The 57,671-nt window shown below is 70.1% G+C and carries 49 protein-coding genes and 2 pseudogenes (1 of these 51 running past the window's edge); 26 read left to right on the top strand and 25 right to left on the bottom strand.

Features of this window, described 5'->3' with window-relative positions:
* Both ABZ624_RS14345 and ABZ624_RS14340 read right to left on the bottom strand, forming a co-directional pair.
* A protein-coding gene (locus ABZ624_RS14345; protein WP_360087103.1) for an ABC transporter permease crosses the window boundary here: on the bottom strand, positions 1–201 show its beginning. It extends 720 nt beyond the left edge of the window; 201 of the gene's 921 nt are visible here — the first part of the coding sequence; it begins with the start codon at positions 199–201; its stop codon lies beyond the left edge, outside the window.
* A gap of 5 nt (positions 202–206) precedes the next feature.
* Positions 207–1,772 carry an ABC transporter substrate-binding protein gene (locus ABZ624_RS14340; protein ID WP_360087800.1) on the bottom strand — a complete coding sequence of 522 codons (1,566 nt, stop codon included), beginning with the start codon at positions 1,770–1,772 and terminating at the stop codon, positions 207–209.
* A gap of 565 nt (positions 1,773–2,337) precedes the next feature.
* Between ABZ624_RS14340 and ABZ624_RS14335 the strand changes: the two genes are divergently transcribed.
* The 5 genes from ABZ624_RS14335 (at position 2,338) to ABZ624_RS14315 (ending at position 8,430) form a co-directional block, all read left to right on the top strand.
* On the top strand, positions 2,338–3,366 hold the full coding sequence (locus ABZ624_RS14335; RefSeq protein ID WP_360087100.1) for an ABC transporter permease: 1,029 nt from the start codon (positions 2,338–2,340) through the stop codon (positions 3,364–3,366).
* A gap of 80 nt (positions 3,367–3,446) precedes the next feature.
* Complete coding sequence (locus ABZ624_RS14330; RefSeq protein ID WP_360087097.1) at positions 3,447–5,231, top strand: ABC transporter substrate-binding protein; 1,785 nt, start codon at positions 3,447–3,449, stop codon at positions 5,229–5,231.
* A gap of 94 nt (positions 5,232–5,325) precedes the next feature.
* A complete protein-coding gene (locus tag ABZ624_RS14325) occupies positions 5,326–6,309 on the top strand; it encodes an ABC transporter permease (protein ID WP_360087094.1) in 984 nt (327 codons plus the stop codon).
* Positions 6,310–6,320: 11 nt separating this feature from the next.
* Positions 6,321–7,346 carry an ABC transporter ATP-binding protein gene (locus ABZ624_RS14320; protein WP_360087091.1) on the top strand — a complete coding sequence of 342 codons (1,026 nt, stop codon included), beginning with the start codon at positions 6,321–6,323 and terminating at the stop codon, positions 7,344–7,346.
* A 25-nt stretch (positions 7,347–7,371) separates the two neighbouring features.
* Positions 7,372–8,430: a dipeptide ABC transporter ATP-binding protein gene (locus ABZ624_RS14315; protein ID WP_360087088.1), complete on the top strand. Its 1,059-nt coding sequence runs from the start codon at positions 7,372–7,374 to the stop codon at positions 8,428–8,430.
* A gap of 169 nt (positions 8,431–8,599) precedes the next feature.
* On the opposite strand, the gene ABZ624_RS14310 is transcribed toward ABZ624_RS14315, so the two are convergent.
* Complete coding sequence (locus tag ABZ624_RS14310) at positions 8,600–9,010, bottom strand: ATP-binding protein (protein WP_360087085.1); 411 nt, start codon at positions 9,008–9,010, stop codon at positions 8,600–8,602.
* Between the two features lie 139 nt (positions 9,011–9,149).
* On the opposite strand from ABZ624_RS14310, the gene ABZ624_RS14305 reads away from it, so the two are divergent.
* The 3 genes from ABZ624_RS14305 (at position 9,150) to ABZ624_RS14295 (ending at position 10,964) form a co-directional block, all read left to right on the top strand.
* Positions 9,150–9,968, top strand: a complete 819-nt coding sequence (locus ABZ624_RS14305; protein ID WP_360087082.1) for a helix-turn-helix transcriptional regulator — start codon at positions 9,150–9,152, stop codon at positions 9,966–9,968.
* 2 nt (positions 9,969–9,970) lie between these two features.
* Entirely contained in the window at positions 9,971–10,159 is a 189-nt protein-coding gene (locus ABZ624_RS14300) for a DUF397 domain-containing protein (protein WP_360087079.1), read from the top strand.
* Between the two features lie 64 nt (positions 10,160–10,223).
* On the top strand, positions 10,224–10,964 hold the full coding sequence (locus ABZ624_RS14295; RefSeq protein WP_360087076.1) for a methyltransferase domain-containing protein: 741 nt from the start codon (positions 10,224–10,226) through the stop codon (positions 10,962–10,964).
* A 7-nt stretch (positions 10,965–10,971) separates the two neighbouring features.
* On the opposite strand, the gene ABZ624_RS14290 is transcribed toward ABZ624_RS14295, so the two are convergent.
* The 7 genes from ABZ624_RS14290 to ABZ624_RS14260 all read right to left on the bottom strand — a co-directional run bounded on the left by ABZ624_RS14290 (position 10,972) and on the right by ABZ624_RS14260 (position 21,866).
* Entirely contained in the window at positions 10,972–12,102 is a 1,131-nt protein-coding gene (locus ABZ624_RS14290) for a dipeptide ABC transporter ATP-binding protein (RefSeq protein ID WP_360087073.1), read from the bottom strand.
* 82 nt (positions 12,103–12,184) lie between these two features.
* Positions 12,185–13,207: an ABC transporter ATP-binding protein gene (locus tag ABZ624_RS14285; protein WP_360087070.1), complete on the bottom strand. Its 1,023-nt coding sequence runs from the start codon at positions 13,205–13,207 to the stop codon at positions 12,185–12,187.
* Between the two features lie 10 nt (positions 13,208–13,217).
* Positions 13,218–14,198, bottom strand: a complete 981-nt coding sequence (locus tag ABZ624_RS14280; protein ID WP_360087067.1) for an ABC transporter permease — start codon at positions 14,196–14,198, stop codon at positions 13,218–13,220.
* An 87-nt stretch (positions 14,199–14,285) separates the two neighbouring features.
* Entirely contained in the window at positions 14,286–16,094 is a 1,809-nt protein-coding gene (locus ABZ624_RS14275) for an ABC transporter substrate-binding protein (RefSeq protein ID WP_360087064.1), read from the bottom strand.
* A gap of 60 nt (positions 16,095–16,154) precedes the next feature.
* Positions 16,155–17,189 carry an ABC transporter permease gene (locus ABZ624_RS14270; RefSeq protein WP_360087061.1) on the bottom strand — a complete coding sequence of 345 codons (1,035 nt, stop codon included), beginning with the start codon at positions 17,187–17,189 and terminating at the stop codon, positions 16,155–16,157.
* A 407-nt stretch (positions 17,190–17,596) separates the two neighbouring features.
* A complete protein-coding gene (gene typA / locus ABZ624_RS14265; RefSeq protein WP_360087058.1) occupies positions 17,597–19,504 on the bottom strand; it encodes a translational GTPase TypA in 1,908 nt (635 codons plus the stop codon).
* Positions 19,505–19,658: 154 nt separating this feature from the next.
* Entirely contained in the window at positions 19,659–21,866 is a 2,208-nt protein-coding gene (locus tag ABZ624_RS14260) for an ABC transporter family substrate-binding protein (protein ID WP_360087055.1), read from the bottom strand.
* Between the two features lie 315 nt (positions 21,867–22,181).
* Here ABZ624_RS14260 and ABZ624_RS14255 point away from each other — a divergent pair, with 315 nt between their 5' ends.
* Genes ABZ624_RS14255 through ABZ624_RS14240 form a run of 4 tightly spaced genes read left to right on the top strand, consistent with a single transcriptional unit; the run spans position 22,182 to position 26,063 of the window.
* Positions 22,182–22,472: a hypothetical protein gene (locus ABZ624_RS14255; RefSeq protein ID WP_360087052.1), complete on the top strand. Its 291-nt coding sequence runs from the start codon at positions 22,182–22,184 to the stop codon at positions 22,470–22,472.
* A 24-nt stretch (positions 22,473–22,496) separates the two neighbouring features.
* Positions 22,497–23,318, top strand: coding sequence for a hypothetical protein (locus ABZ624_RS14250; protein ID WP_360087049.1), 822 nt, complete (start codon positions 22,497–22,499; stop codon positions 23,316–23,318).
* Positions 23,319–23,340: 22 nt separating this feature from the next.
* On the top strand, positions 23,341–25,296 hold the full coding sequence (locus ABZ624_RS14245; protein WP_360087046.1) for a fumarate reductase/succinate dehydrogenase flavoprotein subunit: 1,956 nt from the start codon (positions 23,341–23,343) through the stop codon (positions 25,294–25,296).
* The gene (locus ABZ624_RS14240; RefSeq protein ID WP_360087043.1) at positions 25,293–26,063 is read left to right on the top strand and encodes a succinate dehydrogenase/fumarate reductase iron-sulfur subunit; all 771 of its coding nucleotides are present in this window, start codon (positions 25,293–25,295) and stop codon (positions 26,061–26,063) included. Before ABZ624_RS14245 ends, ABZ624_RS14240 begins: the two co-directional genes overlap by 4 nt.
* Before the next feature lie 16 nt (positions 26,064–26,079).
* Here the strand turns inward: ABZ624_RS14240 and ABZ624_RS14235 are convergent.
* Positions 26,080–26,338: pseudogene (locus ABZ624_RS14235) on the bottom strand (hypothetical protein); the annotation flags it as partial.
* A 257-nt stretch (positions 26,339–26,595) separates the two neighbouring features.
* On the opposite strand from ABZ624_RS14235, the gene ABZ624_RS14230 reads away from it, so the two are divergent.
* Positions 26,596–28,170 carry a hypothetical protein gene (locus tag ABZ624_RS14230; RefSeq protein ID WP_360087040.1) on the top strand — a complete coding sequence of 525 codons (1,575 nt, stop codon included), beginning with the start codon at positions 26,596–26,598 and terminating at the stop codon, positions 28,168–28,170.
* A 44-nt stretch (positions 28,171–28,214) separates the two neighbouring features.
* Here the strand turns inward: ABZ624_RS14230 and ABZ624_RS14225 are convergent, their stop codons facing one another.
* The 5 genes from ABZ624_RS14225 to ABZ624_RS14205 form a co-directional block, all read right to left on the bottom strand.
* Positions 28,215–30,803, bottom strand: a complete 2,589-nt coding sequence (locus tag ABZ624_RS14225) for a SpoIIE family protein phosphatase (protein WP_360087037.1) — start codon at positions 30,801–30,803, stop codon at positions 28,215–28,217.
* A 271-nt stretch (positions 30,804–31,074) separates the two neighbouring features.
* On the bottom strand, positions 31,075–31,503 hold the full coding sequence (locus tag ABZ624_RS14220; protein WP_360087034.1) for an ATP-binding protein: 429 nt from the start codon (positions 31,501–31,503) through the stop codon (positions 31,075–31,077).
* A gap of 101 nt (positions 31,504–31,604) precedes the next feature.
* Positions 31,605–32,015: a (deoxy)nucleoside triphosphate pyrophosphohydrolase gene (locus tag ABZ624_RS14215; protein ID WP_360087797.1), complete on the bottom strand. Its 411-nt coding sequence runs from the start codon at positions 32,013–32,015 to the stop codon at positions 31,605–31,607.
* A gap of 58 nt (positions 32,016–32,073) precedes the next feature.
* Positions 32,074–32,265, bottom strand: coding sequence for an SPOR domain-containing protein (locus ABZ624_RS14210; protein WP_360087031.1), 192 nt, complete (start codon positions 32,263–32,265; stop codon positions 32,074–32,076).
* A 402-nt stretch (positions 32,266–32,667) separates the two neighbouring features.
* A complete protein-coding gene (locus tag ABZ624_RS14205) occupies positions 32,668–33,420 on the bottom strand; it encodes a GntR family transcriptional regulator (protein WP_360087028.1) in 753 nt (250 codons plus the stop codon).
* A gap of 552 nt (positions 33,421–33,972) precedes the next feature.
* Here ABZ624_RS14205 and ABZ624_RS14200 point away from each other — a divergent pair.
* Together ABZ624_RS14200 and ABZ624_RS14195 are read left to right on the top strand one after the other, a co-directional pair.
* A pseudogene (locus tag ABZ624_RS14200) lies at positions 33,973–34,191 on the top strand (proteinase inhibitor I4 serpin); the annotation flags it as partial.
* Positions 34,192–34,246: 55 nt separating this feature from the next.
* Complete coding sequence (locus ABZ624_RS14195) at positions 34,247–35,464, top strand: serpin family protein (RefSeq protein ID WP_360087025.1); 1,218 nt, start codon at positions 34,247–34,249, stop codon at positions 35,462–35,464.
* Here the strand turns inward: ABZ624_RS14195 and ABZ624_RS14190 are convergent.
* Positions 35,430–35,867, bottom strand: a complete 438-nt coding sequence (locus ABZ624_RS14190) for a MarR family transcriptional regulator (protein WP_360087022.1) — start codon at positions 35,865–35,867, stop codon at positions 35,430–35,432. The two genes, ABZ624_RS14195 and ABZ624_RS14190, sit on opposite strands and share 35 nt — an antisense overlap.
* A 117-nt stretch (positions 35,868–35,984) precedes the next feature.
* On the opposite strand from ABZ624_RS14190, the gene ABZ624_RS14185 reads away from it, so the two are divergent.
* The gene (locus ABZ624_RS14185) at positions 35,985–36,968 is read left to right on the top strand and encodes an SMP-30/gluconolactonase/LRE family protein (protein ID WP_360087019.1); all 984 of its coding nucleotides are present in this window, start codon (positions 35,985–35,987) and stop codon (positions 36,966–36,968) included.
* Positions 36,969–37,008: 40 nt separating this feature from the next.
* A complete protein-coding gene (locus ABZ624_RS14180; RefSeq protein WP_360087016.1) occupies positions 37,009–37,590 on the top strand; it encodes a Uma2 family endonuclease in 582 nt (193 codons plus the stop codon).
* 411 nt (positions 37,591–38,001) lie between these two features.
* Here ABZ624_RS14180 and ABZ624_RS14175 read toward each other — a convergent pair whose 3' ends face one another.
* From ABZ624_RS14175 to ychF, 3 genes are all read right to left on the bottom strand, one after another.
* On the bottom strand, positions 38,002–39,459 hold the full coding sequence (locus ABZ624_RS14175; RefSeq protein ID WP_360087013.1) for a hypothetical protein: 1,458 nt from the start codon (positions 39,457–39,459) through the stop codon (positions 38,002–38,004).
* Positions 39,460–40,030: 571 nt separating this feature from the next.
* On the bottom strand, positions 40,031–41,449 hold the full coding sequence (locus tag ABZ624_RS14170) for an ATP-binding protein (protein WP_360087011.1): 1,419 nt from the start codon (positions 41,447–41,449) through the stop codon (positions 40,031–40,033).
* A 194-nt stretch (positions 41,450–41,643) separates the two neighbouring features.
* Positions 41,644–42,732, bottom strand: coding sequence for a redox-regulated ATPase YchF (gene ychF / locus ABZ624_RS14165; protein WP_360087008.1), 1,089 nt, complete (start codon positions 42,730–42,732; stop codon positions 41,644–41,646).
* A gap of 185 nt (positions 42,733–42,917) precedes the next feature.
* On the opposite strand from ychF, the gene ABZ624_RS14160 reads away from it, so the two are divergent.
* Entirely contained in the window at positions 42,918–43,478 is a 561-nt protein-coding gene (locus tag ABZ624_RS14160) for a DUF6542 domain-containing protein (RefSeq protein ID WP_360087005.1), read from the top strand.
* Between the two features lie 53 nt (positions 43,479–43,531).
* Here the strand turns inward: ABZ624_RS14160 and ppgK are convergent, their stop codons facing one another.
* Positions 43,532–44,278, bottom strand: coding sequence for a polyphosphate--glucose phosphotransferase (ppgK, locus tag ABZ624_RS14155; RefSeq protein ID WP_360087002.1), 747 nt, complete (start codon positions 44,276–44,278; stop codon positions 43,532–43,534).
* 75 nt (positions 44,279–44,353) lie between these two features.
* Complete coding sequence (locus ABZ624_RS14150; RefSeq protein WP_360086999.1) at positions 44,354–45,370, bottom strand: 4-hydroxy-3-methylbut-2-enyl diphosphate reductase; 1,017 nt, start codon at positions 45,368–45,370, stop codon at positions 44,354–44,356.
* A gap of 148 nt (positions 45,371–45,518) precedes the next feature.
* Here ABZ624_RS14150 and xseA point away from each other — a divergent pair, with 148 nt between their 5' ends.
* The 3 genes from xseA (at position 45,519) to ABZ624_RS14135 (ending at position 47,722) form a co-directional block, all read left to right on the top strand.
* Positions 45,519–46,727, top strand: a complete 1,209-nt coding sequence (gene xseA / locus ABZ624_RS14145) for an exodeoxyribonuclease VII large subunit (protein ID WP_360086996.1) — start codon at positions 45,519–45,521, stop codon at positions 46,725–46,727.
* The gene (locus tag ABZ624_RS14140; protein WP_360086993.1) at positions 46,724–46,966 is read left to right on the top strand and encodes an exodeoxyribonuclease VII small subunit; all 243 of its coding nucleotides are present in this window, start codon (positions 46,724–46,726) and stop codon (positions 46,964–46,966) included. The genes xseA and ABZ624_RS14140 overlap by 4 nt, the downstream gene beginning before the upstream one ends.
* 165 nt (positions 46,967–47,131) lie before the next feature.
* Positions 47,132–47,722 (top strand): malonic semialdehyde reductase, encoded by a 591-nt coding sequence (locus tag ABZ624_RS14135; protein WP_360086990.1) that lies wholly within the window; start codon positions 47,132–47,134, stop codon positions 47,720–47,722.
* 101 nt (positions 47,723–47,823) lie between these two features.
* On the opposite strand, the gene ABZ624_RS14130 is transcribed toward ABZ624_RS14135, so the two are convergent.
* Positions 47,824–48,351 (bottom strand): DUF4245 domain-containing protein, encoded by a 528-nt coding sequence (locus ABZ624_RS14130; protein ID WP_360086987.1) that lies wholly within the window; start codon positions 48,349–48,351, stop codon positions 47,824–47,826.
* Positions 48,352–48,478: 127 nt separating this feature from the next.
* Here ABZ624_RS14130 and glpX point away from each other — a divergent pair, with 127 nt between their 5' ends.
* Entirely contained in the window at positions 48,479–49,513 is a 1,035-nt protein-coding gene (gene glpX, locus ABZ624_RS14125; protein ID WP_360086984.1) for a class II fructose-bisphosphatase, read from the top strand.
* 58 nt (positions 49,514–49,571) lie between these two features.
* Here glpX and ABZ624_RS14120 read toward each other — a convergent pair whose 3' ends face one another.
* A complete protein-coding gene (locus ABZ624_RS14120; RefSeq protein WP_360086981.1) occupies positions 49,572–49,949 on the bottom strand; it encodes a WhiB family transcriptional regulator in 378 nt (125 codons plus the stop codon).
* A 174-nt stretch (positions 49,950–50,123) separates the two neighbouring features.
* A complete protein-coding gene (locus ABZ624_RS14115; RefSeq protein ID WP_360086978.1) occupies positions 50,124–50,843 on the bottom strand; it encodes a DUF1707 domain-containing protein in 720 nt (239 codons plus the stop codon).
* A 168-nt stretch (positions 50,844–51,011) separates the two neighbouring features.
* Between ABZ624_RS14115 and ABZ624_RS14110 the strand changes: the two genes are divergently transcribed.
* The 4 genes from ABZ624_RS14110 (at position 51,012) to ABZ624_RS14095 (ending at position 57,576) form a co-directional block, all read left to right on the top strand.
* The gene (locus ABZ624_RS14110; RefSeq protein WP_360086975.1) at positions 51,012–52,706 is read left to right on the top strand and encodes a fumarate hydratase; all 1,695 of its coding nucleotides are present in this window, start codon (positions 51,012–51,014) and stop codon (positions 52,704–52,706) included.
* A 361-nt stretch (positions 52,707–53,067) separates the two neighbouring features.
* Positions 53,068–54,465 (top strand): class II fumarate hydratase, encoded by a 1,398-nt coding sequence (locus tag ABZ624_RS14105; protein WP_360086972.1) that lies wholly within the window; start codon positions 53,068–53,070, stop codon positions 54,463–54,465.
* Between the two features lie 68 nt (positions 54,466–54,533).
* A complete protein-coding gene (locus ABZ624_RS14100; protein ID WP_360086969.1) occupies positions 54,534–55,229 on the top strand; it encodes a DUF402 domain-containing protein in 696 nt (231 codons plus the stop codon).
* Positions 55,230–55,488: 259 nt separating this feature from the next.
* On the top strand, positions 55,489–57,576 hold the full coding sequence (locus ABZ624_RS14095; protein WP_360086966.1) for a SpoIIE family protein phosphatase: 2,088 nt from the start codon (positions 55,489–55,491) through the stop codon (positions 57,574–57,576).
* The last annotated feature ends 95 nt before the right edge of the window (positions 57,577–57,671 follow it).

Genomic DNA, 57,671 nt, shown 5'->3' with positions numbered 1-57,671 from the left:
GGTCGCGTACTGCTGCCACAGCGGCTTGTCCAAGCCGAACTCCCGCTTCAGCTGGGCGGCCGTCGCCGGGTCGCAGGTCCGCTCCCCGCACAGGCCGGCGACGGGGTCGCCCATCACGTTCACCATCAGGAAGATCAGCAGCGTCGACCCGATGAACACCGGGATCATCTGGAGCAGCCGCCTCGCGACATAGCGCCCCACGGGGATCAGCCGACCTTGATCTCGTTGTAGACCGGCACGCTGAAGGGGTTGAGCGCCACGTGGGAGAGCCGGGAGGTGTAGCCGGCGCTGCCGTTCTGGTACCAGAGCGGGATGGCCGCCATGTTGTCGCGGACGACCTCCTCGGCCTGCTGGAAGAGCCTGACGGCCGTGGCCCGGTCGGTCTCGGCGTTGGCCCGGTCGACGAGCCGGTCGAACCGCTTGTCGGACCACTTGCCGTCGTTGGAGGACGCGCCCGTGTAGTACAGCGGCTGCAGGAAGTTCTGGATCAACGGGTAGTCCATCTGCCAGCCGGCCCGGAACGGACCGGTCATCTTCTGATGGGTGGTCTGGTTGCGGAAGTCGGCGAAGGTGCCGATCGGGTTGCCGACGCAGGCCCTGTCGTTGCCGAGGGCGTTGTTGACGGAGTTGCACACGGCGTCCACCCACTGCCGGTGCGAGCCCGTGTCCGCGTTGTAGGTGATCGTCAGCCGGCCGCCGGGGATCCCGCCGCCCTCCTGGATGAGCTTCCTGGCCTGCGCGGGGTCGTAGTCGCAGGCGTGGCCGCACAGTCCGGGCTGATAACCGCCGGCCGCGCCGAGGACCGGGGAGGTCCAGTCGGTGGCCGGGGTGCGGGTTCTCCGGAAGATGGTCTCGGTGATCTGCCTGCGGTTGATCGCCATGGACAGGCCCGTGCGGACCTTCCGTGCGCCGCCGGTGTTCCACTTCGGGTCGTAGTAGGGGAAGGCCAGTGTCTGCAGGATGCCGGCCGGGGTGTTGATGTAGCGGCCGTTCAGGTCGGTCCGGACGTTCTTGAGCTGGCTGGCCGGCACGTCGTCGACGAGGTCGAGGTTGCCGGCCAGCACGTCGGTGTACGCGGTGCCGCTGTCGGTGTACACCAGCAGGGTCACACCGACGTTCCGGGCCGGGTCGGGGCCGGGGTAGGCGTCCCACTTCTTCAGGTTCATCGCGGAGCCCTTGGTGTACGACTCGATCCGGTAGGGCCCGTTGCCGACCGGCTTGCTCACCCAGGCCGCGTGGTCGGTGAAGAAGGTGCGCGGGAGCGGGGCGTAGGCCGCGTAGCCGAGGGTGTCGGGGAAGCTGGAGAACTTCTGGCCGAGGGTGACGGTGAACGTCCTGGGGCCGGTGACCCTGAGCCCGGACAGGGTGTCGGCGGTCTGCGCACCGCTGTCGGGGTGGACCTTGTCGTAGCCCTCGATGTAGCCGAAGAAGTACGCGTTCTTCTGGTTGTTCCTGAGGCTCGCCCCGTAGTTCCAGGCGTCCACGAAGGACCGGGCGGTGACCGGTTCGCCGTTGCTGAACTTCCAGCCGTTCCTGACGGTGACGGTGAAGTGCCGCGAGTCCCGGGTGTCGATGCGCTCGGCGAGCATGTTCTGGGCCTTGCCGGTCCTCGGGTCGTACTTCTTCAGGCCCCGGAAGATCATGTCGAGGACCTTGCCGCCCTGCACCTCGTTGGTGTTGGCGGGCTCCAGCGGGTTCTGCGGGTCGCTCCAGGAGGAGGTCAGCACGCCGGGCCCGCCGAACCCGCCGCCGCCCCCGCAGGCGGTGGCCATCAGTCCCGCGGCGATCGCACAGCAGGCCCATGCCACGCGCGTGACTCGACGCAATGCGGTGCCTCCTCCGCGCTCACCGGTCCGACCCCGGCCACTATCGGATCCGACCCCGGTCTCTATCGGATCCAGTACCGGTCAATATCGGCGCATACAGTGCTTATCGCATGCCCGTCGCCGGATTGAGGGGCCTTTAGGGGGACACGTCATCCGAATGCAGACAGCCACCTGGACGAGCGCGGACGATCTTGCGCGGACCGCGCAACAGATCTCCGCGCAACGTTGCTGAAACGTTGGATTGCGACGTGTCGATGTACGCATTTCGGCACACCACCGTCCGCATATCGAACTCATTGCCCGATTCGCCCAGTTAGTCCGATGTGAAGCACGGATTGATTACAGCGTGCTACCCGCGTAGCTACGGAATGGTCAAGCCCGAGTAAAGAACGTAAAGACGCAACCAAGGCGACCGAGAATTTATTGACCTTGAATGAATTGCGTTGAAAAAGTCCGGCGTAGCCCGTAGGGGAGCGCCCTGCGGAGCCTTGACCACAGGGCACGGAGCATCATGACCCCCGCATCTCCTTCCCCGGCCGCCCCACTCGAGGTGACCGACGAAGACAGCGCCGCATCGGCGAAGCCCGCCAACCCCAAGGGCGCCGAGAGCCGCTCACCGGGACGGCTGGCCTGGACCCGCTTCAAGCGGGACCGGACGGGCGTGATATCCGCCTTCGTGGTGATCTTCTTCTTCGTCGCCGGTATCTGCGCACCGCTGATCGCCAAGGTGTACGGCAAGGACCCGTACACCACGTACGGCCAGAACGACCCGAGCCTGCTGAACGACTTCGGCTTCCCGGTGGCGCCCAACGGCGGCATGAGCGGCGACTTCTGGTTCGGCATCGACCCACAACTGGGCCGGGACGTCTTCACCTTCCTGCTCTACGGCATCCGCAACTCGCTGCTGATCGCGACGGCGACGACCTTGCTCGTGGCCCTCTTCGGCGTGGTCATCGGCATCACCGCCGGCTATCTGGGCGGCAGGACGGACTACTTCGTCGGCCGGATCATCGACATTCTGCTGGCTTTCCCGCAGATGCTGTTCTTCATCGGCTTCTTTCCGGTGCTGCTCACGATCCTGGTCGCACCCGACGAGGGGACCCCGATCTGGCTCACCGTGACCTCCCTGATCACCATCATGACGCTGTTCGGCTGGGCACCCATCGCCCGGCTGCTGCGCGGTGAGGTACTCGCCCTGCGCGAGCGGGAGTTCGTGGAGGCCGCCAAGGTCACCGGCGCCTCCCCGGCCCGGATCATCTTCAAGGAACTGCTGCCCAACCTGTGGACGCCGATCCTCATCCAGGCGACCCTGGCCCTGCCCGCCTACGTGACGACCGAGGCCGGTCTGGCCTTCGTGGGCGTCGGTCTCTCCGACCCCACGCCGGACTGGGGCGTCATGGTCCAGAACGCGGCCAAGACCTACCAGGACGACATCACGTTCATGCTCTTCCCGGGTCTGACCATGGTGATCTTCGTCGTCGCCTTCAACCTCCTCGGTGACTCGGTGCGTGACGCACTGGACCCCAAGGCCAGGCGCTGAACCTCCCTCTCCACCTTCCGGACCGGGCGACGGGGCCCGCCGGAGCAGTTCGTATCTCTCCTCGAGCAGAGCAGGAAGCCATGTCCCTTTCCCGCAGAAACTTCGTCATCGCCACGTCGGTCGCGGCCGGCGGCTCCATGGTCCTCTCCGCGTGCAGCAGCGGCGGCGGGGGCGGGAACAGCGGCACCGAGCACGCGGGCACCGACAAGTACACGGGCCACGTGACGGTCGGTACGAAGGAGGACTCGACGGGTCCCGCCCCCGAGGTTCCGGGTGCGCGCAAGGGCGGCAACATCATCGGCATCGGCCCGAGCGACTTCTCCCACCTGGACCCCCAGCGGATCTACTTCGCCTGGAACTCCTCCGTCGCCAACCTCTACGTCCGTTCGCTGACCGGCTTCAAGATCGCCATGGACGGCTCGATGAAGCTGGTCGGTGACCTCGCCACCGACACCGGCACCATGAGCGACGGCGGCAAGACCTGGACCTTCACCCTGAAGGACGGTCTGAAGTGGGAGGACGGCAGCGAACTGACCGTCGAGGACGTCCGCCACGGCATCGAGCGCGGCTTCGCCAGCTTCACCACTGAGGGCGCCCAGTACGTCCAGACCGCGCTCGTCGGTTCCACCGACTTCCGCTCGAAGTACAAGGGCCCGTTCAGCGGCAAGCACCTGGACTCCATCGTCACCGACAAGGCGAAGAAGACCATCACGCTGAAGCTGAAGGAGGCCCGCCCGGACCTCAACTTCACGCTGACGATGCAGTCGTACGGTGCCGTGCCGGTCGCCCACGACACCAAGGAGAAGTACGACAAGGACCCGGTTTCCGCCGGTCCGTACAAGATCGCTCAGCACTCCATCGACAAGTCGATGAAGCTGGTCCGCAACCCGCACTGGGACCCGAAGACGGACGCGATCCGCAACGCCTACCCGGACAGCTTCACCTTCGAGTTCGGCACCGAGTCCCTTCCGGCCACCGACCGCCTGATCGCCGAGAGCGGCAACGACCAGTACGCGGTCATGGCGTACAGCGGTGTGCCCGCCGAGCGTCTGCAGAAGGTGCTGGGCGACCCGCAGCTGAAGAAGCGGACCATGAACGGTCTGCTCAGCGGTCTGTACTACTACGCGATCAACTGCAAGCGCGTCACCGACCCGAAGGTGCGACAGGCGCTCAACTACGCCTGGCCGCTGGAACAGATCCGCCGCATCTACGGTGGCGAGGCCGCCGGTGACTACGCGACCTCCATCATCAGCCCGGACATCCTCGGCTACGAGCACCAGGACGTCTACGGCAAGCTGAAGAAGCCGCAGGGCGACCCGGAGAAGGCCAAGGCGCTGCTGAAGGAGGCCGGCAAGCTCGGCCAGAAGATCGTCTACACCTACCCCAAGGGTGGCAACGACGCCTACGAGAAGACCAAGGTCGTCATCGTCAACGCCCTGAAGGCGGCGGGCTTCGACCCGGTCGTCAAGCCGGTGGACCAGGGCAGCTACTACGACCAGGTCCAGCAGATCGACAACAGCTTCGACGTGATGTGGTTCGGCTGGTCCCCGGACTGGCCGACCGGTTACACCGTCATGCAGCCGCTGTTCGACGGTGGCACGATCGCCAACGGCTCGAACAACGTCTCGCAGCTGAACGTGGGCTGGGTCAACGAGGCGATCAAGAAGAACGCGGTCATCGTCGACCCGAAGGAGGCCGGCGCGGCCTGGGAGGCGCTGGACAAGAAGATCATGACGGAGCTGGCTCCGATCATCCCCGAAACCTTCCAGCGGCGGTTCTACCTGTACGGCTCGAAGGTCGGCGGCGCCCTGTTCGACCCGCTGTTCTCGGCGTTCCTCATGTACAAGCTGTACGTGAAGGCGTAAGCACCAGCCAGTCCAGGGGCGGGGCGCCGCACTCCGGCGCCCCGCCCACCCCCCTCCGCCCCCACCACGGCGTCGCCCAGGGAATCCCATCGCCATGTTCCGCTTCCTCGTCCGCCGGATACTCGGCGCAGCGGTGATCCTGCTGATCATCAGTGCCATCACCTTCCTCCTCTTCTATGTCGCTCCGCGTGACCCCGCCCGGGTCGCCTGCGGCAAGGTCTGCACGCCTCAGACTCTGGCGCTGGTCAAGCACAACCTGGGGATCGACGATCCGCTGCCGGTGCAGTACTGGCACTGGCTCGAAGGCGTCTTCCTGGGCCGCGACTACACCTCGTTCGGCCACTGCGACGCGCCGTGCCTCGGCTATTCGTTCCAGAACCGCGTGCCGGTGCTCGGCCTGATCGGGGACCGCTTCCCGACCACCATCTCGCTCGCCTTGGGAAGCGCGGTCGTGTTCGTCGTCTTCGGCGTCGGCACCGGCATGATCGCCGCCGTCAAGCAGGGCAAGGCGCTGGACAAGATCGCTTCCTCGGCATCGCTGGTCGGTTCGTCGCTGCAGATCTACATCGTCGGCATCGTCGCGATGTTCTACCTCTCGGACGAGTGGGGCATCCTCCCCCGCCCGAACGACAACTCGGGCCTCACGGAGGACCCCGGGGCCTGGTTCTCGGGCCTGCTGCTGCCGTGGTTCGTGCTGGCGATCATCTTCACGGCGAACTACACGCGTATGACCCGCTCCCAACTGGTCGAGACCCTGAGCGAGGACTACGTCCGCACGGCACGCGCCAAGGGCCTGTCCGCGCGCACAGTGTTCTTCCGGTTCGCCTGGCGCGGCGCCATGGGCCCGATCGTGACGATCCTCGGCCTGGACCTCGGCACGCTGCTCGGCGGCGCGATCATCACGGAGGCGACGTTCGGCCTGCACGGCATCGGCGCCGTCTCGGTGAAGGCCGTGCACAACAACGACCTGCCGGTGCTGCTCGGCGTCACCCTGGTGGCCGCCGCCGCGATCGTGGTCTTCAACATCATCGTCGACGCCCTTTACGCCCTCATCGACCCACGCGTCCGCCTCGCCTAAGGAGAGACAAGATGAGCACCCCCTTCCTCTCCGTCCGCGACCTGCGCGTGCACTTCTCCACCGAGGACGGCATCGTCAAGGCCGTCGACGGGCTCTCCTTCGACCTGGAGAAGGGCAAGACCCTCGGCATCGTCGGCGAGTCCGGCTCCGGCAAGTCGGTGACCAACCTGGCGATCCTGGGTCTGCACAACCGTGAGCACACCACCATGGACGGCGAGATCGTCCTCGACGGTCAGGAGCTGCTGACGGCGTCCGAGCGCACGCTGGAGAAGCTGCGCGGCAAGAAGATGTCCATGATCTTCCAGGACGCGCTGGCTTCGCTCTCGCCGTACCACACCATCGGCGCGCAGATCGCCGAGACGTACCGCAAGCACACCGGCGCCTCCAAGAAGGAAGCCCGGGCCCGCGCGATCGAGATGCTCCGCCGGGTCGGCATCCCCCAGCCCGACACCCGCGTGGACGACTACCCGCACCAGTTCTCCGGCGGTATGCGCCAGCGCGCGATGATCGCCATGTCACTGGTCTGCGACCCCGAGCTGCTCATCGCCGACGAGCCGACCACGGCCCTCGACGTGACGGTCCAGGCCCAGATCACGGACCTGCTCAAGGACCTCCAGCAGGAGTTCGGCACGGCCATCATCTTCATCACGCACGACCTCGGCGTCATCGCCGACGTCGCGGACGACGTGCTGGTGATGTACGGCGGCCGGTGCGTGGAGCGCGGCACCAAGAAGCAGGTGCTGAGCGCCCCGGACCACCCCTACACCCTCGGCCTGCTGAACTCGATGCCGAGCCTGGACGGCCCGGTGGACGTGCCGCTGACGCCGATCCCCGGCTCCCCGCCCTCGCTGCTCAACCCGCCGTCCGGCTGCCGCTTCCACCCGCGCTGCACGTTCGCCGGGAAGGTCGCGGACGGCCTGTGCTCGACCGACCGCCCGAAGCTCGAGGTGACCGAGGGCCGCGGCTCCGCCTGCCACCTCACCGCCGACCAGAAGCGGGACCTCTTCGCCGACTTCGCCGCAACCCGGCACAACTGACGGATACCAGACGGGACTTCACACCATGAGCAACACGAACCCCCTCCTGGACGTCTCCGGGCTCACCAAGCACTTCCCGATCAAGGGCGGCTTCCCGATCCGCCGTACGGTCGGCGCAGTGCAGGCGGTCGACGGCCTGGACTTCCAGGTGGCCGAGGGCGAGAGCCTGGGCCTCGTCGGCGAGTCGGGCTGCGGCAAGTCGACCACGGGCCGGCTGATCACCCGCCTCCTGGAGCCGACCGGCGGCAAGATCACGTACCGTGGGCAGGACATCACGCACGCGGGCCGCAGGGATCTGGCGTCGATCCGCTCCGAGATCCAGATGATCTTCCAGGACCCGTACGCCTCGCTGAACCCGCGGCAGACGGTCGGCAAAATCGTCTCCGGCCCGATGGAGATCAACGACATCAACCCGGCCGGCGGCCGCGAGAAGCGCGTCCGTGAGCTGCTGGAGATCGTCGGCCTCAACCCCGAGCACTACAACCGCTTCCCGCACGAGTTCTCCGGCGGCCAGCGCCAGCGCATCGGCGTGGCACGGGCGTTGGCGTTGGAGCCGAAGCTGATCGTGGCGGACGAGCCGGTCTCGGCCCTCGACGTCTCCATCCAGGCACAGGTCGTCAACCTCCTCCAGAAGGTCCAGAAGGAACTGGGCATCGCGTTCCTCTTCATCGCCCACGACCTCGCGATCGTCCGCCACTTCTCGCAGCGCGTGGCCGTGATGTACCTCGGCAAGATCGTGGAGATCGCCGACCGCGACGACCTGTACGGCAACCCCCGCCACCCCTACACGCGGGCCCTGCTGTCCGCCGTACCCGAGGCGACGGTGGACGCGGAGCCGCGCGAGCGCATCCGCCTGGTCGGCGACGTCCCGTCGCCGATCAACCCGCCGTCCGGCTGCCGCTTCCGCACCCGCTGCTGGAAGGCGACGGAGAAGTGCGCGAGCGAGGCACCGCCGCTGGTCGAGGCCGAGGGCAACAAGCCCGGCCATCTGACGGCCTGCCACTACCCGGAGACGAAGGAGACGATCCCGGCCCCCCGCGCCGCCAAGGACCGCCTCTCCAAGGACCCCGAGGCGGCGGCCTGACACACCCCTTTTCCGTCAGCCGCCCCTTGCGGAACGGACTTCACCGGCCCCTTGACCCGAGCCCATGAACGTCCGCTTCCAGGGAACGAAGGCCCGCGTCTTCCCGGACGCGGGCCTTCGGCGTGGCAACCGCGCTTCCGGGCCGGCCCAACGGCCACTTGTGCATTCCTCACGCCACCCCAAGCTCACACCACACATACTTCCCACGGTCCCCGAACCGCGCCGTCGGCTGCCAGCCCCAGTACTCCGCGCAGGCCCTCACCAACCCCAGCCCCCGCCCGTCCTCCAGCTCCCCCACCTGCTCCAGCGGCCGAGGCGGATCCGGCGGGGCGGGGTCGGTGTCCCACGCCCCGATCCACACCATGCCCTCCGCCGTCCGGCGCACCCTCAACGCCGCCGGCCCCTTTGTGTGCCGTACGGCATTCGAGACCAGCTCCGCCGCCAGCAGCTCCGCCGTGTCCGCGATCCCGATCAACCCGTGCACCGTCAGGATCAGGCGCAGGGTGCGGCGGCAGACGGTCACGGCTCTGAGGTCGTTCGGGATGTAGAGCGTGTAGTCCCGGGTTTCGCTTTCGGGCATGGGTGATCAACTCCTTTGAGAAGAAGGGGATTTCACGCACGGTGGCAACGCCGCGTCCACACGGTGCACTTCCGCTGCGTGTGCACCACGTCACCGACGGTAGACCTTGGGGACCAAGCGCGAGCCCACCGCGCGTCAGATGCGGCTGGCCGTCGAGATGCGCAGACTTCGCGAGGCCGCGGGCCTCAGTTCCCGTGCGGCAGCGGCGCTGCTTGGCGTGAACTCCGTGCAGATCAGCCAGATCGAGGCCGGCACCTCAGGAGTGAGCGAGCAGCGTCTACGTCGCATGGCTGCCAACTACGCCTGCGTGGATGACGGGTTGATCGACGGCTTGGTGGCGATCGCCACCGATCGAACCCAGGGCTGGTGGGAGGAGTACCGGGGTCAGCTAGCCACGCCGTTCATGGACCTGCCCGAGCTGGAGCATCACGCCCGCTTCCGCTGGGACGTTGAGTTCCTCCACGTCCCCGGCCTCCTGCAGACAGCGGATTACGCCCGATCCCTCTTCTCGTACGTCAACCCGGAGTTTTCGCCGAACGATGTCGAGCAGTGGGTGGATCACCGAATGAAGCGCAGGGTCATCATCGAGCGCCCGGACCCGGTGCCGTACGAGGCGGTGATTCACGAGGGGGCCCTGCGCATCAGGGTCGGCGACCGATCCACAGCACAGGCTCAGCTCACCCGTGTCCTGGAACTCTCCGAAGCCGACCACGTCACCGTACGCGTCATCCCCTTCGATCTGGACGGCTTCGGCGGCGCAGGCAGCGCGATGGTGTATGCGGGCGGCCCCGTCCCCAAGCTGGACACTGTCGTCCGCGACGGGCCCAACGGGCCGGTCTTCATCGATGCCGAAGCCCAGCTCAGCCGATACCGAACACTCTTCCGTAGGGTAGAGGCAGTGTCACTCGACCCCGACCGTTCGCGTGACTTCATCCATCGGCTGGCAAAGGAGCTGTGAGCATGCTGACCCCGGACACCTGGCAAAAGTCCTCCTTCTCCGGTGGCGGCCAGGGCGACGCCTGCGTCGAAGTCGCCCACCTGGACACCCACATAGCCATCCGCGACTCAAAGACCCGATCGAGAGCCACCCTCGCCTTCGAACCCCCCACCTTCACCTCCTTCATCGAGGCCCTGAAGCACAAGACGTGAGAGATGTTCAAGAACTGCACCGGAATCTGACGCACCGTTCAGCAACGTGTGTCAGACTGCGGCGGTGGTAGATCATGTCTTCACAGATCTCACGCTCGCCGCGCTCTACGACCGCCTCAACCCCTGGGGGCCGGGTGACGACTTCTACCTCGGTCTGGTACGGGAGGCCCGCTCGGTGCTGGACATCGGGTGCGGCACCGGGCGGCTGCTGCGGCGGGCCCGGGACGAGGGGCACCAGGGCCGGCTGATGGGTCTCGATCCGGCCCCCGCCATGCTCGTCCAGGCGCGGCGGGCCCGGCCGGACGGCGAGTGGGTGCTCGGGGACATGCGCACCCGGCTGTGGAACAACGAATTCGACCTCGTCGTCATGACCGGGCACGCCTTCCAGGAGCTGGTCCGGGACGAGGACATCCGCAGCTCCCTGCGCGCGGTCCGGGCGGCCCTCGCCGACGGCGGACGGTTCGTGTTCGAGACCCGCAACCCGGCCGCCCGCGCCTGGGAGCGGTGGGTCCCGGAGCGGGTGTACGACATCACCGCCGACGACGGCACACCGGTGCGGGTGTGGCACGAGGTCCAGGGCGACGGGCCCGGCGGGGGCCGGGTGCGGTTCACGGAGACCTACGACGGCGACGGCTGGCCGGCCCCGCGGGTCTGCCACAGCGTCCTGCGCTTCCTGGACAACGCGTCCCTGCGGAGCTTTCTCGAAGAGGCCGGGTTGAGCGTGGTGGAGCAGTACGGCGACTGGCAGGGAGAGCCGCTCACCCCCACCAGCCCCGAGATCATCACCGTGGCCCGCCGGGCATAGCCGCGTACTACGCCCCCTCCTCCGCCTGCCCCTCCTCCAACGCCACCAGCGCCGGATCCAGCACGATGTCCTCGTCCCGGGCCTCGGTGGTCGGCTCCTCCGGGAAGTGGCAGGCCGTCAGATGGCCGTCGCGGTTGCCGGAGATCTGGATCAGCGGTGGCTCCTCGGTCGCGCACATGTCCTGGGCCTTCCAGCAGCGGGTGCGGAAACGGCAGCCGGACGGCGGGGAGATCGGGGACGGGACGTCGCCGGCCAGGCGGATGCGCTCGCGTCCGCCGGCGTCCTCGGCCGCGAGGTTCACCTCCGGGACGGCGGAGAGCAGGGCGTGGGTGTACGGGTGACGCGGCCGGGTGTAGATGGATTCCCGGTCGCCCACCTCGATGATCTTGCCGAGGTACATCACCGCGACGCGCTGCGAGAAGTGGCGGACGACGGCGAGGTCGTGGGCGATGAAGAGGAACGCGATGCCCAGTTCCTTCTGGACCTTCTGGAGCAGGTTGACGACCTGGGCCTGGATGGAGACGTCGAGGGCCGAGACCGGCTCGTCCGCCACGATCAGCTTCGGCTCCAACGCCAACGCCCGTGCCACGCCGATGCGCTGGCGCTGGCCGCCGGAGAACTCGTGCGGGAAGCGGTTGTAGTGCTCGGGGTTGAGGCCGACGATCTCCAGGAGTTCGCGGACCCGCTTCTCACGGCCGCCCTCGGGCTGGATCCCGTTGATCTCCATCGGGCCGGAGACGATCTTGCCGACCGTCTGCCGCGGGTTCAGCGACGAGTACGGGTCCTGGAAGATCATCTGGATCTCGGAGCGGATGGGCGCCAGCTGCTTCCGCGTCGCGTGGCTGATGTCCTTGCCGCGGTAGGTGATCGTGCCGTTCGTCGGCTCCAGGAGGCGGGTGATCAGCCGGCCCGTGGTCGACTTCCCGCAGCCCGACTCGCCGACCAGACCGAAGCTCTCCCCCGCGTGCACGGTGAGGTCGACCCCGTCCACGGCCTGCACCGCGCCGATCGTCCGGCGGATCGGGAAGCCGCCCTTGACGGGGAAGTGCTTGGTCAGGCCCGAGACCTGCAACAGCGGCTCGCCGTCCGTGCCCGCGCCGTGCTCACGCGGGGCCGTGAGGACGTTCTCCCCTGTCATCTCCTCTTCCTCTCCCCTGTCATCTCCTCTGTCATCCCCTCTTCCTCTCCTCTGTCATCTCCTCTGTCACGACACTGTCCTCCTAGCCCAGACGGGGCTTGATCTCCTCGATGAAGACGGTCCGCTTCTGTTCCTCCGTGAGATGGCACGCGGAGGCCCGGTCCGGTGCCATCAGCGGACGCTCGCGCACACAGCGGCCCGTGTCCCCGACCCGGTCCTGGAAGGTGCAGCGGGGATGGAAGCGGCAGCCGGACGGCGGGGTGAGCAGGGAGGGCGGCGAACCGGGGATCGGGGACAGCTGGGCGCCGAGGTCGGAGTCCAGGCGCGGCATCGAGTTCAGCAGGCCCCAGGTGTAGGGATGGCGCGGGGATCTGAGCACCTCGTCGACCGTGCCCCGCTCCACCGCGCCGCCCGCGTACATCACCATGATGTCGTCGGCCATGTCGGCGATCACCCCCAGGTCGTGGGTGATGAAGACGATGCCGGTTCCGAACTCCTGCTGCAGGTCCTTCAGCAGATCCAGGATCTGCGCCTGTACCGTCACGTCCAGGGCGGTCGTCGGCTCGTCGGCGATGAGCAGGGCGGGGTCGCAGACCAGGGCCATGGCGATCATCGCGCGCTGGCGCATACCGCCGGAGAACTGGTGCGGGTAGTCCTTCGCCCGCTCCGCGGGGTTCGGGATGCCGACCTTGCCGAGCATCTCCACGGCGCGCTCCCAGGCCTGCTTCTTGGAGGCGCCGTTGTGCTTCATGTACGGCTCGGCGATCTGCCGGCCGACCGTGTAGTACGGGGAGAGCGCGGTGAGCGGGTCCTGGAAGATCATGGCGACCTTGTTGCCGCGCAGTTTCTCCAGCTCGGACTCCCGGGCCGTGGTCAACTCCTGTCCCTCCAGCAGGATTTCCCCCTCCACCGTGGTGAACATGGGGTTGTGCAGGCCGAGGACGGTCAGGTTGGTCACCGACTTGCCCGAGCCGGACTCGCCGACGATACCGAGCGTCCTGCCGCGCTCCAGGTCGAAGGAGAGCCCGTCCACGGCCCGTACGACGCCGTCCTCGGTCTTGAAACTGACGTGCAGGTCCCGTACGGAGAGGAGGGGAGTGCTCATGTGTCTCTCCTTAGGACAGCCGCACGCGCGGGTCGATGAAGGCGTAGGCGGCGTCGACGAGGATGTTGAACAGCAGGATCATGCTGGCGGAGAAGACCATCACGCCGAGCAGCAGCGGCAGGTCGCTGAAGAAGACGGACTGGACGGCGAGGTTGCCGAGCCCGGGCAGGCCGAAGGTGTACTCGGTGATGATGGCGCCGCCGAACAGCGAGCCGAGGTCGATGCCGAAGATGGTGACGATCGGGATCAGCGAGCCGCGCCAGGCGTAGCGGAAGAACACATATCCGCGGGACATGCCCTTGGCCCGGGCGGTGCGGACGTGTTCCTCCTGGAGCTGTTCGATCATCGAGGAGCGTGCCATACGGGTGTACTGCGCGGCGAAGATCGTGGAGAGGATCACCCACGGGATGAGCAGGCCGGTGAACCAGGAGACCGGGTCCTGGGTGAACTCGTTGTAGGCGGGCTTGTCGAACCAGTGGGTCTGGTAGACGAGGACCGCCAGGGCCAGCGGGCCGAGGAAGTAGATCTGCAGCGAGCTGATCACCATGGCGCCCGCGGTGGCCGTCTTGTCGATCAGCGTGCCGCGCCGCCAGGCGGCGAGCAGCCCGGTGCCGAGCCCGACGAACAGGAAGCACACGGCCGCGCCCAGGGTGAGCGAGACGGTGGTGGGCAGCCGGTCCATCAGGGTGCCCCAGACCTGCTCGTTGGTGTGGTACGAGTAGCCGAAGCAGGGGGCGGGACAGGGTCCCTGGGCGAACTGGCTGCTGCCCATGAACAGGTTGTGGAGGAAGATCCAGTACTGCTCGGTGATGGGTTTGTCGAGGCCGAGCACATGGTGGATGTTCGCGATGCTGTCGGGGTTGCAGGTCTTGCCGCACATCATCAGCGCCGGGTCCCGGGGCACCCCGAAGAACAGCAGGAACGTGACGATGCTCAGCAGGAACAGGATGACGACTGCACCGATGAACCGGCGCACGAGGAAGCGCAGCATGACAGGGCAGCTCTCAGACGTCGGCGGCCTCGGCGGTACCCGGCGCCCTCCGTCGGCGGGAGCGCGCCGGGAACCGGTCGGGGACGGTTACTTGATGAAGAGGCGACGCGGGTCGACGCCGCCGATCACGTCGTCGTAGACGAGGCCGCCGACCTGGGAGCCGGCGATCTGGCTCTGCTTGTAGTACGCGGTCGGGACGACGTTGACGACGTCCTTGACGATGTACTGGTCGAGCTTCTCCCATTCGGCCGCCGACTTGACCGGGTCGGTGATCTTGCTGATCCGGTCGATCTCACTGTTGATCTTCGGGTCGTTGACCTGCGAGTAGTTCTGCGCGCCGTCGGCGATCACCCGGCCGTCGTACAGCGGCGGGAGCACGGTCAGGGCGGACGGCCAGTCGGCACCCCACGCGGTGTGGAAGATGTCGTAGTTGTTGTTCAGCTTGGAGACCTGGTCGTAGTAGGTCTCGGAGGGGATCTCCTGGCGCTGGACGTCGAAGCCGGCCTTCTTCAGGCCCTCCGCCATGGCGGTGGAGTACTGCTGGCCCTCGGGGGTGTTGATGTAGCCGAAGGTCAGCTTCATGTTGAGCTTGCCGGCCTTCTTCAGCAGCTCACGGGCCTTGTCCGGGTCACCGGCGGGCTTCTTCTTCTTGCCCCACGGGTCGAAGGAGGGGTCGTAGCCGGAGACGGTCGGGGAGATCAGGCCGCCCGCGACCTCCATGGCGTCGGTACCGCCGTAGGCGCGCAGGAACGGGGTGACCGGCAGCGCGTAGGCGATGGCCTCGCGGACCGTCTTGTCCTGCATGGCCTTGTGGCTCATGTTGATGTTCATCTGGCCCACGTACGGCTGGTAGCCGGAGACCGTGCGGGACTTCATCTTCGGGTCCCTGAGGACCCGGGACAGGTTGCCCGCGTCGACCTGGTTGTTGAAGCTGATGCCGGTCCGGTCGGGGCCGCTGTCGGCCAGCAGGGCCTTGGTGGAGGTCTCGTACTGCTGGTTGAACGTGATGTTGAACTGGTCCACGTACTGGTGCCGGATCGGGTCCGTCTTCGGGTCCCAGTTCGTGTTCTTGACCAGCACCATCGACTTGCCGGACTTGAACGACTGGATCTTGTACGGGCCGGACACCACCGGGGCCTTGTCGTAGCGCTGCTTGGTGTCGCCCTTCTCCGAGACCACCGCGTAGCCGGACATCGCCAGCGCGTAGGGCAGGTCCGGGTGCGGGGTCTTGAAGTGGAAGATGACGGTCTTCGCGTCCGGGGTCTCCAGGACGGAGCCGGGCAGGTGCTTGCCCTTGTACGGCCCGTCCGGCAGCAGCTTGCGGTAGTCGGCGCCGGAGGCGTTGGCCAGCCACTGCTGGAGGTAGGCGGGGCCCTGGTTGATGAACGGCGCGAAGAGCCGCTCGACGCTGTGCCGGATGTCCTTGGACGTGATCGGGGTGCCGTCCTGGAACTTGATGCCGTCCTTGAGCGTGTACTTCCAGGTCTTGCCGCCGTCGGTGGTGGTCCCGGAGTCGGTGGCGAGGTCGCCGACCACCTCGTGCTTGCTGCCGTCGTCGCTCGTGGCCTTGTAGCCGGTCAGGCCTCTGTGCAGCAGTTGCGCGACGGTCATCTGGTCCGAGACGTAGATCTGGGCCGGGTCGAGGTGCGCGTACGAGTCCCGCTGCAGCACCTCCATGGTGCCGCCCGATTTGGCGCCGGGCACCGGAGCCGCCGGCCCGGTGGAGGCCGCCGCGTCACCGAACTTGATCAACGCCTGCTGCCGCTTGGCGTTCTCCTGGTCCTTCTTGCCGTCGGCGCTGCTGTCGCTGCCGCCCTTGCTGCAACCGGTGAGCACGAGAGCTCCGGCCGCGAGCACGGAGAGTGCGCCGTATGCGTGGCGTCCGCCCCTACTCATCACGAAAATTCCCACCCATCTGCGAAAAGTGACGATCCGTGTGGTTGACGTGGTGCCAGGTCAGCGCGCGGTCTTGGGATCGAAGGCGTCTCTGACCGAGTCCCCGAGCAGGTTGAACGCGACGACGAAGATGATCATCGAGACGCCGGGGAAGAACATGTAGGTGATGTCGTTCTGCATCACCAGTTCGGTGGACGCCTTGGAGAACATCTGCCCCCAGTCCGGCGTCGGTTCGACGATGCCGACACCCAGGTACGACAGACCGGCCTCGGCGGTCACGAAGCTGGGCAGCAGATACGTCGACTGCACCAGCAGCGGGGTGACGATGTTCGGCAGGAGCTCCTTGCGGATGATCCGCCACGGCGAGGCCCCGCTGACCTTGGCCGCCTCGATGAACTCCCGCTCCCGCAGGGCGAGTGCGGTGCCCCGCAGGATCCGGCCGAGGCCCATCCAGCCCAGGAACCACTGGACCAGGATCAGGGCCACCACCCGGACGTAGGTCGGTGTCTCGTCGCGCGGGCTGACGAACAGGGAGACCACGACCGGCATGCTCGCGATGAAGAACAACTGGGCCGGGAAGGCGAGCAGGAAGTCGATGACCCGGCCGATGAAGTAGTCGGTCCTGCCGCCGAGATAGCCCGCCGCGACACCGAGCAGGATGCCGGTCACGACCACGGCGATGGTGACGGCGACCGAGATCATCAGGGAGGTGCGGATGCCGTAGACCAGCTTGGTGAAGACGTCGTAGCCGTTGCCGGGTTCGAGGCCGAACCAGAAGTCGCCGCTGATACCGCCGTTGGGCTGTACCGGCACCCCGGCGCTGTCGAAGAGATCCGGGCGCTCGTCCGCGTACACCGTGTACGGGTTCTTGCCGTACAGCTTGGCGATCAGCGGGGCGAGCAGTCCGACCAGGAAGAAGAAGCCCACGACGTAGGCCGAGATCACGCCCGTGCGGTCGCGCTTGAAGCGCATCCACATCAGCTGGCCGGGAGACCGGCCCTCGAGCTTGACGGTGTCGCCCTTCGCCTCCGGCCCTGGTGCGCCGTCGACGACGACCGAAGTCCCGCCGCCCTCAATGTCGATAGGACTTGTCACGGTTCGTCCGTTTCAAGGTATGAGTGACTCCACGCGTTCACCAACAGGAGAGGGTTCCCGTCGTCCCTCCGACACCCCTGACGGAGGGACAGACGCCCCCTGGTGCTCGTGAGTCGGCACACTGTCCCCACAGTGCGCGAGACCCGTTGACCCGAGCGCTTCGCGGCTAACTATCTGCCATGGGTCGACCACCGACCACCGCCCGCAGATCTCAATTCAGTCACGGATCGCCGCGGAAGCTTCCAAAAACTGGACAAACTGTTCGACAGAAGAAGGCATGAAACGGACTTGTTACCTGGGTATCGGGCAACGATCTCCGCATGCCGGACATAGAGGTCCCGAAAACTGGTTGCAAAAAGCCCGGGTGCCCCCATCGTTGGGGGCACCCGGGCTCAACCGCTCCTGGATCAGCCGTGCTTGGCGCGGCTCGCGGCGCGCGCCCGCTCCCGCTGGTCGAGGTTGACCTTGCGGATGCGAACGGCCTCCGGGGTCACCTCGACGCACTCGTCGTCACGGCAGAACTCCAGCGACTGCTCCAGCGACAGCTTGCGCGGCGGCACGATCGCCTCGAACGAGTCGGCCGACGACGACCGCATGTTCGTGAGCTTCTTCTCCTTGGTGATGTTGACGTCCATGTCGTCGGAGCGGGAGTTCTCGCCGACGATCATGCCCTCGTACACCTCGGTGCCCGGATCCACGAACAGCACGCCGCGCTCCTGCAGGTTCGTCATCGCGAAGGCGGTGACGGCGCCGGAGCGGTCGGCTACCAGGGAGCCGTTGTTGCGGGTCGTGAGGTTGCCGAACCAAGGCTCGAAGCCCTCGTGGATGGAGTGGCCGATACCCGTGCCCCGGGTCTGGGTCAGGAACTCGGTACGGAAGCCGATAAGGCCGCGCGAGGGCACGACGAACTCCATGCGGACCCAGCCGGAACCGTGGTTCGACATGTTGTCCATGCGGCCCTTGCGGACGCCCATGAGCTGCGTGACGGCGCCCATGTGCTCCTCGGGCACGTCGATCGTCATGCGCTCGACCGGCTCGTAGACCTTGCCGTCGACGTCCTTGGTGACGACCTGCGGCTTGCCGACGGTCAGCTCGTAGCCCTCGCGGCGCATCTGCTCGACCAGGATGGCCAGCGCCAGCTCACCACGGCCCTGCACCTCCCAGGCGTCCGGGCGCTCGGTGTCGAGGACCCGCAGGGAGACGTTGCCGACCAGCTCGCGGTCGAGGCGGTCCTTGACCTGGCGGGCGGTGACCTTGCGGTCCTTCACGGCAGCCTTCGCGTCCGCGCCCTTGCCGGTGCCGCCACGGCCGACCAGCGGCGAGGTGTTCGTACCGATCGTCATCGAGATCGCGGGCTCGTCGACCGTGATCAGAGGCAGCGGGATCGGGTTCTCGGTGTCGGCGAGGGTCTCGCCGATCATGATGTCCGGGATACCGGCGACGGCACAGATGTCACCGGGACCGGCCTTCTCCGCCGGCTTCCGGGTCAGCGCCTCGGTCATCATCAGCTCGGAGATGCGGACGTTGCTGATGCTGCCGTCCCGCTTGATCCACGCGACGGTCTGGCCCTTGCGCAGCTCGCCCTGCTCGACGCGCAGCAGCGCGATACGGCCGAGGAAGTTGTCGGCGTCCAGGTTGGTGACGTGGGCCTGGAGCGGCGCGTCCTCCTCGTACGTCGGGGCCGGGATGTGCTCCAGGATCGTCGAGAAGAACGGCTCCAGGCTGGTGGAGTCCGCCGGGACCGTGCCGTTCTCCGGCTTGGTCAGCGACGCGATGCCGTCACGGCCGCAGGCGTAGACGATCGGGAACTCGATCTGCTCCTCGTCCGCGTCCAGGTCGAGGAAGAGGTCGTAGGTCTCGTTGACGACCTCGTCGATACGGGAGTCCGGGCGGTCCGTCTTGTTGATGCACAGGATGACGGGCAGGCGCTGCTGGAGCGCCTTGCGCAGCACGAAACGGGTCTGCGGCAGCGGGCCCTCGGAGGCGTCCACCAGCAGCACGACGCCGTCGACCATCGACAGACCGCGCTCGACCTCGCCGCCGAAGTCGGCGTGGCCGGGGGTGTCGATGATGTTGATGGTGATCGGGTCCCCGCCGTCCTTCGGGTGGTACTTGACCGCCGTGTTCTTGGCGAGGATCGTGATGCCCTTCTCACGCTCCAGGTCGTTCGAGTCCATCATGCGGTCGTCGACGCCTTCGAGCTGGTGGGCGGCGAACGCGCCGGCCTGCTTCAGCATGCCGTCGACGATGGTGGTCTTGCCGTGGTCGACGTGGGCGACGATGGCGACGTTGCGGATGTCGTGGCGCGTGGCCATAAGCTGCCGTACTCCCGGAGTGGTGAGGATCGCCCTGCGCGTACGTCTGTGTCGCACGGGCCCTGCCGGGCTTGACGCGCCACGGCCTCACCCCATGGTACGTGGCCCCGAGCGAGTCGGCCTTCTCAGGGCCAAGCGGTGATCTCCGTGCAGGTCACTTCGTGGGGCTGGGGGAGATCCTCGCCCCCTTCTTCAGGAAGCCCATGTCCTCGTAGACCGGCGTCTGGAAACCGAACGCCCCGGCGTTGACCAGGTTCTTCCGCGCACCCACCAGCTGGGGCCGCTGGTACAGGGGAATGGAGCCCGCCGCGGCCCAGATCCTGGAGTCCGCCTTGCGGATCAGGGAAAGCTCCTCGTCCTCGTCCAGCGTGGCCACGGCCTGGTCGAAGAGCTGGTCGACCTGGTCGGTCCCCACGCGCGTGTAGTTCTGCTCGACGTTCAGGGAGCCGTCCGCCGCCGGCACCGGCTTGGCGTAGACCGGCCGGTCGTCCGTCGCCGGGAACGCGGAGGACGGCCACGAGTACAGCGCGAGGTCGTAGTCGCCGGAGGCGATGTGGTCCTTGAAGTAGCTCTCGTCGGAGACCTTGATGATCGTCGTCCGGATCCCGAGCGGCGCCAGCATGGCCGAGATCCGCTCGGCGACGGAGTTCAGTGTCTCGGAGCCGGCGCCGGACGGCAGCACGAAGCGGAGCGCGAGCGCCTTGCCGTCCTTGGCGAGCAGGCCCGCCGGCGCGGCGGCCGGCGCGGCCGTGCCCTTGGGCGCGTACGCCCCGGGGACACCCCCGTGCTTGCCCTCCTGTGCCATGTGCCGGTCCCCGCCGTCGTCACGGCCCCCCGACTTGCCGTCCCCGGGCTTGCCGTCCCCGGGCTTGCCGTCCCCGCTCTTGTCGTCCTCGCCGACGATGTACGCGCCGTCGTCGCCGCCGTCGGACTTGTCCTCCTTCTCCTTCTTGTCCTTGCCGTGATCACCCTCGGAGCCGGCCGCCTTCTCGCCCTTCTTCTCCGCCTTCACCGGGCCGCCCGGCACCCAGCCGGCCTCGGCGAGCAGCGCCTGCGCCGCCTTGGCGTCCTGGTCGCCGACCGCGTCGCTGCTGTCGGCGTAGGCGGCCTGCCCGGACAGGGCGAGGTGGCTGCCGACCGGTACGGCGGGCAGCCCCAGCGGGGTGAGCACCAGCCTGGCCAGTTCCTTGCGGTCCACGGCGCGGGCGACGGCCCGGCGGACGCGCTCGTCGGCGAGTGGCCCCGCGGAGCCGTTGAGGGCGAGCTGGGTGTAGGCCGGCTCCAGCGACTTGCGGACCTCGACGTCGCGCAGCGCCTGCTGCTCGTCCAGGTACTCGGCGATGGCTCTGTGCAGCTTCGCGCGACCCGCGCCCGCCCGGTCGGAGCCGAAGCCGTGCGCGAGCGCCCAGGAGCGCAGCTTCGTCAGGGAGGTCCTGCCGGAGCCCTGCAGCGGGTTGGTGGTGCCGCGGGCGGCGAGCCCGATCCGCTCGGCGTCGGCGGGGTCGACGTCTGCGAGGTCCACACTGCCGTCGGCGAGCGCGACGGCCCGCTGGTCACGGGCCACGGCGTGCAGCACGATCTCGTTCAGCTTGGCGGGCCTGCCCCACCAGCGCGGGTTCCGGGTGAGGACCACGTCCTTCGCGGCGGGGTCGACCTTGTCCACCTTGAAGGGGCCGGCGGTGACCGTCAGCCTGCGGCGGGCGCCGTCGTTGAAGGCGTCCGGGGTGCCCATGACGTCCTTCGGGTACAGCGGGGAGAACAGCGACTTCCAGTCGGCGTAGGGGCGCGAGAAGGTGACCCGGACCTGGAGGTCGCTGGCGCCGCGTTCGATCTTCTCGATGCGGTCGTAGCCGGCGTTGCGGGCGGTCCAGTAGGCGCTGTTCTTTCCGGACAGGGCGCGCCACTGGGCGACGAAGTCGGCGGCGCCGATCTCCCGGCCGTCGCTCCACACGGCCTGCTGGTTCAGCTTGTACAGCACGACCTGGCGCGGTTCGGTCTCGATGACCTTGGCCGACTCCAGGTAGGCGGGGTTGGGCACCGCCCGGCCGGCCGCGTCCAGCCGGAACATCGACGGCAGCACGGCCTGCGCGATGCGGGTGGTGCCCGCGTCGGCGTCGGCCTGGAAGGTGTTCAGAGTCTCCGGGACGGCGTCGACGGCCCACTTCAGCGTGCCGCCGTCGGCGACCAGGTCACGTGCCACCGGGACGATGTCCTGCCCGGCGAGCGGCTTGCCGGCCGTGTCCTCGGAGCCGCAGCCGGCGAGGAGGGGCACGGCGAGGACACCCGCGGTCAGAAACGTGACCGAACGCATGACGCTCCGCTGGGGGTGCCGGGAGCGGGCGCCGGCGCCGTCGTGGGACATCTCTGCTACCTCCGGGGAGCCGCGGGCCTTATGCTCACATTTGTCGGTATATGGAGCTGATCACCTTTGGCGGTATATGGAGCTGATCAGATCTATGCGGCCCACTGAAGAGGAAAGGATCCGGCAACCACGGGCGACACGGCGACGACACGCGGTAACCCCACCCGTGCGGCGCAACACCACCCGAGATGCATCCGTACGCCTCCGCCAATCGCTGCACATGCCTTCACATCGGCAGGTGCGGCGCGCAACACTCCAAGGCGCATGAACGTTGCCGCCCAGGGTTCGCCGGACCCACGGAAGTGAGGGCAAGTCATGTCCGTGCACGACGACATCACCTCGGTCCAGCGCTCCATCGACGACCTGCACCGGTCGCTGGGACGCCTGGAGCACCAGCTCGGCAGCGGCGGCCTCGAGATGCGCCGGGTCCGACTGGACGCCGACCATCTGCGCGAGAGCGTGGCGCTGCTGCGCGAGGCGACCGCCGCGCCGGACGCCGCGCGCCGCCCCGACCTCGTCACCATCTCCGACACGCCCTACGACATCAGCCTGTGGACGGACTCGGACGACGAGGGCCTGGGCGCCCGCGACCGGCACGCCCCCTGACCCCCGACCGACCGGAGTCCCACCTTGGCTACTGGTACGGAACCCCAACAGAACAGCGGCGGCGTACGGACCGGTGCGCGCGCCGCGATCACGGCCCCGCATCTGCGGACCGACCGCTGGTGGCTGGCGCCCGCCGTCACCGCGGCCGGTCTGCTGGCCTTCGTCGTCTACTCGACCTGGCGGGCCTTCGCCGACGCGGACTACTACGCGGCGCCGTACGTCTCGCCGTTCTACTCGCCGTGCCTGGCGCAGAGCTGCAAGGTCATGCACGCCGGCCCGAACTGGCAGCTGTTCGGCAGCTGGTGGGGCATCTCCCCCGCGATCATCATCCTGATCTTCCCGCTCGGCTTCCGGCTGACCTGCTACTACTACCGCAAGGCGTACTACCGCAGCTTCTGGGCGTCCCCGCCCGCCTGCGCGGTGGCCGAGCCGCACCGGACGTACACCGGCGAGACCCGCTTCCCGCTGGTCCTGCAGAACCTCCACCGGTACTTCTTCTACGCCGCCCTGCTGGTCGCCGGCGTGCTGACCTACGACACCGTGCTGTCCTTCCGGGACACGCACTACCGGTGGGGCCACATGGGGCTCGGCACCCTGGTCTTCCTGGCCAACATCGTGCTGATCTGGGCGTACACGCTCTCCTGCCACTCCTGCCGGCACATCGTCGGCGGCAAGCTCAAGCACTTCTCGAAACACCCGGTGCGCTACAAGGCGTGGCAGTTCGTCGGCAGGCTCAACGCCCGCCACATGCAGCTGGCGTGGGCCTCGCTGCTGAGCGTGGCGCTCGCCGACTTCTACGTCTATCTCGTCGCGTCCGGCGTCTTCGCCGATCCCCGCTTCTTCTAGAGACCAGTGAGGTACTGAGCTGATGTCCGTGGTCGACCGGCAGGAGTGGGACGTCGTCGTGGTCGGTGCCGGCGGTGCCGGACTGCGGGCCGCGATCGAGGCACGTGAGCGGGGCGCCCGTACGGCGGTGATCTGCAAGTCGCTGTTCGGCAAGGCGCACACGGTGATGGCCGAGGGCGGCATCGCGGCGGCGATGGCCAACGCCAACGAGCACGACACCTGGCAGGTCCACTTCCGCGACACCATGCGCGGCGGCAAGTTCCTCAACCAGTGGCGGATGGCCGAGCTGCACGCGCAGGAGGCCCCGGACCGGGTGTGGGAGCTGGAGACCTGGGGCGCGCTGTTCGACCGTACGAAGGACGGCCGGATCTCGCAGCGCAACTTCGGCGGCCACGAGTACCCGCGGCTCGCCCACGTCGGCGACCGTACGGGCCTGGAGCTGATCCGCACCCTCCAGCAGAGGATCGTCGCCCTGCAGCAGGAGGACTTCAAGGAGAGCGGGGACTACGAGTCCGGTCTGAAGGTCTTCCAGGAGTGCACGGTCACCCGGATCCTCAAGGACACCGCATCCGACAGCGGCTCCGCCGCGGGCCGTGTCTCCGGAATCTTCGCCTACGACCGCGAGACCGGCCGTTTCTTCGTCCTCGAAGCCCCCGCCGTGGTGATCGCGACCGGTGGCATCGGCAAGTCCTTCAAGGTGACGTCGAACTCGTGGGAGTACACGGGTGACGGACACGCACTCGCGCTCCTCGCCGGGGCACCGCTGCTGAACATGGAGTTCGTGCAGTTCCACCCGACCGGCATGGTCTGGCCGCCGTCGGTGAAGGGCATCCTCGTCACCGAGTCGGTGCGCGGCGACGGCGGGGTGCTCAGGAACTCCGAGGGCAAGCGGTTCATGTTCGACTACGTCCCGGACGTGTTCAAGGAGAAGTACGCCGAGTCGGAGGAGGAGGCCGACCGGTGGTACGACGACCCGGACCACAACCGGCGCCCGCCCGAGCTGCTCCCCCGCGACGAGGTGGCCCGCGCGATCAACGCCGAGGTGAAGGCGGGCCGGGGTTCGCCGCACGGCGGAGTCTTCCTGGACGTGTCCACCCGGATGCCCGCCGAGGTGATCCGGCGCCGGCTGCCGTCCATGTACCACCAGTTCAAGGAGCTGGCGGACGTCGACATCACGGCGGAGGCGATGGAGGTCGGACCGACCTGTCACTACGTGATGGGCGGCATCGCGGTCGACTCGGACACGGCGGCGGCGCGCGGCGTGCCGGGGCTGTACGCGGCCGGTGAGGTGGCGGGCGGCATGCACGGCTCCAACCGGCTCGGCGGCAACTCCCTCTCCGACCTGCTGGTCTTCGGGCGGCGGGCGGGCTGGCACGCGGCGGAGTACGCGCACGGGTCGGCGGGCCGGCGCCCGCCGGTGGACGACGCCCAGGTCAACACGGCCGCGGCGGAGGCGCTGCGCCCGTTCTCGGCGGAGACGGAGGGCGAGGCGGGCCCGCCGGAGAACCCGTACACCCTGCACCAGGAACTCCAGCAGACCATGAACGACCTGGTCGGCATCATCCGCCGCGAGGGCGAGATGGAGCAGGCCCTGCACAAGCTGGCCGAGCTGCGGGTACGGGCCCGCCGGGCGGGGGTCGAGGGCCACCGCCAGTTCAACCCCGGCTGGCATCTGGCGTTGGACCTGCGGAACATGCTGCTGGTCAGCGAGTGCGTGGCCCGGGCCGCGCTGGAGCGCACCGAGTCGCGCGGCGGCCACACCCGCGAGGACCACCCCACCATGGACCGCGCCTGGCGCAACGTGAACCTCCTGTGCGCCCTCGCCGACCCGACCGGCGGCCTCGCGGCGACCGACCCCGGCCGCGGCCAGGTCCGCCTCACCCGCGAGACCACCGAACCCATCCGCCCGGACCTGCTCGCCCTCTTCGAGAAGGAGGAGCTGGTCAAGTACCTCGCCGAAGAGGAGCTGTACGAGTGAGCAGCTACGAGGCCCGCTTCAAGGTGTGGCGGGGCGACGAACAGGGCGGCGGCCTGGAGGACTTCGAGGTCGAGGTCAACGACGGCGAGGTGGTGCTCGACATCATCCACCGCCTCCAGGCCACCCAGGCGCCCGACCTGGCCGTGCGCTGGAACTGCAAGGCCGGCAAGTGCGGTTCGTGCTCGGCAGAGATCAACGGCCGCCCGCGCCTGATGTGCATGACCCGCATGTCGGTCTTCGACCGGTCGGAGACGATCACCGTCACGCCCCTGCGCGCCTTCCCGGTGATCCGCGATCTGGTGACGGACGTCGGCTTCAACTACCAGAAGGCGAGGGAGGTGCCGGCGTTCGTGCCACCGGCCGGTGTGGGGCCCGGCGAGTACCGGATGATGCAGGAGGACGTGGACCGCTCGCAGGAGTTCCGCAAGTGCATCGAGTGCTTCCTGTGCCAGGACACCTGCCATGTCGTCCGGGACCACGAGGAGAACAAGACCGCTTTCGCCGGCCCGCGCTTCCTGATGCGGATCGCCGAACTCGACATGCACCCGCTGGACGCGGCCGCCGCGACGGGCCTGGACCGCAAACGCACGGCCCAGGACGAACACGGCCTCGGCTACTGCAACATCACCAAGTGCTGCACGGAGGTCTGCCCCGAAGGCATCAGGATCACCGACAACGCCCTGATCCCCCTGAAGGAGCGGGCGGTCGACCGCAAGTACGACCCGCTGGTGTGGCTCGGCTCGAAGATCAGGAGGCGGTCTTCGTAACGGAGCGTCCCGAAGCTCAGCGGACCCAGTTCTCCTGGTACGCCCGCCAGCCCGCTTCCGTGGCCGCGAAGTCGGTCGGTGGTGTCCGGGGTGACCTCCAGGGCGAGGCTCGTCTGCTGGGCCGCATAGCCGTCGTAGAGGCTCTGCAACGGCTGCATGGTGTCGTACGACATGACGGCGATCTGGTCCACGCGGCGGGCCACCTGCCCGAAGTAGGACTGCGACCACCACTTGGGGTGACCGGTGGTCGCGCCCCAGAAGGAGTGGAAGGCCGGGAAGTTCCTGTCGCCGGAGTGGAGGGGCTCCAGGACGGCGAGGGTGCAGCGGAGGGTACGGCGACGTCCGGGGCGGCCTTCGGGGTGGTCTTCGGGGCGGACTTCGGCGGGGATGCCCTTGCCACCCGCACCGCGCGTGCGGCTTTCGCCGCCGGGCCCTGGTCCTGCGGTGTCCATTTCTGCCCCCTGTCCTTCTCTTCCCCCAACCGTGTCCGTTCCGCTCGCGAAGGCGTCTACCTGCCCATACGCTCCGAAATGTGACGTCCTCCCTGATCCGGGGCCGGCCCCGGCATGCCACGGCACACATATCGGTGCGGGTGGCGCATGCCGTGCTGGGTACCGCGGTCGGGGCCGGGTGGCTGGTGTTGCCGGTGATGACGGCCGGTGCACAGGATCCGGTTCCCGTGGCACCCGCCGGCACGGTCGCGAGCGCCGCCGCGCCGCAGCAGGACGAGACGTCCGCCGTCGATCTCGTCCTGCCCCTCGTCGTGGGGGTCGCGGCCGTGGGGCTGGCCGGATACGGCTATCTGCGCCGCACCCGCCGCGCCCGCACCCGTACGACCCCCGGGATCGTCTCCGTCGCCCCGCCCGCGCCCACCCCGGCCGACTTCGAGCGCCAGGCTCGCGCGGCACTGGTCCTGGCCGACGACTGCGTACGGACCAGCCGCGAGGAACTCGCCTTCGTCCAGCGGCAGTGCGGTGAGGCCGAGACCGAACCCTTCGTCCATGCCCTGCGGGCCGCCGAGACCGAGCTGGCTGCCGCGTGTGCGATCTGGCGGCGGTACGAGCAGGGGGCGCCGAAGGACGCGGCGGCGCGGCGGCAGGCGCTGGTCGGTGTGGTCGGCCGGTGCGCGGAGGCGGGACGCCGGCTGGACGCGGAGGCCCGCGCGCTGGACCGGCTGCGGGAACTGGACGCGCCGGGGCCGGCCGGGGCACTGGAGCCGGCCGAGGGATGGTTCCGGGAGCTGACGGGGCGCACGGTGGCCGCGCAGGACACCCTGGCGGAGCTGCGCGAGCGGTACACCGCCTCGGCCGTCGGGCCGGTCACCGGGTACGTCGAACAGGCCAAGGACCGGCTGGTGTTCGCCACCGTCCGGCTCAACGAGGCCCGGCAGGCGGCCGACGCGGGCGACGGCGGGCGAGCCGCCGGGCAGCTGCGCGCCGCCGAGGGCGCGGTGGCCCAGGCCGAGGTCCTGGTGACCGGGGTGGAACGGCTCGCGGCCCGGTTGCGGGAGGCGGCGGAGCTGGTGCCGGCCGTGCTGACCGGCGCGGAGGCGGAGCTAGCGGCGGCCCGGAAGGGCGGCGTGCGGGAGCCGCTGACCAGCGGTGAGCTGCACGCGCGGCTGGCCCACGCGGACGGCGTGCTGGCCGCCGTACGACAGGAGCGGACGGCGGGCCCGTACGACCCGCTGGACGCCCTGCGCCGGATCGCACGGGCCGTGGAACGGCTGGACACCGGCCACTTGGGCGCACCGGCCGCGGCGGCGCTGCTCGTGGCGAGGAGTTCCGTCGCCGGGGCGGAGGAGTTCGTCGCGGTGCACCGGGGCGCGGTGGGCCCACAGGCACGCGTTCTTCTGGCGGAGGCGGCACGGGAGCTGGGCGCCGGCCGCGCCGACCAGGCCGACGCCCTCGCCCGCGAGTCCCGGGACCTGGCCGAACGGGACGTACGAGCACACGGCAACCCGTACACGGGCGCCGATGGTGACTCACCGGGCCTGTCCGGCGCGGTCCTGGGCGGTGTGCTCCTGGCCGAGGACCAGGACGGGGGCCCACCGGCAAGCTACGGCGGCCCGCGCACAAGGGGCCGCCACTGCTCCCGGCCACCTGCCTAGCCAACGGGAAGGGGTCTGCGGGCGGAGGCCCCGGGTGCTTCGGGTCAGAAGAGGCTCAGGAGGGCTTCCGCCGGGTCGGTGAGGCCGGACTCGCCGCCGGGCAACGGCAACTCGAACCACACCGTCTTGCCGCGAGGCGTCCTGCGGGAGCCCCACGCCGCGCTCAGCAACCCGACCAGCTGCAACCCCCGGCCCCCCTCGTCCGTGTCCCGGGCCCGTCGCCGCCGAGGCTGCACCAGGCCGGAGTCCCACACCTCGCAGACCAGCGTGCGGTCCAGCAGCAGCCGTAGCCGGATGTCCCCCTCCCCGTACCGGAGCGCGTTGGTGACCAGCTCGCTGACGAGCAGTTCCGCCGTGTCGACCAGCGGCTCCAGGTCCCAGCTCAGCAGCTGCGCCCGGGCGTACTCCCGCGCCCGCCCCACACTGCGCGGCTCGCGCGGCAGCGTCCAGTCGCCGACGGAATCGGCCGGCAGCCCCTGCACCCTCGCCATCAGCAGCGCGATGTCGTCCTCGCCGTGGTGGGTGTCGAGGGTGCTGAGAACGTGGTCGCAGACGTCCTCCAGCGGCTGGGAGGGGTCGGTGAGCGCGCCCACGAACGCCTGCAGCCCCTCGTCCAGGGGATGGTCGCGGGACTCGACCAGGCCGTCCGTGTACAGGGCCAGCAGCGCGCCCTCGGGCAGCTCGACCTCGACCTCCTCGAAGGGCTCGCCGCCCACGCCGAGCGGCATGCCGGGCGGCACGTCCAGCATCAGGGCGGCCTCACCGGGCTCGACCAGGACCGGCGGCAGATGGCCGGCGTTGGCGAACGTACAGCGTCTGGTGACGGAGTCGTACACCGCGTAGACGCAGGTCGCGAGGTACACCTCGGACAGGTCCGCGTCCCGGGGCTGGCGCGCCGTACGCGTGGCCTGCTGGACTCCCCCCGGGGTGCCGAGCCCCCGGGCGATCTCGTCCAACGCCGAGAGCACTTCGGCCGGTTCGAGGTCCAGCAGGGCCAGGGTCCGTACGGCGGTGCGCAGTTCGCCCATCGCGACCGCCGCGCGCAGGCCCCGCCCCATCACATCGCCCACGACCAACGCCGTACGGTGCCCCGGCAGTTCGATCACGTCGAACCAGTCGCCGCCCACCTCGGTGGCCGCGTTGCCGGGCAGATAGCGGCAGGCGATGTCCAGCCCGGAGGCCTCGGGGTCGCCCGGCGGCAGGAGCGAGCGCTGCAGTATCAACGCCCGTTCGTGTTCCCGGCGGTACAGGCGCGCGTTGTCGATGCAGACGGCGGCGCGCGCCGCCAGCTCCACCGCCAGTTCCCGGTCGCGGTCGCCGAACGGCTCGCTACCCTTGGTGCGGGCGAACTGGGCGAGGCCGACGACGGTGTCGTGGGCGACCATCGGCACGGCCAGCTTGGACTGCACCAGACCGCCGTCCTCGGCGGGCACCCGCTGCGGCCGGGCGGTGCGCAGGGCGTCCGCGCAGGGCGAGTTGAAGGGGAAGTGGTGGACCGCGCCGACCTCGACGGACTCGCCGGAGCTGGTGAAGGGGACCCCGGCGACGGCGCTCGCGAAGGCGACGCGGCGCAGTTCGGCGCTGCCGTCGGCGAGGCCGGGCGGGGTCTCGTCACCGGCGAGGAGCCCCTGGTAGAGGTCGACGGTGGCGAGGTCGCAGAAGCCCGGGACGACGACGTCGAGCAGTTCCCGGGCCGTGGTCTCCAGGTCGAGCGAGTTCCCTATGCGGGCGCCGGCCTCGTTGAGCAGGGCGAGGTTGCGCCGGGCCGCGGCGGCCTCGCGGGCGGCGGCCCGGCGGGCGGTGATGTCGGTGCCGAGCCAGGCGATGCCGATGGGCCGGCCGCTGCCGCTGTGCACGCGGTAGAGGTTGACGGACCAGTGCCGGCGTTCCTCGGAGCCGGGGACGTACCCCGTGACATGCATGTCGGTGATGGACTCACCGGACTGCAGCACCCGGCGCAGCGTGGCCGAAACCCGCTCGGCCTCACCGCGGGGCAGATAGTCGTGCACGCCCTTGCCCCGGTGGTCGTCGGGGGTTCCGCCGAAGACGGAGGCGAATCGCTCGTTGGCCCGACGGACCCTCAGATCGGTGTCGATCAGCAGGAACCCGAACGGAGACTGACCGAAAATCGCCTGCGAGGCGGCGAGATCGGTCTCGATGCTGCGCAGGGTGCGCACGTCCACGACGATACAGACGGCGGCCCTGTCGCCCTCGCCGGTCCGGGTGGGCATGACGTAGACCTCGGCGAGGCCGTCCGCGCCGCGCGTGCCGTCCGCCTTGTCCGGCATCCGGAAGGGCACGACCCCGGTCCACTCCCGCCCGTCGAGGATTTCGGCCATCTTGCGCTGGCCGCGCTCGCGCAGGTCGGGATCGACGAAGGCCTCTATGGGGTCCCTGCCGACGGCGTGTGCGGCGGGGATGCCGAAGAGCTGCTCGGCGCGCAGGCTCCACTGGTCGACCAGCCCGCCGGGGCTGATGGAGAAGGACGCGACCTTGATGTAGTCGTAGATCGAACCGGGCGGACTGCTCTGCCACATGGCGTCGCCGGGTGCCGCGGCAGCCTCCGCGGCCTGGTGCCTCGCGCCGTCCGACGGGTCCTCGGACTCCGTGGCCTTCGCTGGTATCTCGCTCACGCGAACCGTCCCCTCCAGCTCACCGCGTCCGGCACCGGTCACCGGGGGCGGCTGCCCGCAGTATCCAGCACTACGGTGCCGCACGACACGGTGTTCACGATCACAGCTCGGTCCAGATGCTTTTCGGACCGGTCCGTGACAACACTTCCAGTCTTCTAACCAGGGAACACGCCCTCGAACCACGCATCGCAGGACCGGCCGGTCACCCGGAGCGCACGATGGGCGGACCCCCGCCGGCCGTACACCCTCGTGCCCCCCGGATGCTTCCGGCTCACCCCGGCAGCGCCAGTTCGAACCAGACGGTCTTTCCGCTCGTGCCGGGCCGGGTGCCCCAGCGGCGCGAGGAGCCGGCGACCAGTTGCAGCCCGCGCCCGCTCTCGTCCTCGTCGCGGGCGACACGCTCGCGCGGCGGGTCGGGCAGCGGGTCGGAGACCTCCACCCGCAGGGTGTCGGCCGGTCCGCCGGGACGCACGAGCCGTACGCCGATGGGACCGGTGGCATGCCGCAGCGAGTTGGTGACCAACTCGCTGACCAGCAGTGCGGTGAGGTCGGCGAGGCAGTCGAGGCCCCAGCCGTGCAACTTCCCACGGACCGCGGCGCGTGCGGTGCGCACGGCGCCCGGTTCCGCGGGAAAGGTCCACTCGGCGCAGTCGCCACCGGTGTCGATCACGCCGATCACTTCCCAGGCCAGCGAGCCCACCCATGTCCGGTTTCATGGGGTTAATGGGCACATACCCGATATCTGGTGGGCAGTACCGTGCGGGAGGGCGCACTGTGGCACGAACGGCGTATCGGGAAGGCTCAGCGGAGGCCCTGGCTGAGCCGGGGGGCGACTTCGCGAACGGCGGGCACGTCCTGGTCCAGCCAGGCCACGTCCCAGATCTCGGCCGGGGTGAGCCAGCGCAGCTCGTCATGGTCCTGGAGGGGCCGGGGGGCGGGTGAGCCGGGGAGCAGGCGGGCGGTCCACACCCGCAGGACGTACGGCTCACGCAGCGGCCACTGACCCGGCACGCGCTCGACAGGTTCGGCGTCGATGCCCAGTTCCTCGCGCAGTTCACGCATCAGGGCGTCCTCGGGCCGCTCGCCTGCCTCGACCTTGCCGCCGGGCAGTTCCCAGCGGCCCGCCAGGTCGGCGGGGGCGCTGCGGCGCGCGGCGAGCAGCCGGCCGCCGTCGAGCAGGGCCGCTCCCACCACCACGGTCCGGTCCGTCATGGGTGTCCTGGGTGTCGTGGGCGTCATGGGGCGGAGCCTACGGGAGGGCGCCGCGCGGTCAGTTCCGGGCGCTGTCCCCGTTCTGGCCGACGCGCTCGACCCAGTACAGCTGTTTGTGGCCCCGGTCGTCGAGGCTGTCGGCGATCTTCTGCGCCTCGGCGCGGGTCGCGTACCGTCCGACGCGATAGCGATTGCCGTTGTCGTCCTGCCGTATCACGAGCCAGGGCAGCGAGACCGTCCCCTCACTCATGGCCCCCACCGCCCGTGCCGCTCCCTCTCGCACCGCCCCACCACCCGCTTCCCGTCCCGGGCCCCCGCCGCGCCCCCAAGGAAACCGCAATCCGCATATGCCCGAGCGTACGCCCAACCTTTACGCTGCGAACACGCCTTTTCACAAAGAGGTACGCAACCAGCCAGAACGCAGGGGGCGCACGGGGGTGAACGCGCCGTCGTGAACGCCGTTGTCGTGCAGCGCGGGCATACCCAAGTGACCCCTGGTCACCTGGGAAAACGGCCGGATTGCAGCGGCCGGTCGGGCCCGTCGGGCGCTGCGCCACCGGGGCATCCAGGCGTGGGGGGCGCCCAGGTGTGCGCTACCTCACTCGAAGAGCCCCGCCCTGAGCAGCGCACGCCCCGCCCGTGAACCGGGACTTCACTTCACGGGCAGGTGGTACGCCACCCGGTACCGGTCGGCCGGGATCACCACGTCGGCGGTCTCCACCGGGCGGCCGGAGGCGTAGTAGGTGCGCTGGACGACCACGACCACATGGCCGGGGACGCCGCCGAGGATGTGCAGTTCCTCGGCGAGGCCGGGGCGCGCGCCGACCTCCTCGGTGACGTTGTCCACGATGACGTCGATGGCACGCATGCGCTCGACCACCCCCATGCCGCCGAGCGGGCCCTCCTCGGGCAGCATCACGGGGGTACGGCCGGTGACGGCGAGGGGCTCCCAGGAGGTGGAGAGCATCATCGGCTCGCCGGCCTCGCGGAACAGGTACTTGGTGCGCATGACCCGGTCGCCGGCCCGGATCGCGAGCCGCTCGGCGATGGCGGCCCCGGCCCCGGCCTGCTCACTGCTGGACTCCCAGGTGCCGCGCACCGAGGCGTCGGCCTGCTCCTGCCGGAAGGGCGTGGCACCGCCGGCCGGGCGGTACCCGGAACGGGCCACCCTGCGGGGCACGGGCCGCTCGCGCACATACGTCCCCGAGCCGGAGCGGCCCTCGACCAGTCCCTCGGCCATCAGTACCTTGCGGGCCTCCAGCGCGACCGTGTCCGAGACGCCGTACTCCTCGCGGATGCGGGCCTGGGAGGGCAGCCGGGTGTGGGGCGGCAGTGAACCGTCGACGATCTTCTTGCGGAGATCACCCGCGACACGCAGGTACGCCGGCTGTTCACCGAAAGTCACTGGCCGCTCCCATCAGGTTGTACAGACAGCAACAGCCTGGCAACCCTGGGTTGTGACACGCAAGCGAAGGCCAGAGAATCACTCGATGTGATGACATGGCGTGTGCGAGGGCATTACCCAGGCATTTTCTCCCCCGTACAGGTGCGCCCACACCTGGCGGGTGAGTCTCCCCTGCCAGGGCGCGCCCTGCGCACGGGTACCGTGCTCCTGGGGCGGGCGGCACACAGCGAAACGGGGGCGGAATGCGGGGGGCGACCCTGGCCGGAGGCCGGGCGGGCGGAAGCCGGGCGGGCAGAGGCCGGGTGCGCGGAAGCCGGGCGGGCAGAGGCCGGGTGGGCGGCGAGGTCGTCCGGGCGGTGAACGGGCTCACCAAGCGGTGGGCGGCGACCACGCGCAACGGCACGGTCTTCTCGGCGGCCGGCGTCCGGCCCCTGCCGGCCTTCCCGGCCGACGGCGCCACGGGCCCGGCGCGGACGGAGCTGAGGGAGACCCTCGGCCTGCCGGCGGATCAGGCGGCGGGCGCGGCACGGGAGTTGCCCGGCGCGCCGGCCGCAGAGCGCCCTGGCCCGGTTCGGGGCACTGGGCTTCCGTGCCGCCGCGGTCACGATGTCCCGAGCGGTCGCGGGCGGCGTGCCGCCGCCCCTGCGCTACGTCACGACCAGGGTCGAGGCCGCCTTCGACCGCCCCTTCGGCTTCCTCGCACTGCACCGGCACTCGCGGCTGGTGCCGGCTGCGGGGTGGGTGACGGATCCACTGCCGTTCCCCGAGGACACATACGCGATAACCGGACGAGGAGCGGGCAGCGCGCCTCGTGGGAGGACGACCAGTGAGCAAGGTGACCGCCGAGACGGTCCGTCGGGTGAACGGGCTGACGGCCCGCTGGGCGCAGGCACTGCCCGAGGGCACGGTCTTCTCCGCGCCCGGGGTCTGGCCCCTGCTGGCCTTCCTGGCCGACGGCGCGACCGGGCCGGCGCGGACGGAGCTGAGCCAGGCCCTCGGCCTGCCGGCGGATCAGGCGGCCGGCGCAGCACGGGAGTTGCTGGCTGCCCTGGGGGCGGTGTCCGGTCTGGACGCGGCGCTCGGCCTGTGGACGCACCACGCGCTCGCCCTGCGCGAGGAGTGGCGGGCGGGGCTGCCCGCCGGGACCTACGGGGTGTTCGGGGACGACCTCGTCACCGCGCAGGAGCGGCTGGACGTCTGGGCGGCCGAGCGGACCGGCGGGCTGGTCGAGCGCATGCCGGTGACACTGACCCGGGACACACGGCTGGTGCTGGCCGGCGCGCTCGCGCTGCGCACGACCTGGCGGCAGCCCTTCACGGAGCTGCCGCTCAGGCCGGACGCCGGCCCCTGGCAGGGGCGATCGCTGCGCGGGCTGCACCGGCGGAGCGTGCGGCCGGACCGGGTGGGCGTGACGGGCACGCCGGACGGCTTCGTCACCGCGCTGACGGTGCCCGGCGACAACGGCATCGACGTCCATCTGCTGCTCGGCGAGGAGCGCATGACGCCGGGCCAGGTGCTCGCGGCGGGCGTGGGAATCGTGGCGCGGGCGCTGCCGCTGACCGTGGGCGGCTCGCTGCCGCACGGACATGTGGGGCCGGGTCTGTACGTGGAGCAGCAGCCGGCCGTCGAGCCGGGGCCGCCGGTGCTGGACGTGCGGACGGTGGTGTACGAGGTGCGCGCCGACCACGATCTGCTCGCCCTGTCGGACCTCTTCGGTCTGACGTCGGCGTCGGACACCCGCGGCGGTCACTTCCCGGGGGTGAGCGCCTCCGGGCTGGCCGTCGGGGAGGCCCGCCAGTCGGCCGTGGCGCAGTTCGGCGCGCTCGGCTTCCGGGCGGCGGCGGTGACGGCCATGGCGGCGCCGTACGGCGGCGCGCCGCAGTACCGCTACGAGTCCACGGTCGTCCGGGCCGTCTACGACCGCCCGTTCGGCTTCCTCGCCGTCGACCGCGACTCCCGGCTGGTACTGGCGGCGGGCTGGGTGACGGACCCGGCGCCGGAGGCCGTCGTCAGCTTCCCGGGCGCTGTTCCTCCAGCACTCTGACGCAGCGCGCGAGCAGACCCGTCAGGGCGTCCCGCTCCGCGTCGGTGAACTCCGCGGCGAGGGCCCGCTCGACGCGTACGGCGTACGCGTCGGCGTCGGCGAGTACGGCACGGCCCTCGTCCGTGAGGCGGGTCTCCAGGACGTTCCTGTGCCACTCGTGGGGGCTGCGGGTGATCAGATCGCGGTCCTGGAGGTTCTTCAGGACCGTGTTCATGGTCGGCGGGGTGACCCCGCACAGCCGGGCCAGGGCCGCCGCGGAGATGCCGGGGTTGGCGGAGAGGTGGAGCAACGCGGCGTACTGGGCGACGGTCAGGCCCGCGGGCTTCAGGACCGCCGTCTTGGTCGCGTTGAGGGCCTGCTCGGCCCGCTTGAGATGGGAGCCGAGGCGCTCGGACGCGGGCATGGAGGTCACCCCGCCACATTAATGCCCGGGTGGGCGTTAACACCCTGGCGAGGATTAGAGTTCTAATATAGATTCGCACTCGCCCGATAGTGAGTAGCCGAATCGAGAGGCACTGTCGTGTCCCGTGCGATCCACCGCCGTACCTTCCTGACCGGCGTCGCCGCGGCGGCCGTGGCCGTCGCCGCGCCCACCGCGAGCGCGGCCACCGGCCCGCGCATCTCCACCGCCTTCACCCTCCCCGACGAGCGCGCCTACCCCGAGGGCATCACCCTCGACCCGCGCACGGGCGACGCCTACGTCGGCTCCTTCACGACCGGCGCGATCTACCGCGCCGCCGCCGGGAGCCGCACCGCCGAGGTCTTCCTGCCGGCGGGCACCGACGGCCGGACCACCGCCAACGGCCTGAAGGCCGACCGGGCGGGCCGGCTGTGGGTCACCGACCACACCACCGGGATCGACGTCTACGACCTGTACGGCCGCTCCCTGCTGGCCCGCTTCGAGATACCGCAGGGCGACCCGCGCTTCCTGAACGACCTCGTGATCACGGCGGACGGCACGGCCTACGCCACCGACAGCGTGCGTCCGGTGATCTACCGCGTCACCCCGGCCGACCTGGCCCGCGCCCGCGGCGGCCGTGCGCCGCTGACCGCGTACTACGACCTCAGCGGCGCCGTACCGGCACACTCGCCGGACGACTACACCCTCAACGGCATCGTCGCCGACCCCGCCGGACGCCTGCTGTTCGCCGTCGACATGACCGGTGGCGGCCTGTACCGGGTCGGCCTGACCGACGGCTCGGTACGCCAAGTCACCTTGCAGGGCGGCGACTTGAAGCACGGCGACGGCCTGGAGCTGGCCCACGGCACCCTGTGGGCCGCCCACAACGCGACCAACACCCTCACCCGCTGGCACCTCTCCCCCGACGGCACCAGGGCCCGCCTGACCCGGACCCTGACCACCCCGGCCCTGCAGACCCCCACCACCCTGGCGCACGACCACCACGGCCTCCTCGTCGTCCGCTCCCAGTTCGACAAGGGCGGACCGATGGGCCCGGGGGTGCCTCGGACGCCGTTCACGGTGGCGCGGGTGACGGGGATGTGATCTCGTGGCCGGGGCCTGGCCGAGTCGCTACGGTAGGACCATGACCGCACCGCCCGACTGGATGCGCCCGCCGCGCGACGAAGGCTGGTTCGCGGAGGACCTGGACCGCCTCCCCGAGGCGCCCCGCCACACCGAGCTGATCGATGGAGCTCTCGTCTTCATGGTGTCGCCGCAGAGGTGGTGGCACGGCCACCTCGTCACCATGCTCACCGTCGCTCTCATGGAGCAGGCGCCCGCCGATGTGCGGGTCGGCCGCGAGATGACCATAAGGCTCGACGAGCGCAATCGTCCGGAGCCGGACCTGCTCCTGGCGAAGGCCGACTTCGACGGCGATCGCACCTGGTTCGCCCCGGACGAGGTACAGCTCGTGATCGAGGTCGTCTCCCCCGAGTCCGCGCACCGCGACCGCACGGTCAAGCTGCGCAAGTACGCGCAGGGCGGCATCCCGCACTACTGGTGCGTCGAGGAGGAGAACGGCGCTCCCGTCGTCCACGTCTACGAGCTGGACGAACCGACCGGGGCCTATGCGCCCGCCGGTGTCTTCCGGGGCGCCCTGACGCGTCCGGTGCCGTTCGAGATCAGCCTGGACCTCGACAAGCTGCTCCCGTCGCGGGACACCTGACTCACAGCGGCCGGGCAAGCGCACTGGTGTGCCCCGACGGGGTCCGTGTCGCCTGGCCAGCGTCCGGACGACACCGGCGCACCCGGCCGCCGCGACACCCGGCCGCCGCGACACCTGTGCCCGGCAACGCGTGCCCGAACGGCAGCCGGGCGGCGCGGTAACCCGTGGCCGGCACCGGCAGGGCTCCGGCCTGCAGCGAGCGCCGGACCCAGCGGCGCATCGGGAGGCGACGCCGTACCCGTCGAAGACGGCGTGACCGGTGGCGACGACCGCCTCCAGCCGCTCGCGGCCGACCTCGCGCACGACGCGCGGCGCGAGCCGGTCCCTCGCGGCGGGGCCGGGGTCGGAAAGCGGTGGAGCGCCACCGGCCTCGGCCGCGCCGCGTCCGTGCAGATCGCGTATGCCGGGTGGTCAGCGCCCGGCTCGTCCCCGTCGCTCGTACACCGTCACCCGCCGCCCACGGACCTGCTCGTCCGCCACCACGGTGAAGTACTTCTTCAGCACGGAGAGCTTCACGCTGTCCCGCTGTGCCGTCACCGGCTTCGCCACCCCCGTGGCGTCCGTGACCAGCAAGATCCGCCTCTCCGCCAGCATCGCCGTCCGGATGCGGGCCGGACTGGTCTCCTCGCCCTTCAGCGTCCCGGACGCCACCGGGCCCTCCCCCAGCGCGATGTCCCGCAGTCCGGTGAACGCGTCGGGGGACACCAGCGCGGTGTCCCGTCGGGCCGCCGGCAGGAAGAGCGTCGCGTCCCCGGTCTCCTTCAGGCGCCGCACGTCGGCCGCCACCGCCAGTACGTCGTCCACGCGGCTCGACGGGGACCGCTTGGCCAGCGACTGCGGGAGCAGCGCCACGAACGCCACGACGACCGCCACGGGGACGAACCACCCCGACGCCCTCGGGAACCGTGGTGTGGCCGCCCGTACCGCCGAGCCCAGGGCCGCACCGATCAACAGTGCCAGACCCAGCAGGCTGAACAGGACATATCTGTCCACGAACAGGGGCTTGGCCAACGAGATGCCTATCAGGGTGAGTTGCGGCACCGCGAGCAGGGGCAGTCCGACGGCCGCCGCCGACAGTCGCCCTGTTTTCGGCCGGTCCAGCAGGGCTCCGAGGCCGCCGATGGCCAGGAGGACCGCCGGGCCGATCAGCATGTGCCAGGTCAGCGGCGGTATCCACGCTATCTGGTCGGACTGGCCGCGGCTGAAGAGAATCAACGGCAGATCGCCTGCCACGGCGACCACCGCGGCGGCCGTCCAGCGCACCCACACGCCGCGCCCGCTCCGTGTCCACAGGAGTGTCCCGGCGTGCGCGGGCAGGATCAGCAACGACAGCCAGTTCAGCAGCCCGCATGTGAGGACCGTGCCGGCGTACGCCACCCAGCCGATCGCCCGGCCGCGTCCTTCCCGCAGGGTCACCAGCAGCAGTGTCGAGATCCCGGCCCCGGCCGCCACCAGCGCGTACGGGCGGCCCTCCTGGAGATAGAACTGCGCCGAGGGCAACAGCCCGAGCGCCAGCCCCGCTCCCAGACCCGCCCACGCCCCGGCGAGCCGGTGGCCCAGGGCGGCCACACAGGCCGCCGCCACCGCCATCGCCAGCACGGAGGGCAGGCGCAGGGTGGTGGTGCTGGGTCCACACCATGCGAAGAGTGCGTGCATCAGCAGGTAGTAGAGCCCGTGCACGGCGTCGACGTGCGCCAGCATGTGCCAGACGTCGGCCGTGGACCGTCGGGCCACCTGCCAGGTCGCGGCCTCGTCCCGCCACACGCTGTGCTGCCGGGGCAGCCCCCACAGGCCGAGGGCGAGAGTCCACAGCATCGGGACCGGCCAGACAGGAAGAGCACGCCGGGGAACGGATATGGCAGATGTCATGAGAGTCCAGGTCCTACGGGTGGCGGAGTCCGGGGCAGGGGCAGCCGTCCAGTCCCACCAGGCGCCGTCGCTCAGCCGGATGAGCGGAAGGCGCGCACCTTGTTGATCTTAAAGGTGCGCTCGCAGGGGCCTGTCTACCCGACGCAACCCCACCCGCCTTGGCGAACTCCTGCCCTCCCGCTCCCGCGTGGCCGCAGGCCGCAGGCCGCAGGCCGCAGGCCGCAGGCCGCAGGCCGCAGGCCGCAGGCCGCAGGCCGCAGGCCGCAGTTGGAACCCCGTGACCTGCGGACCACGGCTCGCTCAGGGGGCGTCGGCTCAGCGCTCCGGGGTCCATCTGTGGATCAGCTCGTGCTGCGCCAACGTTGAGGAGGTCGGGCTTTCGCTTCCTTGCGACGTCGCGGAACGGGCTGATACACGTTTGCCAGGTCGGCGACGTGGTGGTGCGTCACCCGCCACACATTGAAGCGGAACTCCACCAAACTCCCTGTGGCCTGCGGAAATGCGAAGCCATCCAGCACCATCCCAGCACGGGATCCACGACAAACTCCCCGCCTCGCCCACCATCCGCCACTCACAGTGGCCAAGCGGCCAGCAAATCGCCGGGGCCGTAGGCAGCGTCAAGCCCCGGACAGTCGACTCCACTGCGTGAGACCGCCACGACTGGAACGGGTTCGTCGGTGAGGGCGGCCCGGTGTCGATGGAGAGCTGCCAGGTCGTGCCGGTCAAAGGGTGACTGCTCCAGCCACTTGATGGAGCCGAGAAAGAGCAGCTCCTTGGCGATGGGGGCGCGGTCCCCACCAACGATGTCGATCTCGACGTCGTTGGTGCGGGTCCAGTAGCCGCCTACTGCGGGGGCCGCGGGGAGCTCGTCGTCGGGCAGTATCCGGGCAAGCGCCTCGCGGATGAGCGGCTCGATCGCGCGGCCGCGCCAGCTGGTCCAGCTCTCGCGGATCCGCGCCAAGGTCAGATCGCCCCGCCCTCGCTCGATCTCCTCCATGGACGGGCCGAGCAGGTGCAGCCAGAACCGTAGGTAGGGATCTGCCACCCGGTAGCGGCGATCCTTCGACGGACGCAGCGACACGGGCAGCTCCGCGGCGACGATCCGCTTGTCCGTAAGCAGTTCCAGCGCTCGCTGCAGCGGCGTGGCCCCGATCCCGCCGGCCGCACGGGCGATGTTGGTGAAGGTCCGCTCGCCACTTCCGATGGCCGCCAGCACCGTACGCGCCTGGGCCTGCGGGGGAAATTCGGCAGCCAGCGAGCGCTCGGCCGACACCAGCAGGGCCGAGACCGGATCGTTCAGCGCCTCGCCGAGGAAGTCCCACAGCCCTGCGCCGCGCGGCCACTCCGCGCAGATCAGCGGCAGCCCGCCGGTTACCAGCGCGGCGTCGAAGGCTTCCGCCGGATCCAGCCCGAGCATCTGCCCGACCTCGGCGGGGTTGAGCGGTCCCAGCACCATCTCCCGGCCGCGCTGATGGAAGGGGCGTCCGTAGCTGTTCAGTGCCTCCATCATCGACAGATCGGAGCCGATGAGGACCAGCAGCACTGGCTTGGTCTCCAGCACCCGATCCCAGGCCCGTTGCAGCATCCCCTCAAAGGCGCCATCGGTATCCATCAGGTACGGCACCTCGTCGATGACCAGCACGCTCGCCCGGTCGGCGGGCAGCGCCGCGCCCAGCACATCGAACGCGGCATCCCAGCTCTCCGGCCGCGCGGCGGCCACCAGCCCCGCCAACGGCAGCGTCGATGACTGGGCATCCCGGGCCAGCCGCGCCAGATCATCCCTGAGGGATGCACCGGTCGCCGCGTAGAACAAGAACGGAGCTCCGGAGCGCTCCGCAAACCGCTCGACCAGTCGCGACTTGCCCACCCGGCGCCGCCCACGCAACATCACGCACCGACCGGGCCGCTCCCCGCCAACCCCTGCGGCCACCTTCTGCAGCTCTCGCTCCAATGTCGCCAGCTCCTGCCGACGACCTACAAAGTCCACCATGTCCGCCGACCTTCCACCGACCTCCACGCACGACACTAACGACAACGTTACTAACGTAGACGTTAGTAAGCTGCGCCAGGTGTGCTGTCCGGGGAAAGGCGAGGCGGGAAGAAACCAGGGGCCCGACCCCGGAGAGTCGGGCCCCTTCTGACCTGCATGTTCGCCAGATCAGCGACGTGGTGGTGCGTCACCCGCTACACGTTGAAGCGGAACTCCACCACGTCCCCGTCCTGCATCACATACTCCTTGCCCTCCATCCGCGCCTTGCCCTTGGCGCGGGCGTCCGCGACCGAGCCTGTTTCGACCAGGTCCTCGAAGGAGATGACCTCGGCCTTGATGAAGCCCTTCTGGAAGTCGGTGTGGATCACGCCGGCCGCCTCGGGGGCCGTGGCGCCCTTCTTGATCGTCCAGGCGCGGGACTCCTTGGGGCCGGCCGTCAGGTAGGTCTGCAGGCCGAGGGTGTTGAAGCCGACGCGGGCGAGGGTGGCGAGGCCGGGCTCATGCTGGCCGACGGACTCCAGCAGCTCCAGGGCCTCCTCCTCGTCCAGCTCGGCGAGGTCCGCCTCCAGCTTGGCGTTGAGGAAGATCGCCTCGGCGGGGGCGACCAGGGCGCGCTGCTCGTTCTTGAACTCCTCGTCGACCAGTTCGTCCTCGTCGACGTTGAAGACGTAGAGGAAGGGCTTGGTGGTCAGCAGGTGCAGGTCGTGCAGGAGCTCGTTGCGCTCGGTGCCCTGGACGATGCCGTGCGCGAAGAGCGTGTCGCCCTTCTCCAGGATCTCCTTGGCCTCCTCGACCGCCTTGACCTTGGGGGCCACGTCCTTCTTGATGCGCGACTCCTTCTGGAGGCGCGGGAGGACCTTCTCGATCGTCTGGAGGTCGGCGAGGATCAGCTCGGTGTTGATCGTCTCGATGTCGTCCTTCGGCGAGACCTTGCCGTCGACGTGGACGACGTTCTCGTCCTTGAAGGCGCGGATGACCTGGCAGATCGCGTCGGACTCGCGGATGTTCGCGAGGAACTTGTTGCCGAGGCCCTCACCCTCGGAGGCGCCGCGCACGATGCCCGCGATGTCGACGAAGTCGACCGTGGCCGGGAGGATGCGCTCCGAGGAGAAGATCGAAGCCAGCTTGGCCAGGCGGGCGTCGGGGACGCCCACCACGCCGACGTTCGGCTCGATCGTGGCGAACGGGTAGTTGGCCGCCAGCACGTCGTTCTTGGTCAGGGCGTTGAACAGGGTCGACTTGCCGACATTGGGCAGGCCGACGATTCCGATCGTGAGCGACACGTTGCGACTTCCCGTAGATGAGTGGGCCAGGGGGCTGTCAGGGGCCAGAGACCGACACTGCCCGATCCCCCAGTTTACGGGGTCCGCGCCTACCGGCTCGCGGGAGCTTCGAACGCCCGGCCAAGCGCTGCGCACCGGCGTGTCGGATGGGTGATTCGGCACATAAACAGACCTAAGTTGGTCCAGTGGAGCAACGCAGAACGCGACCCCCGAACGACGGAGCGCGACGCGGCTCGCGGAAGCCCGCGCACCTGCCCCCGCAGGCCGGGCGCAGGCCCGGCGGCGAGCGCAGGCCCGGCCCGGGGGCGCGGCGGCCGGAGCGGCGGGAGCGCCCGGCACGGCCGGTGTCGCCGGGTCCGCTGCTTCCCGGTCCCCGGCTCACCGGGCTCGGCAGCGGACTGTTCTGTGCCGTGGCGATGTTCCTGCTGGGCTGCCTGGACGCGCTCCTGTTCGGCGGGGCCCTCACCGTGTACGGCGTGCTGTTCCTGCCGGTATGTGTCCTGACCGCGCTGTGGGTGCGGGCCGGGGACGTGCTGACCGCTCCCGTGGTCGTACCGATCGCCTTCGCCGTGGGGCTGCTGCCCGTCGCCGACGGCAGCGGGGGGCTGCTCGGCCGGCTGATGGGGCTTTTCACCGGGCTCGCCACCCAGGCCGGCTGGCTGTACGGGGGGACGCTCGCCGCCGGTGTGATCGTGCTCGTACGCCGGGTGCGGTGGGTGCGGGGGCGCAGACGCCCGACGACCTGAGCGGCCGGCACCGGCTCTCTCGCCGGAGCCGGCGCCCGCGGGGCCGCCGGAGGCTACGCGTGCTGGGCCGCTCTCATCGCCGCTCCCACGATGCCCGCGTCGTTCTGCAGCTGCGCGGGGACGATCTCGGCCCTGATGCCCTCGATGAAGTGCAGGAACTTGACGGCCTTGCGGCTGACCCCGCCGCCGATGACGAACAGCTCCGGCGAGAACAGCATCTCCACGTGCGCCAGATACTTCTGGACGCGGTGCGCCCACTGCTCCCAGCTCAGACCGTGGTCTTCCTTGGCCTTGCTGGAGGCTCTCCGCTCCGCGTCGTGGCCGCTCAGCTCCAGGTGGCCCAGCTCCGTGTTCGGGACGAGGACGCCGTCCGTGAAGACGGCGCTGCCGATGCCGGTGCCGAAGGTGAGCAGGATGACCGTGCCCTTACGGCCGCGGCCGGCGCCGAACTGCATCTCGGCGACGCCCGCCGCGTCCGCGTCGTTGACGACGGTCACCGGCAGGCCGCCCAGTTTGCCGCTGAACAGGGCGCGCGCGTCGGTGTCGATCCAGCTCTTGTCGACGTTCGCCGCCGTACGGACCGTGGCGCCGCCGGTGACCACTCCGGGGAAGGTCAGGCCGACCGGGCCGGTCCAGCCGAAGTGGTCGATGACCTGCTTGACCCCGTCGGCCACACCGTCGGGCGTCGCCGGGTGCGGGGTGAGCACCTTGCGGCGCTCCTGGGTGAGGTCGCCCCTGTCCAGGTCCACAGGGGCGCCCTTGATCCCGGAGCCGCCGATGTCCACGCCGAAGATCTGCATGGCTCCACGTTACGACGGACGACTGACAGTCACGCCTCAGGAGTGCCGGCCGTCATGCCCCAGGAGTGCCGGCGGTCACGCCTCAGGAGTGCCGGCGCCGCCGCGCTCGGCGACCAGGGAGGCCGCCTCCTCGCGCAGGTCGCGGCGGAGTTCCTTGGGCAGTGAGAAGGTGATGGACTCCTCGGCGGCCTTGACGATCTCCACGTCGCCGTAGCCGCGCTCGGCGAGCCACTCCAGGACCTGCTCGACCAGGACCTCGGGGACGGAGGCGCCGGAAGTGACACCGACGGTGGTCACGCCCTCCAGCCAGGCCTCGTCGATCTCGCTGGCGAAGTCGACGAGGTAGGCCTCACGGGCGCCGGCGAGCTTGGCGACCTCGACGAGCCGCTTGGAGTTGGAGGAGTTGCGCGAGCCGACCACGATGACCAGTTCGGCCTCGGCGCCCATCTGCTTCACGGCGAGCTGGCGGTTCTGCGTGGCGTAGCAGATGTCGTCGCTGGGCGGGGAGACCAGGCCCGGGAACTTGGTCTTCAGGGCGTCGACGGTCTCCATGGTCTCGTCCACGGAGAGCGTGGTCTGGGACAGCCACACGACCTTGGAGGGGTCACGGACCTCGACCTTGGCGACGTCCCCGGGGCCGTCGACGAGCTGGATGTGGTCGGGGGCCTCGCCGGAGGTTCCGATGACCTCCTCGTGGCCCTCGTGGCCGATCAGGAGGATGTCGTAGTCCTCGTTGGCGTAGCGGACGGCTTCCTTGTGGACCTTGGTGACCAGGGGGCAGGTGGCGTCGATGGTGGCGAGGCGCCCCTGCTCGGCCTCCTCGTGCACGACCGGGGCGACGCCGTGCGCCGAGAACATGACGATGCTGCCGGGCGGCACCTCCTCCGTCCGCTCGACGAAGATCGCGCCCTTCTTCTCCAGGGTCTGCACGACGTACTTGTTGTGGACGATCTCGTGCCGGACGTAGATCGGGGCCCCGTACTGTTCGAGGGCCTTCTCGACGGCGATCACGGCGCGGTCCACACCGGCGCAGTAGCCACGGGGGGCGGCGAGCAGGACACGGCGGCCAGGCGAAGCGGTCATGCGTCCCATCGTAAGGGTGCGTCCGCCGGCGCCGGGACGGACGGATGCCGCAGGGGGCAGGGTTCGGCGGCCTGCGTGGCTGAAGGGCCCAGGCACACGGCCCCGGGGCGAACGGCGCTGGACCGGACTGTCGGTACCCCCCGTTACGCTCAACCGCATGGCTGCGAAAACCACCCCCGAAGCCCCCCTCCCCGTCGGCGAGGTCTCCCGGCTGATCGGGGGCTGGATCGACCGGCTCGGTGCGGTGTGGGTCGAGGGACAGATCACGCAGCTGTCGCGGCGGCCCGGCGCCGGAGTCGTGTTTCTGACGCTGCGGGATCCGTCGTACGACATCTCCGTGAGCGTGACCTGCTACCGGCAGGTGTTCGACGCCGTCGCGGACGTCGTCGGCGAGGGCGCCCGCGTCGTCGTACTCGCCAAGCCCGAGTGGTACGCCCCGCGCGGCCAGCTCTCCCTGCGCGCCGCCGAGATCAGACCCGTCGGCGTCGGCGAGCTGCTGGCCCGGCTGGAGCGGCTGAAGAAGGCGCTCGCGGCGGAGGGGCTGTTCGCGCCGGAGCGGAAGAAGCCGCTGCCGTTCCTGCCGCAGCTGATCGGGCTGGTCTGCGGCCGTGCCTCCGCCGCGGAGCGGGACGTGCTGGAGAACGCCCGGCACCGCTGGCCCGCCGTCCGCTTCGAGGTGCGCAACGTCCCCGTGCAGGGCGTGCACGCCGTTCCGCAGGTCGTGCAGGCGGTGAAGGAGCTGGACGAGATCGAGGACGTGGACGTCATCATCGTCGCGCGCGGCGGCGGCAGCGTGGAGGACCTGCTGCCGTTCTCCGACGAGCAGTTGGTGCGGGCCGTGGCCGAGTGCCGTACGCCGGTCGTCTCCGCCATCGGGCACGAGCCCGACAACCCGCTGCTGGACCACGTGGCCGACCTGCGCGCCTCCACCCCGACCGATGCGGCCAAGAAGGTCGTACCGGACGTGGGCGAGGAGTTCGAGCGGGTGCGGATGCTGCGGGACCGGGCCCGGCGGTGCATGAACGCGTTTGTCGAGCGGGAGGAGCGCGGCCTGGCGCACACGCTGGCCCGCCCCTCGATAGAGGATCCGCACCGGGTGATCGACGAGCGCGCCGACCACGTTGCCTCCCTGGTCGGGCGGAGCCGGCGGACCCTCGGCCACCTTCTGGACCGCGCGGACTCGGAGCTGACGCACACGCACGCGCGCGTGGTGGCCCTCTCCCCCGCGGCCACGCTCAAGCGCGGCTATGCGGTACTGCAGAGATCGGACGGACATGTGGTGCGCGGCCCGGACGAGGTGACGGAGGGCGAGGCGCTGCGTGCGCGCGTCGCCGACGGTGAATTCACGGTGAAGGTGGGCGAATGACCAGCAAGGTGGACGAGGCGCTGTCGTACGAGCAGGCGCGGGACGAGTTGATCGAGGTCGTACGGCGCCTGGAGGCGGGCGGTACGACGCTGGAGGAGTCCCTGTCGCTGTGGGAGCGCGGCGAGGAGCTGGCCAAGGTGTGCCGGCGCTGGCTGGAGGGGGCGCGGGCCCGGCTGGACGCGGCGCTCGCCGAGGAGGAAGAGGGGGAGGCGAAGGGGCAGGGAGGGGACGCCGGGTAAGCGCGGCCGGGGGGCGGGCCACTCCAGGGAGGCAGTGAGGCGGGTCACCACACCCCGACTATTGTTGAAGCTTGAACTTCACTGGCGTAGGGTCGGTGCCGTCAGCCGATCCGGACCACGGTCCGGTACGCCGCGGCACGCCGCCACACCCTAGGAAAAGCACACATGTCTCTCGTTCTTGACCCCGCCGCCCAGGACCTGCTCTTCCGCGAGGCCCGCACCGCGAACACCTTCACCGACGAGGCGGTGACCGACGAGCAGGTCCAGGCGATCTACGACCTGGTCAAGTACGGCCCCACCGCCTTCAACCAGAGCCCGCTGCGCGTCACCCTGGTCCGCTCCCCCGAGGCCCGTGAGCGCCTGGTGCAGCACATGGCCGAGGGCAACCAGCCGAAGACGGCCGCCGCCCCGCTGGTCGCGATCCTCTCCGCGGACAACGAGTTCCACGAGGAGCTGCCGACCCTCTTCCCGCACTTCCCGCAGGCCAAGGACCTGTTCTTCGGCGAGCGTCCGGCCCGTGAGGGCGCCGCCGCGCTGAACGCCGCGCTGCAGGCCGCCTACTTCATCATCGGCGTCCGCGCCGCGGGCCTCGCCGCCGGCCCGATGACCGGCCTCGACTTCGAGGGCGTCCGCAAGGAGTTCCTCGACGACGACCACACCCCGCTGATGGTGGTCAACATCGGCAAGCCGGGCCCGGACGCCTGGTTCCCGCGCTCGCCGCGCCTGGCGTACGACGACGTCGTCACGACCGTCTGAGACCCTCGCACGACGCCCGCACGACGCCCGTAACGGCCTCCCCGTACGGGAGAGGCCCCCGGCAACACCGCCGGGGGCCTCTCCCGCATGTCACGCGTGGCTCACTGGGTCTTCAGCGCCGCCGCCATCTTCGTCAGCTCCGCGAAGGACGCCGTGCCGGCCACCACCGTCGTGGTGCCGGACGTGCCGTTCAGGACGAGGGCGTCGTAGCGGCCGCCGGTGTAGCGGGTCCAGGTGCGGCCGGCGATCGTCTCGGTCTGCTTCGTCGCCGACGCTCCCTGACTGGCCTCGTCGATGAAGTCGGACGCCTTCTGCGTGGACTGTTCGACCTGGACGTACTGGCCGTCCGGGGTCTGGTAGCCCAGGTGCCAGCGGTCGGAGTTCTCGCCCTGGAAGCGTACGGAGGTCGCCTTCCAGGTACTCGGCAGGCCCTCGGGGGCGGCCACCGGGTAGCTCGCCGCGCGCCGGGCCGTGAGCAGCTCGACCCGGTAGTCGACCCGCTTGAGGTCGGGAGCGTGATCGTCGTGCGGGATGGCGAGGAAGTAGACGACCAACGCCGCGATGCCGATCAGGACCAGGGAGAGCACCATGTCCCGGGCCGTCTTCTGCTTACCGTTCGAACCTGCCACGCCCTCTATCGTCGCAGGTGCCCCAAGCGCTCATCCGTGGGGTCCCCTGCTCATTTTGTCCGCCCGGCGATAGAGTCAGGTCCAATACCCTCATCCGGCCGTCGTCGTATCAGAAAGGTGCGCTCCGATGACCGAAAATCATCATCTGCCGTCCGAGCTCGATGTTCCCTCCGAGGCTCCCGACCGTAACCTCGCCCTGGAACTCGTCCGGGTGACCGAAGCCGCCGCCATGGCCGCGGGCCGCTGGGTGGGGCGCGGCGACAAGAACGGCGCCGACGGTGCCGCGGTGCGTGCCATGCGAACCCTCGTCTCCACCGTGTCGATGAACGGCGTCGTCGTCATCGGCGAGGGCGAGAAGGACGAGGCCCCGATGCTCTTCAACGGGGAGCACGTGGGCGACGGCACCGGTCCCGAGGTCGACATCGCGGTCGACCCCATCGACGGCACCACGCTGACGGCCAAGGGCATGCCGAACGCGATCGCCGTCCTCGCCGCCGCCGAGCGGGGCGCCATGTTCGACCCGTCCGCCGTGTTCTACATGGACAAGCTGGTCACCGGCCCGGAGGCGGCGGACTTCGTCGACATCAACGCGCCCGTCGAGGTGAACATCCGCCGGATCGCCAAGGCCAAGCGGTCCTCACCGGAGGACGTCACCGTCGTCATCCTGGACCGGCCGCGGCACGAGGGTCTGATCCGGGATGTCCGGGAGGCCGGCGCGCGCATCAAGCTGATCTCCGACGGCGATGTCGCCGGCTCGGTGTACGCGCTGCGCGAGGGCACGGGCGTCGACCTGCTGCTCGGCATCGGCGGCACGCCCGAGGGCATCATCTCGGCCTGCGCGGTGAAGTGCCTGGGCGGCACCATCCAGGGCAAGCTGTGGCCCAAGGACGACGAGGAGCGGGCGCGGGCCATCGACGCCGGGCACGACCTGGACCGCGTGCTGACGACCGACGACCTGGTGTCGGGCGAGAACGTGTTCTTCGTCGCCACCGGCATCACCGACGGTGAGCTGCTGCGCGGCGTGCAGTACCGGTCGGAGACCGCGCTGACCGAGTCGATCGTGATGCGGTCGAAGTCCGGGACGGTGCGGAGGATCTACTCCGAGCACCGGCTGAGCAAGCTGCGGGCCTACAGCGCGATCGACTTCGACCGGGCCAAGTAGCCCCCCGCGCCGCTGAGCAGGAAGCGCCCCCTGTGCGGAGGGGGCGCGACCTGTCCGGTCATCCGGCTATGCGATTGACCGTCGTCGTCCGCGTCGCCTTCTTCAGATCCATCTCCCGCCTGCGGCGCCTCGCCAGCACCACTCGGCGTTCCGCCGCCGTGAGGCCGCCCCAGACGCCGTACGGTTCGGGCTGGAGAAGGGCGTGCTCGCGGCACTCGACCATCACCGGACAGCGCGCGCAGACGCGCTTGGCCGCCTCCTCGCGGGAGAGCCGGGCAGCGGTCGGCTCCTTCGACGGGGCGAAGAACAGGCCGGCCTCGTCGCGCTGGCACACCGCCTCGGTGTGCCAGGGAGCGTCTTGGTCCCTGTCTCGCGCTGGCACCCGCTGGGCCGGAACGGCAGCGACCTGCAGGGACGAATGCGGCGGTTGCAGCACGGTCTACTCCTGACGACGGCTTCGCGAGCGAGAGACGATGCAGCAAGGCCTACCCGCTGTGCGCGCGCCTATGCACAGCGTTCCCAACCGCAGGCGCACGGCGGCTCGTTCACGCCCCCACCGCGAGGACACAGAAGGGCCGGACCCTTCCGATCACCGGCGGATTCACGACCGTCAATGGCCCAGGCGCCTGCGCAGCTTCCGGTCGACCTTGTCCTGGACGCGATCCAGCTTCCGGTCGATCTTGTCCTGCACCCGCTCCAGGATGTCCGCCACGCGCTTGCCACGCCTGGGCCGCGCCTCGACATTGCCGAGTACGGCCCAGCCGTCGACGTAGACGACCGGCGCCTGCGAGTCGACCGAGTCCAGCGTGTCCACCTCGAAGTTGCCGAGGACGCCGCCTCCGGTGCCGCGCAGCGACACGTTCTCCGGGACGCGGATCTGGACGTCACCGAAGACCGAGACGGCCTTGATCACGACCTGCTGGTACTCGAAGAGCGCCTCGCTGAGGTCTATCTCGACGCTGCCGAAGACCGAGTACGCGTGGATACGGCGGCCGGCACGCCAGCGGCCCCGGCGCACCGCACTGCTGAAGACGGCGACCACGGTGGCGTCGGCCTCGTGCGGGATCGCGCCCGGGGTGGGGCGGGGCGGGACCGGCGTGTAGGCGGAGGCGGACGGCTGCTGATGGGCGGCGGGCAGGTCCCGTATGAAGACCTCCAGCTCGCCGACGGTCTTGGCGGCGAGAACGCCCTCGACCCGCTCGGCATGTTCGTCAGCGGTCAGCCGGCCCTCGGCCAGGGCCTCACGGAGGATCTCGGTGATGCGGTCACGGTCGGCGTCCGAGGCACGCAGCTCGGCGACACGTGCTTCGGTGTGCTTCTGAAGGTCCACGGGCACAGCGTACCGAAACGCGATAGATCGCGACTAGGGGCTGTGGAAAACCCCGGCGTGTCGAACTGAGCCTTACCTCACAGGTTCCGTGTCGGCGGCAGGTTCTACGCTGGTGAGGCCCGCCAGCGTCGGCGGGCGGCCGTCCGTCAGAGTGAGGAATGGGCTGAGATGCCGCGTAGTTCCCCCCCGAACCGCCCAGCGTTCGCGTACACCGATCTGCTCCCCCAGGGCGAGGACACCACCCCGTACCGGCTGGTGACCTCCGAGGGCGTCTCCACCGTCGAGGGACCGGACGGGCGGACGTTCCTCAAGGTGGAGCCGGAGGCGCTGCGCAAGCTGGCCGAGGAGGCCATCCACGACATCCAGCACTACCTGCGCCCGGCCCACCTGGCCCAGCTGCGCCGCATCATCGACGACCCCGAGGCCTCCGGCAACGACAAGTTCGTCGCGCTCGACCTGCTGAAGAACGCGAACATCGCGGCGGCCGGCGTGCTGCCGATGTGCCAGGACACCGGTACGGCGATCGTCATGGGCAAGCGCGGCCAGAACGTGCTGACGGAGGGCCGCGACGAGGAGGCGCTGAGCCGCGGCATCTACGACGCCTACACCAAGCTCAACCTGCGCTACTCGCAGATGGCTCCGCTCACCATGTGGGAGGAGAAGAACACCGGCTCCAACCTGCCGGCCCAGATCGAGCTGTACGCCACCGACGGCGGCGCCTACAAGTTCCTGTTCATGGCGAAGGGCGGCGGCAGCGCCAACAAGTCCTTCCTCTACCAGGAGACCAAGGCCGTCCTGAACGAGGCCTCCATGATGAAGTTCCTGGAGGAGAAGATCCGTTCGCTCGGTACGGCCGCCTGCCCGCCGTACCACCTGGCGATCGTGGTCGGCGGCACGAGCGCCGAGTACGCGCTGAAGACCGCGAAGTACGCCTCCGCGCACTACCTGGACGAGATCCCCGCCGAGGGCTCGGAGCTCGGCCATGGCTTCCGTGACAAGGAGCTCGAGGAGAAGGTCTTCGAACTGACCCAGAAGATCGGCATCGGCGCGCAGTTCGGCGGCAAGTACTTCTGCCACGACGTCCGCGTCGTCCGCCTGCCCCGGCACGGCGCCTCCTGCCCGGTCGCCATCGCCGTCTCCTGCTCGGCCGACCGCCAGGCCGTCGCGAAGATCACCGCCGAGGGCGTCTTCCTGGAGCAGCTGGAGACCGACCCCGCGCGGTTCCTGCCGGAGACGACCGACGAGCACCTCGAGTCGGATGACGCCGTCGTCAAGATCGACCTCAACCAGCCGATGGACACGATCCTCGCCGAGCTGACCAAGTACCCGGTCAAGACCCGCCTCTCCCTGACCGGCCCGCTGGTCGTGGCCCGTGACATCGCGCACGCCAAGATCAAGGAGCGGCTGGACGCGGGCGAGGAGATGCCGCAGTACCTGAAGGACCACCCGGTGTACTACGCGGGCCCGGCGAAGACCCCCGAGGGCTACGCCTCCGGTTCCTTCGGCCCGACGACGGCCGGCCGCATGGACTCCTACGTCGAGCAGTTCCAGGCGGCGGGCGGCTCCAAGGTGATGCTGGCGAAGGGCAACCGGTCCAAGCAGGTCACCGACGCGTGCAACGCCCACGGTGGCTTCTACCTCGGCTCCATCGGCGGCCCGGCCGCGCGTCTCGCCCAGGACTGCATCAAGAAGGTCGAGGTTCTGGAGTACGAGGAGCTCGGCATGGAGGCCGTCTGGAAGATCGAGGTCGAGGACTTCCCGGCGTTCATCGTCGTGGACGACAAGGGCAACGACTTCTTCCAGGATCCCGCACCCCAGCCGACCTTCACGTCGATCCCCGTGCGCGGGCCCGGGCTGGCGTAGTCGGCCCTGCTGCGCGAGATCCGCGGCCACCGGCGGGTTCGGGCGCGCCGTGCGCAGGGCCAACGCTGTGCGCAGAGCCAGCGCCGCGCAGGGCCAGCCAGGGCAGCACCGAGTTCTTCGAGAACATGTTGTCGCGACCTGCTGCAGAACGCGTCGGCGTCCCCGTCCCCGTCCCCGTGCCCGTCCGCCGACGGGGACGGGGACGGGGACGGATGCAGCCTGCGCCGACTGGCCCGGTGGCGGGGGCATCAGGGGCCGCTGGACCAGTTGGGCCGCCTGGACGAACAATTGCGCGCACGGTGACCGGCCCCGGGAACAGTGCTCCCAGCGATGTTGCTGTCCCAGGTGGAGGTGATCGGCAGTGGCCGACGAAGAGCAGACGTATCGCATCGAGCACGACTCCATGGGCGAGGTACGCGTCCCGGCGCATGCCAAGTGGCGGGCGCAGACGCAGCGGGCCGTGGACAACTTCCCGGTTTCCGGGCAGCGGATCGAGCGGGCGCACATCGAGGCGCTGGCCCGGATCAAGGCGGCCGCGGCGAAGGTGAACGCCGAACTCGGTGTGCTGGACAAGGACGTCGCGGAGGCGATCCAGGAGGCGGCCGGCGAGGTCGCGGAGGGCCGGTGGGACGAGCACTTCCCGGTGGACGTGTTCCAGACCGGCTCCGGAACGTCCTCCAACATGAACACCAACGAGGTCATCGCCACGCTCGCCAGTGAGCGGCTCGGCCGGGACGTGCACCCCAACGACCACGTGAACGCCTCCCAGTCGTCCAACGACGTGTTCCCGTCGTCCCTCCACATCGCCGCCACCGCCGCCGTCACCCACGACCTGATCCCCGCCCTCGACCACCTCGCCGCCTCGCTCTCCCGCAAGTCCGAGGAGTTCGCCGACGTCGTCAAGTCCGGGCGGACCCACCTCATGGACGCCACACCCGTGACCCTCGGCCAGGAGTTCGGCGGATACGCCGCCCAGATCCGCTACGGCGTCGAGCGGCTGGGCGCCTCCCTCCCCCGCCTCGCCGAACTTCCCCTCGGCGGCACCGCCGTGGGCACCGGCATCAACACCCCGCCCGGTTTCTCCGCCGCCGTCATCGCGGAGGTCGCCCGGGCCACCGGGCTGCCGCTGACCGAGGCGCGCGACCACTTCGAGGCGCAGGGCGCCCGGGACGGGATCGTGGAGACCAGCGGGCAGCTCAGGACCATCGCGGTCGGGCTGACGAAGATCGCCAATGACCTGCGCTGGATGTCCTCCGGACCGCGCACCGGGCTCGCCGAGATCCGGCTGCCCGACCTCCAGCCGGGGTCGTCCATCATGCCGGGCAAGGTCAACCCGGTGATCCCCGAAGCCGTACTCATGGTGGCCGCCCAGGTGATCGGCAACGACGCCACCATCGCCACCGCCGGCGCCTCCGGGAACTTCGAGCTCAACGTCATGCTCCCGGTCATCGCGAAGAACGTCCTGGAATCGGTCCGGCTGCTCGCCAACGTCTCGCGGCTGCTGGCCGACCGGACGGTCGACGGCATCACCGCCGACCGGGAACGGACCCGGGAGTACGCCGAGTCGTCGCCGTCCGTGGTGACGCCGCTGAACAAGTACATCGGGTACGAGGAGGCCGCGAAGGTCGCCAAGAAGTCCCTCGCCGAGCGGAAGACGATCCGGGAGGTCGTGCTGGAGGGGGGCTACGTCGAGCGCGGTGACCTGACGCAGGAACAACTCGACGAAGCACTGGACGTCCTGCGGATGACCCACCCATGAGGCCGCTGCCCTACGGAACCGTGACGTGCACCGCAGCGTCGTTTGCCTGCGGCACCTAATATCTGTCCATGACGGACGACGGAGCGATGACACACCTGGACGCGGACGCGGGACCTGCGAGCCACTGGAGCCCTGGCGATCAGATCCTGTGGCGCTACCGGGAGAACGCGGGCCGGCACTTCCACATCGCCCGGCCCGTCACCGTCGTCCGTGACGACGCCGAGCTGCTCGCCGTGTGGCTGGCCCCCGGCACCGACTGCATGAAACCCGCCCTGGCCGACGGCACGCCCGTGCACCAGGAACCGCTGGAGTCCCGCTACACCAAGCCGCGCACGGTGCAGCGGGACCGCTGGTTCGGCACGGGGGTGCTGAAGCTGGCCCAGCCCGGCCGGCCCTGGTCGGTGTGGCTGTTCTGGGAGCCGGGCTGGCGGTTCAAGAACTGGTACGTCAACCTCGAACAGCCGCTGGCCCGTTGGGCGGGCGGGGTGGACTCCGAGGACTACTTCCTGGACATCTCCGTCCATCCCGACCGCAGCTGGCACTGGCGCGACGAGGACGAGTTCGCGCAGGCCCAGCGGGACGGGCTGATGGACGCGGCCACCGCCGAACGGGTGCGGGCGGCCGGACGGGACGCGGTCGAGGTGATCGAGGCCTGGGGGCCGCCGTTCTCCGACGGCTGGCCGCACTGGCGCCCGGATCCGTCCTGGACGGTACCTTCTCTCCCCGAGGACTGGGACCGTACGCCCGCGCATGTGTCCTCATGAGACCCTTGATGCGCCCCCGGGCAAGAAACGTAGGATCGTCCTCCGCAAGGGCGCACAAGTGCAACTCCGGGAGCACGCGCCGGGCCTGACCGATCATCACCGAGGGGCGGCAGCACGTGAGCGAGGGGCACCAGGGCACAGGATCCACCTCTGAGCACGCGGGAATTCCGTTCCTGGGGCACGTATTGCGGGTATCGGGACTTCTGCGGGAGCAACTGCGCGCCCGGCGCGCAGTGCCGTACGGATGGATGCGACACGCGTGACGGAGCAGCCCACCTCCTTCGAGCGCCCCCAGGGCGCCGACTCCGCGGAGGGCCGCGGGGCGCTCCGGCGTGCCCCGAAGCAGGTCGGCGGGCCCGCCGCCTTACCGGTGCAGGCCCGGACCGACGGCACGCCCTCCGGCCCGGGGGCGACCACGCCCTGCGGCAAGGGGAACAAGGGGAAGGAGCCCCCAGTCAACGGCCCCGAGCACTCCCAGCCCGCCACCACCGAGCCCGGCGCACACCGCCCGCGCCCCGCGCCGGAGGGCATTCCGCCGCAGCCCGGCACGGAGCAGGAGCGGGCGCAGGGCGGTCAGGAACGCCGTACCGGGCGGGGACTGCCGCCCGGACGGCCGATGCCCATGCGGCGCGACGGCGACCGGCTCAGGTTCGTCGGCGCGGCCACCCGGCGGATCGCCCGTGGTCTCGATCTGGACGAGATCGTGATGGGCCTGTGCCGGGCGACGGTGCCGACGTTCTCGGACGCGATCCTGGTCTATCTGCGCGACCCGCTGCCGGTCGGCGACGAGCGGCCCACCGGTCCGGTGGTGCTGCGGCTGCGCCGTACCGACCGGATTCCGGAGGAGCGGGACACCGACGGTGGGCTGCTGCCGCCCGCCTTCGACCCGGAGCCGGAGCCGAGCGCGCTGGCCGAGCTGTCCGCGCTCACCACCGAGCTGTGCGAGGTGCGCCCCGGCGGCGCGCTGAACGAGGTGCTGCGCGGGGTGCGCCCGGTGTTCGCCGACGCGCCCGCCGCCCGCGCCGCGCTGCCCGAGCTGCTCGGCGAGTGCGCCGAGACGGTCGTACCGTCCGGGCAGCACGCGATTCTCGCGCCGCTGCGCGGCAGGCGCCGGGTGATCGGCGCGGCGCTGTTCCTGCGCCGTCCGGAGCGGCCGGCGTTCGAGGCCGACGATCTGCTGGTGGCGGCCCAGCTGGCCACGCACAGCGCGCTCGGCATCGACAAGGCGGTGCTGTACGGCCGTGAGGCGTACATCGCCGACGAGCTGCAGCGCACCATGCTGCCCGAGACCCTGCCCCGGCCGACGGGTGTGCGGCTGGCCTCGCGCTATCTGCCGGCCGCGGAGACCGCCCGGGTGGGCGGCGACTGGTACGACGCGATCCCGCTGCCCGGCAGCCGGGTCGCGCTGGTCGTCGGCGATGTCATGGGGCACTCGATGACCTCGGCGGCGATCATGGGCCAGCTGCGCACGACCGCGCAGACCCTGGCGGGGCTCGATCTGCCGCCGCAGGAGGTGCTGCACCATCTGGACGAGCAGGCGCAGCGGCTGGGCACCGACCGCATGGCGACCTGTCTGTACGCCGTCTACGACCCGGTCACGCACCGCATCACGATCGCCAACGCCGGTCATCCGCCGCCCGTGCTGCTGCACTTGGGCGGCCGGGCCGAGGTGCTGCGGGTGCCGCCGGGCGCGCCGATCGGCGTCGGAGGGGTGGACTTCGAGGCCGTGGAGCTGGACGCGCCCGCCGGGGCCACACTGCTCCTGTACACCGACGGCCTGGTGGAGTCCCGGCTGCGGGACGTGTGGACCGGCATAGAGCAGCTGCGCGAACGGCTCGCCGCGACCGCCCAGTTGACCGGCCCCGACCATCCACCGCCGCTGGAAGCCCTGTGCGACGAGGTGCTGGACATGCTCGGGCCGGGCGACCGGGACGACGACATCGCGCTGCTCGCGGCCCGCTTCGACGGGATCGCGCCGAGCGATGTCGCGTACTGGCGGCTGGAGCCGGAGGACTCCGCGCCCGGGCAGGCCCGCCGGCTGGCCCGGCGCGCGCTCGCCCGCTGGGACCTGGAGGACCTGTCGGACTCGGTGGAGCTGCTGGTCAGCGAGGTCGTGACGAACGCCGTACGGTACGCGTCGCGGCCGGTGACGCTGCGGCTGCTGCGCACGGACGTGCTGCGCTGCGAGGTCGGCGACGATGTGCCGCAGCTGCCGCGGCTGCGCCAGGCCCGGGCCACGGACGAGGGCGGGCGCGGTCTGTACCTGGTCAACAAGCTGGCCCGGCGCTGGGGCGCGACCCGGCTGAGCACCGGCAAGGTGGTCTGGTTCGAGCTGAACCGGGGCTGAGGGTCCCGGACATGAGGGAGGGGCGCCCGGCGGATGCCGGGACCAGGTTCGGCGGGGCCTGGAGACAGGCGGACGGGCCCATGATGTGCCGGGCC

The sequence above is a fragment of the Streptomyces sp. NPDC007205 genome (assembly GCF_040634095.1).
Lineage (GTDB): Bacteria > Actinomycetota > Actinomycetes > Streptomycetales > Streptomycetaceae > Streptomyces.
This window is presented reverse-complemented; position numbering and strand designations above follow the sequence as displayed.

Bases quoted from the DNA above. Each gene is read 5' to 3' on its own strand.
- ABZ624_RS14180 (WP_360087016.1), top strand. From the start codon at position 37,009: ATGACCGCACCGCCCGACTGGATGCGCCCGCCGCGCGACGAAGGCTGG.
- ABZ624_RS14285 (WP_360087070.1), bottom strand. From the start codon at position 13,207: ATGAGCACTCCCCTCCTCTCCGTACGGGACCTGCACGTCAGTTTCAAG.
- ABZ624_RS14275 (WP_360087064.1), bottom strand. From the start codon at position 16,094: ATGAGTAGGGGCGGACGCCACGCATACGGCGCACTCTCCGTGCTCGCG.
- ABZ624_RS14300 (WP_360087079.1), top strand. From the start codon at position 9,971: ATGCTGACCCCGGACACCTGGCAAAAGTCCTCCTTCTCCGGTGGCGGC.
- ppgK (WP_360087002.1), bottom strand. From the start codon at position 44,278: ATGCAGATCTTCGGCGTGGACATCGGCGGCTCCGGGATCAAGGGCGCC.
- ABZ624_RS14340 (WP_360087800.1), bottom strand. From the start codon at position 1,772: ATGGCCACCGCCTGCGGGGGCGGCGGCGGGTTCGGCGGGCCCGGCGTG.
- ABZ624_RS14255 (WP_360087052.1), top strand. From the start codon at position 22,182: ATGTCCGTGCACGACGACATCACCTCGGTCCAGCGCTCCATCGACGAC.
- ABZ624_RS14280 (WP_360087067.1), bottom strand. From the start codon at position 14,198: ATGCTGCGCTTCCTCGTGCGCCGGTTCATCGGTGCAGTCGTCATCCTG.
- glpX (WP_360086984.1), top strand. From the start codon at position 48,479: ATGACCGAAAATCATCATCTGCCGTCCGAGCTCGATGTTCCCTCCGAG.
- ABZ624_RS14170 (WP_360087011.1), bottom strand. From the start codon at position 41,449: ATGGTGGACTTTGTAGGTCGTCGGCAGGAGCTGGCGACATTGGAGCGA.
- ABZ624_RS14190 (WP_360087022.1), bottom strand. From the start codon at position 35,867: ATGCCCGCGTCCGAGCGCCTCGGCTCCCATCTCAAGCGGGCCGAGCAG.
- ABZ624_RS14150 (WP_360086999.1), bottom strand. From the start codon at position 45,370: ATGGGACGCATGACCGCTTCGCCTGGCCGCCGTGTCCTGCTCGCCGCC.
- ABZ624_RS14175 (WP_360087013.1), bottom strand. From the start codon at position 39,459: ATGACATCTGCCATATCCGTTCCCCGGCGTGCTCTTCCTGTCTGGCCG.
- ABZ624_RS14100 (WP_360086969.1), top strand. From the start codon at position 54,534: ATGACGGACGACGGAGCGATGACACACCTGGACGCGGACGCGGGACCT.
- ABZ624_RS14320 (WP_360087091.1), top strand. From the start codon at position 6,321: ATGAGCACCCCCTTCCTCTCCGTCCGCGACCTGCGCGTGCACTTCTCC.
- ABZ624_RS14315 (WP_360087088.1), top strand. From the start codon at position 7,372: ATGAGCAACACGAACCCCCTCCTGGACGTCTCCGGGCTCACCAAGCAC.
- ABZ624_RS14135 (WP_360086990.1), top strand. From the start codon at position 47,132: ATGTCTCTCGTTCTTGACCCCGCCGCCCAGGACCTGCTCTTCCGCGAG.
- ABZ624_RS14245 (WP_360087046.1), top strand. From the start codon at position 23,341: ATGTCCGTGGTCGACCGGCAGGAGTGGGACGTCGTCGTGGTCGGTGCC.
- ABZ624_RS14140 (WP_360086993.1), top strand. From the start codon at position 46,724: ATGACCAGCAAGGTGGACGAGGCGCTGTCGTACGAGCAGGCGCGGGAC.
- ABZ624_RS14305 (WP_360087082.1), top strand. From the start codon at position 9,150: ATGCGGCTGGCCGTCGAGATGCGCAGACTTCGCGAGGCCGCGGGCCTC.
- ABZ624_RS14290 (WP_360087073.1), bottom strand. From the start codon at position 12,102: ATGACAGGGGAGAACGTCCTCACGGCCCCGCGTGAGCACGGCGCGGGC.
- ABZ624_RS14325 (WP_360087094.1), top strand. From the start codon at position 5,326: ATGTTCCGCTTCCTCGTCCGCCGGATACTCGGCGCAGCGGTGATCCTG.
- ABZ624_RS14330 (WP_360087097.1), top strand. From the start codon at position 3,447: ATGTCCCTTTCCCGCAGAAACTTCGTCATCGCCACGTCGGTCGCGGCC.
- ABZ624_RS14335 (WP_360087100.1), top strand. From the start codon at position 2,338: ATGACCCCCGCATCTCCTTCCCCGGCCGCCCCACTCGAGGTGACCGAC.
- ABZ624_RS14210 (WP_360087031.1), bottom strand. From the start codon at position 32,265: ATGAGTGAGGGGACGGTCTCGCTGCCCTGGCTCGTGATACGGCAGGAC.
- typA (WP_360087058.1), bottom strand. From the start codon at position 19,504: ATGGCCACGCGCCACGACATCCGCAACGTCGCCATCGTCGCCCACGTC.
- ABZ624_RS14310 (WP_360087085.1), bottom strand. From the start codon at position 9,010: ATGCCCGAAAGCGAAACCCGGGACTACACGCTCTACATCCCGAACGAC.
- ABZ624_RS14215 (WP_360087797.1), bottom strand. From the start codon at position 32,015: ATGACGGACCGGACCGTGGTGGTGGGAGCGGCCCTGCTCGACGGCGGC.
- ABZ624_RS14110 (WP_360086975.1), top strand. From the start codon at position 51,012: ATGCCGCGTAGTTCCCCCCCGAACCGCCCAGCGTTCGCGTACACCGAT.
- ABZ624_RS14260 (WP_360087055.1), bottom strand. From the start codon at position 21,866: ATGTCCCACGACGGCGCCGGCGCCCGCTCCCGGCACCCCCAGCGGAGC.
- xseA (WP_360086996.1), top strand. From the start codon at position 45,519: ATGGCTGCGAAAACCACCCCCGAAGCCCCCCTCCCCGTCGGCGAGGTC.